Genomic DNA, 53,918 nt, shown 5'->3' on the forward strand with positions numbered 1-53,918 from the left:
GGGATGATTGGCCTTTTTCATGGAATATTCCTTGGTGATCAATGTTCATTAACTGCGCGATAATAGCCGTTTTTTCAGTGCTAAACTGCCGCGACTCTCCAAGTCTAGCAAAAACTGGAGCGGCTGTTGAGGATTCCCCTAACGGGTCACTGTAAATCTTCCTTCTCCGCAGCGCAAAATCGCCATGAACTTGTTAACCCTATTTTAGACCTGTTCTGTCACAAAAGCACCCGGACAAAGATTTTTAGGCAGATTCTGCCGTGATTGAACAAGGGGAATAGCGTGCGAGTTCTAGCGATGGCTTCGCAAAAGGGTGGCTCCGGCAAGACTACATTGTCGGGTCATTTGGCTGTGCAGGCACAATTGGCCGGGGCTGGCCCTGTTGTATTGATTGACATCGATCCGCAAGGATCCTTGGCGGATTGGTGGAACGAGCGAGAAGCCGAATTGCCGGCATTTGCACAGACCACCGTTTCCCGTCTCGCTTCCGATCTGGCGATATTGCGCCAGCAGGGTTTCAAGCTGGCCGTCATCGATACACCTCCGGCCATCACCATGGCGATCCAGAGCGTGATATCCGTTGCAGAGCTCATCGTTATCCCGACTCGCCCGAGTCCGCATGACCTTCGTGCCGTCGGCGCGACCGTGGATCTTTGCGAACGGGCCGGCAAGCCGCTGCTTTTCGTCGTGAACGGTGCGACCCCGAAAGCCAAGATCACCTCCGAAGCGGCCGTTGCGCTGTCTCAGCACGGCACCGTGGCACCGGTTACCGTTCATCATCGTACTGATTTTGCAGGCTCCATGATCGACGGCCGTACCGTGATGGAAGTCGACGCCAAATGCCGGTCAGCGCAGGAGATTGTCCATCTCTGGTCCTATATTTCCGATCGGCTTGAGAAGAATTTCCGCCGGACGATTTTCAGCGCTCCGGCAATGGCTCAGCACGTCAATCCGGGCGTTCATCGGCAAGCTGGCAACTTTGGCCGGCGCGTGGTTGGTTCGTAATGGGGGAAGCTGAAAAAATGAGCGATCCGAAACCATTCGCGTCTCTTTCCTCCAGCCTGCTGGCTCGAAAAGGCGGCGCAAAGCCGGCGATGCGTCGTCAGGGCTATTCGAATTTCCCTGACAATTCGTCCGATCATTCTGGTGAAACCCATGAGGATCTTGGCTGGAATGACATGGGCTATGACGTTGATCCCGACCATGATGCACATCCCGTCGAACATCTGCCCCACAACCCCTTGGCTGGAGCAATTCCCAACCCTGGCGCCGCCGTCAGGCAGCAGCAGGAAGAAATCGCTGCCAAATTGGGTGTGAAGCCTGCCGAGGAAGAAACGGTGGAGACGGGCCAAAGAGAATTGGCAGCCGCACCCATATCACTTCCAATATCGCGCGAAGTTAAGCCACTGGCGCGAAATTCAGTTCTTTTGGACGCTGCCAGAACGCAAGGTCGCGAGGCAAAGCAACCGAGGCCGGCGACGAAATCAAGGACCAGCAAGGCAAAAACGGCATTCACCCTTCGTCTCGATCCGGAAAGACATTTAAAATTGCGCTTGGCGACCGCAGTCAAAAATGTCTCGGCCCAGCAATTGGTGACCAAGGCGGTAGACGAATATTTGAAGACTATTCCCGAACTGGACGATCTGGCCAAGCGCATTCCATCGCGCGGAGCTGCTTGATCAAGGTTTGAAGCGAATTCGAATTGAAACGACTGATTTTTAACGCGAGGACATAGAAATGAAACGCGATATAATATTGAGAATGGCTGCTTCCTCCATGGTGTTCGCCACCGTGTTGACCGGTTGCGGCCCGTTTGGGGGCAGTTCCGTCGCATCCATGTCAAGCGAACCGGCATCGGTCAAAGACGGCGCGAAATATGCCCGCAAAGCCGAAAAGGCATTGGCCAAAGGCGATCTTGACGCTGCGATTGCCTATGCCGAGCGCTCTGTAGCTGGTGTTGGCAGTGACCCCGAAACAAGGGCCTTGCTGGGTCAGGCCTATTTGTCCGCTGGTCGTCTGGCTTCCGCGGAACGCAGTTTTCTCGATGCAATGGAACTCGGCAAGACCGATGCCCGCACCATCCTGAGCCTCAGTCTGGCGCAATTGGGCCAGGGCAAGGCGGACAAAGCGAAAGCCCTCGTGATCGATAATCGTCAATATATTCCGGCCGCAGATTATGGCCTCGCTCTGGCCCTTGCCGGCGACAGCAAGACCGCGATTGAGGTTCTTGAGCAAGCGATCCGTGAAGCCAATGTCACAGGCCGTACTCGCCAGAACCTCGGTCTGGCATATGCCTTGGATGGTCGCTGGAAAGAAGCCAAGTTGATGGCGGTGCAGGATGTGTCGCCAGCGTTGGTCAACGACCGTGTCATGCAATGGGCCCAGATGGCGCGCCCGGGCGCCTATCAAACGCGCGTTGCTACCGTGCTCAACGTAACTCCGGTAGCGAATGACCCGGGTCAACCGGTTCAACTCGCTCTGCGGGCGGCTTATGCACCGGTGAGTGTAGCGGCTTCTCCCGAACAGGATTATGGACGCGAAGTTGCGAGCTTTGACCGCAATAGCCCGCTGCCGGCCATCGGACCGGCACCAACGGCAGGAAGTGATGTCGATTTTCTTGCCAAGGAAAATAGCGTTAAAGTGGCATCGGTCTCGGTGCCAGCAAGCAATGCCGGCGGAAAACCCCCGGCTGCTACACCGCTGGTTAAAGCAGAAACAAAAGCATCACGCGTTGTCGCGGACTCCAAATCTGTCACAGAAAGCAACAACTCGGCTCCAGTCAAAACAGCTGCTGTTCAGTCCGCATCTGCTGCCAAACCCGTGATGCAGAAAGCCTCCTATCAGCCAGCCCAGAAAACTACGGGATCGTCATCCGGAACTCATCTGGTGCAACTGGGTGCTTTCTCTTCGGCCGAGGGCGCCAAACGCGCTTGGGGGATATTGTCGGCCAGGAATAGCGATCTGAATTCGTTTCAATATGCAAGTTCACGGGTCAACGTGAAGGGTAAGACCCTGTATCGCTTGGCGGCTATCGGTTTTGGCAATGCGCAAACTGCCGAAGCAATGTGTTCCGGCATCAAGGCAAAGGGTGGAAATTGCATTGTTCGTCATGCCACGGGGGTCAGCAAGGCTGCGCCGACACGTATGGCGAGCCAGACACCGAAAAAACTGGCCTCGCGCTAGTTACACCCAAATATATCAGCTAGAGGCGGCGAGCTAATAAGCTCTGCCGCCTTTATATATGGCTGTCACGCGACCCTGGACGGGGAGCCCGTCAAAAGGTGTATTGCCCGCAGCTGCAGCCATTTTGCGGGTATCGACCTGCCAGGGACCGTCTTCATCGACGAGGATGAAATCAGCTTCATATCCCGGAAGCAGCAAGCCTGCCTCGACACCGAGTATTTTTGCCGGATTGGTGGATAAAAGCTCGAACAGCCGCCCGATCGAAATCATGCCGTCCCGGACCAGCGTGAAAGAGAGCGCCAGCAGCGTCTCCGCTCCAGCCATTCCCGTAGCGGCTTCCGCATAGGGCAGGCGTTTGTCCTCTGGCCCGCGCGGATCATGGCCCGAAGAAATCACATCAATCGTCCCGTCCTGGACCGCTTCCATACAGGCAAGGCGATTTTCTTCGCTTCGCAGCGGTGGGGAAAGCCGGGCAAATGTGCGGAAATCGCTGATCGCGATGTCGGATAATAAAAGATGGGCAGGGGTGATGCCACAGGTCACCGGCAACTGCTCGGATTTCGCAGTACGAATTAGGTTCAGGCCATCCGCCGTAGTAACCTGACGAAAGTGCAATCGGGCCCCGGTTTCACGGACCAACGCAATATCCCGGGCGATCGACACGGCTTCGGCCGCTGCCGTAGCGCTGGCCAATCCCAGCCGCGTTGCGGTTTCACCATTGGTCGCGACAGCGCCGGACGTCAGTCCAGCATCCTCGCTGTGCACGATCAGCGGCAACTCCAGTGACCGGCAATATTGCAGGAGCTTCAGCATCAGTCCGCTGTCTGCGATCCATTGTCGGCCCGTGGCCACCGCTTTGGCTCCTGACCGTTTCATCAAGCCTATTTCCGCGAGACGCTTTCCTTCGAGGCCCGGTGTCGCGGCCGCGATGGGATGAGACCATAGATCCGGCTTGCCCTCGGCGGCGCTCTGCTTGATCATTGCCGGCAAATCGAGAACCGGGGACTGGTCCGGCATCAACGCGGCTCTGGTAATTCCACCAAAACGAAAGGCCGGCTTGTCGATCGCGAATACGCCAAGATCGACAATTCCCGGTGCCAATATCCTGCCCTTGCAGTCGACTGTTTTTCTATGCTCGCCATCGGCGACATCCGAAGCCAATGCGATGCGATCGCCATCGACAACCAAGTCACCCTCTTTGGGCTGTGGCTCGTTCGGCAACATCAGTCGTGCATTGGTGAAAATCCGTTTCATGACCAGCCCTCCACGCCACGCGACTTGCGGGTCAATATGTCGAGGCATGCCATGCGCACTGCGACCCCCATCTCGACCTGTTCGGTTATCGCGGAATTTTCCAGGTTATCGGCAACATCGCTGTCAATCTCGACTCCGCGGTTCATCGGCCCCGGGTGCATCACCAAAGCGCCGTCGTTGGCGAGCTTGAGACGTTCCTGCGTCAGGCCGTAAAGATAATGATATTCCCGCGGGCTGGGGATGAAGTCCCCGTTCATGCGTTCGTTCTGAAGCCGCAACATCATCACCACATCGCTGCCCTGGAGAGCTTCATCGAAATTGGTGAAGACCTCGACATTGAAACGATCGAGGGCGGCGGGAAGCAGAGAGGGCGGGGCGCAAACCTTCACTTTCGCGCCGAGCGTGGTCAGGCAATAGATATTGGAGCGCGCGACCCGGCTGTGCATCACGTCACCGCAGATGGTCACCGTCAGTCCGCTGATGTCGCCCTTGCGGCGCTGGATCGTCAAGGCGTCGAGCAGGGCCTGTGTCGGATGTTCATGGCTGCCGTCGCCGGCGTTGAGCACCGGGCAATCGACCTTGTCGGCAATCAGCTGCACCGCGCCGGAACTGCCGTGACGGATGACAATCGCATCTGCCTTCATCGCGTTGAGCGTAACCGCCGTATCGATCAGCGTTTCGCCTTTCTTGATACTCGATTGTGCCGCGTGCATGTTGACGACATCCGCGCCCATGCGTTTTCCGGCGATTTCAAAGGATAACAGCGTTCTGGTGCTATTCTCGAAAAAGGCATTGATCACGGTCAGGCCATCCAGCTTGTCGGCATGTTTGCTGGATTTCTTGTTGAGATCGACCCATTGCTTGGCCTCCTCGAGCAGAAATAATATCTCCCAGGGGTGCAGCCCGGCGATACCCAATAGATGACGATGAGGAAAAGCATCCGATCCGGCTGGAAAGGATTGCGACGATGCGGTTTTTTGCGATGTCATTAAAGCGGGTTCTATAGAGTCATGATGGCAGCGCGGCAAGCCTGTCGATCGCTCCTTGCAAAATATAGGCGGCAGCCATTTTGTCGACCACCTTGGCGCGTTTTTTCCGGCTGACGTCCGATGCGATCAGGTCGCGGGTGACCGCCTGGGTGCTCCAGCGTTCGTCCCACAATAATATCGGCAGACCAAGCGGCTTGAGATTCTGTGCGAAAGATCGCGCCGCCTGGGTCTGCTGGCTCTGGCTACCATCCAGATTGAGCGGCAGGCCAGCCACAAGTCCGACGATATTCTGTTCGGCAATCACGGCCTTGATCCGCTCCAGATCCTTGGAAAATTTGCGCCGTTCGATGGTCTCGGCCGCCGTCGCGAAGGTCCAGTGTGAATCGCACAATGCCATGCCCACCGTTTTCGTCCCGATATCAAGGCCCAGCAACCGGCCGCCATCCGGCAATGCCTGGGCAAAGGCCGCGACATCATCAGAGATTAGCGAGCCCGAAATGCTGCCATCCTCCGGCGCGCGTCGGCACGAATATTGGTCCAGAACAGGCTATAGTCGTAAACATGGTAATTATTGCCGGGCAGGGCATAGGGACCGATTTCGGGCGGATCACCGATCAGCAGAAAGCCACGATCATCGCATCTGGCCGGAACCGCGCCCGCCACCAGCGTCGCATCGCTCAGATCATCATTGGGGACCAGGGTTCCGAGATTTGCCGAGGCCATTGCAGAAGAGCCAATATCGCCATTGATCGGATTGCTGCACAGGATGGGCGTCTCCTTGCGAGGCTGACCATTGAAACCGATCGTCATGTCATAAACTTTCAGAATTCGGCCATAATCGGCGGGCTCTGCAAAGCTCTGCCAGCTTGCTATACAGCGCGTCTGATCGGGTGCTTCGCAAATATCGAGTCCCATTTCCGGGACATCGGTTTCCGCAGAGACGGGCCAGCCGGCCACATAAGCAGCGACAACCCGGTTGGCGAGCGGTGTGCCCGCAACCCGGTCCTTGAGCAAATTGGTCAGATGCAGGCTGCCCTGGCTGTGCCCCGCCAAAATGATCGGCTGATTGTCCGGGATCTCGGCGACAAAATAATCAAAGGCTGCCAGTACGTCCTGATAGGCTGCATCGAGCGCCCGCTGGCCTTCGGGTTTTTCAGTGAGAAAGGCCCCCAGAGTCGCTTGCCGGTAACGCGGCGCCCAAACTGTGCCAACGGCATTGAAGGCGCTGGCTTGACCGCGCAGGAATATTCGCGCACGCGCTTGCGACTCCTTGTCATCCAAGGGCGCATTCCATTGGTCCTTTTTCAGAAAGGAAGTCGGGTGGACGAAGAAAACCGCGGCTTTTTCATTATCCGCGAGTGCCGGTTCAGCATCCTCATATCCCTGCGGAAGCCAGAGGGCAGGGTTGCCTTTCACCAATTCAGGCCGCGCCAGCCACATGTCGGTGTTTGCGTAGACATTGTTCTCCAGCACTTCCTGTGCCGTGAATTCGGCGTCGGGAACAAAGGCCACTTCCATCAGCTCTTCGCCGTAGACACGGAAAACAAATGCACCGGCAATGACCAGGATGACGATGCTTGCGACAAAATAGAGAAATTTACGCGCCAAAATATGCTCCAACCTATATGCTGCTGCCTCAATCCGCTTGAAGCCGCTCCGCGCCAGTGCTAGCGGCGCTCGGTACACAATATAAATCCAAAATACCCGAAAAAAGATGAACCTGAAAAGAATGAGTCATGTCAATCGATAAGGAAACCGTCAAAAAGATCGCCAGCCTCTCGAGGATCGCGATTACCGAAGCCGAAGCGGATGCCTTCGTGCCCGAACTCAACCAGATATTGGGATGGGTCGAGCAACTGGGCGAAGTGGATTGTTCGAAGGTGGAGCCGATGACGGCGGTGATCCCGAACAAATTGCGGCTGCGCGAAGATGTCGTCACCGACGGCGAGATTCGCGACAAGATACTGGCCAATGCGCCAATTGCCGAACATGGCTTTTTTGCAGTTCCCAAGGTGATTGAATAATGATGTTTCGGAAAGAAACCCCGTTCGCCCTGAGCCTGTCGAAGGGTGAGATGGCGCGAACCAATGCTTCGACAAGCTCAGCACGAACGGAGCCAGTGCTATGACCGCAATATTTGAAATGGGTATCGCGGATATCCGCAGCGGGATCGCCGATGGCGATTTCACCGCGAAAGAAGTTGCAGAGACCTTTATCGCGCGAGTTAGCGCGGCCAAGCCACTGAATGCTTTTCTGGTCGAAACACCGGAACATGCTCTGGCGGCGGCGGAAACGACCGACAGGGCGAAGGCGGCCGGTGAAACCCTCGGCAAGATGGCCGGCGTTCCGATAGGCATGAAGGATCTCTTCTGCACGCAGGGCGTCGAGACGACCGCGGCCAGCGGCATCCTCAAGGGCTTTGTTCCGCAATATGAATCGACCGTGTCGTCCAACCTGTTCAAGGCTGGTGCCGGCATGCTCGGCAAGCTCAATCTGGACCAGTTCGCGATGGGCTCGTCGAACGAGACCAGCGCCTTCGGCAATGTCATCTCGCCCTGGCGTCGCAATGACGGCGGCAACAGCGATCTGACTCCCGGCGGTTCGTCGGGCGGCAGCGCAGCGGTGGTTTCGGGACGCATTGCGCCAGCCGCGACCGGCACTGACACTGGCGGATCGATTCGCCAACCGGCCGCCTTCACCGGCATCACCGGTTTCAAACCGACTTATGGCCGCTGCTCGCGCTGGGGCACGATTGCTTTCGCCAGTTCGCTCGATCAGGCAGGGCCGATGGCGCATGATGTCCGCGACTGCGCGATCATGCTCGGATCCATGGCCGGTTTCGATGCCAAGGACTCGACTTCGCTGAATCTCCCCGTCCCCGACTGGGAAGCGGCGCTCAGCAGCAACCTTGCTGGCAAGAAAATCGGTATTCCCAAGGAATATCGGGTCGAGAACATGCCTCCGGAAATCGATGCGCTGTGGCAAAAGGGCATAGAGATGCTGAAGGATGCCGGCGCGACCATCGTCGATGTCTCGCTGCCGCACACCAAATATGCGCTGCCAGCTTATTATATCATCGCCCCTGCCGAAGCATCGTCCAACCTCTCGCGCTATGATGGCGTGCGCTACGGACTGCGCGATCTGCCGGACGGGGCAGGGCTGCAGGACATGTATGCCGCGACCCGCGAAGCCGGTTTCGGACCGGAAGTGAAACGCCGGATCATGATCGGCACTTATGTGCTGAGCGCCGGCTATTATGACGCTTATTATACGCAGGCGCAGAAAGTCCGGACGCTGATCTCGCAGGATTTCGACAGGGCCTGGAACAGCTGCGACCTGCTCCTGACGCCGACCGCACCAAGCGCGGCCTTTGGTCTGGGCGAGAAAAGCGACGATCCGCTGGCCATGTATCTGAACGACGTGTTCACCGTGCCCAGCTCGCTGGCCGGACTGCCAGCGATGTCGGTGCCTGCGGGACTGGACGGCAAGGGATTGCCGCTAGGCTTGCAGATCATCGGCAAGGCGCTGGATGAACAGAGCGTGTTTAACGCCGGACTGGCGATCGAAGAACGCGCCGGATTTGTCGCGAAACCAGAGCAGTGGTGGTAGAAATGACTGAATCAACATATCGTATCCAGGGCGGAACCGGCGAATGGGAGGTCGTGATCGGCCTCGAGGTCCACGCACAGATCACTTCCAAGTCGAAGCTCTTTTCCGGCGCCTCGACCGAATTTGGCGCCGAGCCGAATACGCAGGTCAGCCTAGTTGACGCTGCGATGCCCGGCATGTTGCCGGTGCTGAACGGCGAATGCGTCCGTCAGGCGGTGCGCACCGGTCTCGCGATCAATGCGCAGATCAACAAATATTCGCGCTTCGACCGCAAGAATTATTTCTACGCCGATCTGCCGCAGGGTTACCAGATTTCCCAGCTTTACCATCCGATCGTGGGTGAGGGCATGATCCAGATTTCGCTCGATGAAAAAGATCCCGATGCCCACGGCAAGGCGATCGGTGTCGAGCGCATCCATATCGAGCAGGATGCCGGCAAGCTGATGCACGACCAGCATCCGACCATGTCCTATGTCGATCTCAACCGCTGCGGCGTCGCGCTGATGGAAATCGTTTCCAAGCCGGATATGACTTCGCCCAAGGAAGCGGCGGCTTATGTCCGCAAGCTCCGCTCGATCCTGCGCTATGTCGGTTCATGCGACGGCAATATGGAACAGGGCTCGATGCGCGCCGACGTCAATGTCAGCGTGCGCAAGCCGGGTGGTGAACTCGGCACCCGCACCGAGACCAAGAATGTCAACTCGATGCGCTTCATCCAGGCTGTGATCGAATATGAAGCCCAGCGTCAGGTCGATCTGATCGAGGACGGCGGCACCGTGGTCCAGGAAACCCGCCTGTTCGATCCCGACCGCAACGAAACCCGGTCGATGCGCTCGAAAGAAGATGCGCATGATTACCGCTATTTCCCCGATCCCGACCTGCTGCCGCTGGAACTGGAAGATGATTTCATCTTTGACTGCAAGGCAAGCCTTCCCGAACTGCCGGACGAGAAGCGCGCGCGCTACAAGAGCGTCCTCGGCCTGAGCGCCTATAATGCAGCGGTCCTGACCGCAGAGCATGAAACCGCTCTCTGGTTCGAAGAGCTGCTCGAAACCACCGACCAGCCTGAAAAAATCGCCAGCAGTGCCGCAAACTGGGTCACATCGGAATTATTCGGGGCCCTCAACCGCATGGGTCTCGATATAGAGAATAGCCCGGTTTCGCCCGCGCAAGCAGCTGAATTACTCAGTCTGGTTGCCGACGACACGATTTCCGGCAAGATCGCCAAGCAGGTATTCGAAATCATGCTTGAAACCGGCGATGGCGCGAAAAAAATCGTCGAGGAGCAGGGCCTCAAGCAGGAATCCGACACCGGCGCGATCGAAAAAGTGATCGCCGACGTGATGGCCGCCAACGAAGACAAGGTCGCCCAATATCGCGACGGCAAGGACAAGCTGTTCGGTTTCTTCGTCGGTCAGACGATGAAAGCGATGCAGGGCAAGGCCAATCCGCAGGTGGTGAATGAATTGTTGAAGAAGGCTTTGGGTTAAATCCATCGCAAAGCCCACTTGCCCTCAGCCCGCCATTGGGCTAGGCGCGCGGGTCAATCGTACTTCGATAGAGTTTTGACGACGTAACTGTGCGGGCGTGGCGGAATTGGTAGACGCGCCAGATTTAGGTTCTGGTATCTTCGGGTGTGGGGGTTCGAGTCCCTTCGCCCGCACCAAGTTAGTTGCAAAATCGATCGAAAAACACTGAATATGAAGGCACCAAAGGATAGTCATGCAGATTGTTGAAACGCTGAACGAAGGTCTGAAACGGGCCTATGAAATCAAGATTACCGCGAAAGATATCGAATCGCGGGTCGAAGCCGAAGTGCAGAAAATGGCACCCCAGGTAAATATGCCCGGCTTCCGCAAAGGCAAGGTTCCGGCCAATCTTGTGCGCAAGATGCACAATGATGCCTTGATGCAGGACGCGCTGACCAGCTCGATCCAGGAAAGCATCGAAAAGACCCTGACGGACAACAAGCTCCGTCCGGCGATGCAGCCCAATGTCGACCTTGAAGAAGGCTATGAGCCGGGTAAGGACGCAAACGTCAAGCTGGACCTCGAAATCCTGCCGGATGTTCCGACACCGGATGTTGAAGGCCTGAAGCTGGAACGTCTGCAAGTCGAAGCGGACAAGAAAACCGTTGATGAAGCCCTGCAGAAATTTGCCGAGAGCCAGAAGCAGTTCGAAACCGCTGCCAAATCCTACAAGGCGCAGGTCGGCGACCAGTGCCTGATCGATTTTGAAGGCAAGGTCGACGGCGTGCCATTTGAAGGCGGCAAGGGCGAAGGCATGGCGATCGAACTGGGCTCCGGCCGTTTGATCCCGGGCTTCGAGGACCAGCTCATCGGCAAGAAAGCCAATGACGAAGTTCTCGTCAAGGTAACCTTCCCCGATGACTATAATGTCGAGGACCTCAAGGGCAAAGACGCAACGTTCGATGTTGTCATCGGCGAAGTGCAGAAGCCGAAGGTCGCCAAGGCCGACGACGAAATGGCGAAATCCATGGGTCTCGAAGGCATCGATCAACTGACCGAATTGCTCAAGGGGCAGATCGAACAGGAACTCAACGGCCTGACCCGCACCCATATGAAGCGCAAGCTGCTTGACCAGCTCGCCGCGAGTCATGATTTCGAAGTGCCACCGGGCATGGTCGAAGCCGAGTTCAGCCAGATCTGGCAGCAGCTCGAGCAGGAAGCCGAGCAGGAAGAAGATTCCGAAGCCGCTCGCAAGGAAATGGAAGACGAGAAGGACGAATATCGCGATATCGCGGTCCGTCGTGTCCGTCTCGGATTGCTGCTTTCCGAAATCGGCCAGGCCAATGGCGTAGAAGTCAGTCAGCAGGAAATGTCGATGCTGATGCAGCAGGCGGCCCAACAATATCGTCCGGAAGACCGCGACCGGTTCATTCAGTATATCCAGCAGGACCAGATGGCCGCTGCCCAGCTTCGTGCTCCAATGTATGAAGACAAGGTTGTCGACTTCCTGTTTGACAAGGCAGAAGTAACCGACCGCAAGGTAACGCGCGAAGAACTGGAAGCCGCGATCGAGGCAGAAGACGAAGCGGAAACCAAGCCAGCCGCCAAGAAGAAGGCGCCGGCCAAGAAGGCTGCTGCGAAAAAGCCTGCTGCTGAGAAAAAAGCACCAGCCAAGGCTGAAGCAGAAAAAGCACCGGCCAAGAAAGCTGCAGCGAAAAAGGCTCCGGCCAAAGCTGCTGCGGAAAAAGCGCCTGCCAAGAAGCCAGCGGCGGAGAAGCCTGCTGCCAAAAAGGCACCAGCCAAGAAATAATAAATCTGGTTTGCAGATAAAAAAAGCCGGGCAGGGAGGACCTGTCCGGCTTTTTTATGCGCTGATATTTGCCAGTGTAAGTCCGCGACGTGCGGCTTAATCCGGGATCAGATGGTGACTTCGCTCGCCTTGTTGATCACCGTGCCGAGAATGCCATATTCCTTGGCTTCTTCGGTGCTCATCCAGTAATCGCGATCAATATCCTTGCGGACCCGCTCGACGTCCTGCCCGGTTTCTTCCGCAATAATCCGTGCCAGCCGTTCGCGCATCTTTACGATTTCCTGCGCCTGAATTGCGATATCGGATGCCTTGCCTCCGGCACCGCCGGATGGCTGATGAATCAGAAATCTTGTATTGGGCAGGCAGAACCGCTGTTCCTTGGGAACGCCGAGGAAAATATGCGTGCCGGCGCTGGCTACCCAGCCAGTCCCGATCATCGCGACCGGCGAGCTGATGTAACGAACAAGATCGTGAATTGTGTCGCCTGATTCGACGTGACCGCCGGGCGAATTCAGAAAAATGCGAATGGGGTCCTGATTGACGTGATCGAGATAGAGAAGCTGCGTCGAAACACGCTCCGCCAGCTTCTGGTCAATTCCGCCGAATATCATGATTGTGCGGGCTTCAAGAAACTTCGTCATCATGGCGCCGGGAAGGCCACCAGACTTGTTTTCGTCTTCGTCCTCATCATTATATGTGGGAGTGATCGGGCTGTTGGTGTTTATCATTCTTGACTCCGCTAATGGAATTTTTTGTAGCACCGATCGCGTAACGATCAGCATTGCCTTGGAGAACATGTAGGGATAGCCGGGATGGTGCGCAATGATCGTCGTGCCGGTGACGTATTTTTTCTGGAGCACAATCATTGTCATCCAACATCGTTAAACCCCTTGAACAATACCGCGATAAACCCGATGTAGTGGCGAAGCTAAAGACTAGCACAAAAAAGCTAAAAACAGGACGACTTACAACATGCATGATCCGATCACAGACGCTCTAGTCCCGGTTGTTATCGAACAATCAAACCGCGGCGAACGCAGTTTCGACATTTTTTCCCGCCTGCTGCGCGAGCGGATCGTGTTCGTCACTGGCCAGATCGAAGACGGAATGGCGTCGATTATCACGGCCCAGCTGCTGTTTCTGGAATCTGAAAATCCCAAGAAAGATATTTATCTCTACATCAATTCGCCCGGTGGCGTGGTGACTGCCGGTATGGCGATCCACGATACGATGCAATATATCCGGCCCCGCGTCGGTACGGTTTGCGTCGGCCAGGCGGCTTCGATGGGCAGCTTTCTTCTGGCAGCCGGTGAACCGGGCATGCGAATGGCAACAACCAATGCACGGGTGATGTTGCATCAGCCATCCGGCGGCGCGCAGGGCATGGCGTCCGACATCGAGATCCAGGCCAAGGAAATATTGCGTATCCGTGCCAGCATGAACGAACTCTACGCCAAATATACCGGCAAGTCGGTGGCAGAGATTGAAATAGCCATGGACCGCGACACATTCCTGGAAGCGGATGAAGCCAAGGCATTCGGCATTGTAGACGAAGTTTACAACAAGCGCCCGGTGCCGGCAGAAGATGCTAAATAAGCGGTTAGCGCAGCCCTAAATGAAATTTAAGCCATATTTGATAGACTTGGCTTTCCGCTTAGGAAGCCGTGAAAAAAGCGGTGGCATTTTGGAATTTGACGGTTAGATTACAATGTTGGCCGGTTTAAAGGACTTTTTATGACGAAATTGACGGGATCTGATTCGAAGAGCACATTATATTGCTCTTTCTGTGGCAAATCCCAACATGAAGTCCGCAAATTGATTGCAGGACCCACTGTTTTCATCTGTGATGAATGCGTTGAGCTTTGCAATGACATCATTCGCGAGGAAACCAAGGGTGCTGCTACGGGCCGCAAGGATGGTGAAGTTCCGACTCCGCAGGAAATCTGCGATGTGCTGAACGATTATGTGATCGGGCAAAAACGCGCGAAACGCGTTCTTTCGGTCGCTGTTCACAACCATTACAAGCGTCTCAATCACGCTGCAAAATCCGGCGATATCGAGCTGGCAAAGTCGAATATCCTGCTCGTGGGTCCGACCGGCTGCGGTAAGACCCTGTTGGCACAGACCCTGGCGAAGACATTCGACGTGCCTTTCACCATGGCCGATGCAACGACATTGACCGAGGCTGGCTATGTCGGTGAAGATGTCGAAAATATCATTCTCAAACTGCTCCAGGCTTCCGATTATAATGTCGAGAAGGCCCAGCGCGGCATTGTTTATATTGACGAAATCGACAAGATCAGCCGCAAGGCGGAAAATCCATCGATCACCCGCGATGTGTCCGGCGAAGGCGTTCAGCAGGCTTTGCTGAAGCTGATGGAAGGCACGACCGCCAGTGTTCCGCCACAAGGTGGGCGCAAGCATCCGCAGCAGGAATTTCTGCAGGTCGATACAACCAATATCCTGTTCATCTGCGGCGGCGCATTTGCCGGTCTGGAAAAGATCATCGGTGACCGTCTGGAAGGAAAATCCATCGGTTTCGGTGCCCATGTAGCCGCTCCGGAAGAACGCCGCGTCGGCGAATTGCTGGCGCAGGGCGAACCCGAGGATTTGCTGAAATTCGGCTTGATCCCTGAATTTGTCGGCCGTTTGCCGGTTATCGCCACCCTAGAAGATCTTGATGTCGATGCCCTGGTGACGATTCTTCAGGAACCGAAAAACGCGCTGGTGAAGCAATATCGCAAATTGTTCGAGCTGGAAGATGTCGGTTTGACATTCACCGACGACGCGCTGGTCGCCGTTGCCAACAAGGCGATCGAACGCAAAACTGGTGCACGTGGCCTGCGCTCGATTGTCGAGAATATCCTGCTTGATACGATGTTCGACCTGCCCGATCTGGAGGGTGTAGACGAGATCGTGATCGACAAGGATGTCGTCGCGGGCACCAAAGAGCCGGTGAAGGTGATCGCCAAGAGCAGCAAAGCGAAGAAGGAAGACGCTGCCTAGCATTACGGTGCCCCGGCGAAGGCTGGGGGCAATCTCCTGAAATCTCCAGACTGAGCGAGGGACTGTTTTAACCTGCTGCCAGTGCTGTGCGTTTTCAGAATATTTCAAAGCAATGGTTCGGCGTTAGTAATTCATGAGTAGGCCTCCTGTCTCCGCAGGAGCATGCTCAATTATAAATGCAGCGATCCGCCTTCTCGTTCTGGACAACATTGATCCGCGCCGCAATCGTGTTGCCATAGCGCCGGGTAAATCCACCAGCGCCATTGACAGCCCGTTTCTTTGGTGCGGGCAGGGCTGCCGCGATGCGCGCGGCCTCGATCTTGGTGAGGTCTTTTGCATCTTTGTTGAAATAACGCTGGGCACCTGCCTGAACGCCATAGGTGCCGATGCCAGTCTCCGCGATGTTGAGATAGACTTCCATGATCCGGTGCTTGCTCCAGATCGTCTCGATCAGAAAGGTGAAATAGGCTTCGAGACCCTTGCGGAAGAATCCGCCGCCCTGCCAGAGAAAGGCATTTTTCGCGACCTGCTGCGAAATGGTCGACCCGCCTCTTATGCGGCCGCCCTGAGCATTGCGCTGGATTGCTTTCTGAATCGCTTCGGTATCAAAACCATTATGGCTGCAAAACTTGCTGTCCTCGGCAGCGATCACCGCCCGTGCCATATTCGGAGAAATATCGCTGAAGCTCGTCCAGTCCTTGGTGATGCCATTGCCGTCGAGGATCATGGTGGCGGTGACCGGTGGTGGTACAATTGCATAAATCCCCACCCACGCCACCGTGATCAGGATGAAATAAACCGCAAATTTGAAGAGAAATTTGATGAGCCCCATGGACCCAATCTAAATGCAAAACGCCCCGAAAACAAATCCTGTTTCGGGGCGCTTCGCTATTTCGGTACATCGTCAATCTTGAGCATTAACTCGCTGCAAGCAGCTGCTTTTCTCCGGCGATGCGGAGCATCGCTTTTTGCAGTTTCTCAAAAGCGCGGACTTCGATCTGTCTTATGCGCTCGCGACTGACTTCATAGACCTTGCTCAGGTCCTCAAGCGTCTTGGGATCCTCGGACAAACGACGTTCTGCCAAAATATGCTGTTCGCGTTCGTTCAGCGAGCCCATTGCTTCGGTCAGCATATCGTGACGGAAGTCGGCTTCCTGTGCGGAGGCAATGGCTTCATCATGCAGCGGGCCGTCGTCTTCCAAAATGTCCTGCCACTGGCCACCATCGCCGTCCTCGGACGAAAGCGAGACGTTCAGCGAGGCATCGCCACCCATCGACATGCGGCGGTTCATATTGACCACTTCATGTTCGGCAACACCCAGATCGGTGGAGATTTTCTGCACGTCTTCCGGCGACAGATCTCCGTCTTCGAATGCATCAAGATTATTCTTCATCCGGCGCAGGTTGAAGAAAAGCTTCTTCTGAGCGGCGGTTGTCCCCATTTTGACGAGGCTCCAGCTGCGCAGTACATATTCCTGGATAGACGCACGAATCCACCACATCGCGTAGGTCGCGAGGCGGAAACCGCGTTCCGGTTCAAATTTCTTCACGCCTTGCATCAGGCCGACATTTCCCTCGGAAATCAGGTCGGACACCGGCAGGCCATAGCCGCGAAAGCCCATCGCAATCTTGGCGACGAGTCGCAGATGCGACGTAACCAGCTGGGCTGCTGCTTCCTGATCCTTGTGTTCAGAATAGCGTTTCGCCAGCATATATTCTTGTTCTGGGGTCAATAGCGGAAATTTACGAACTTCCGAGAGATACCGGTTCAGGCTCGCGTCCCCCCCTAAGGCAGGGATTTTTGCCGGAACATTGCTACCATTAGCCATTTTCGTTCCTTCTTATGTTGCGCCTCCAGGCCTCATTAAGCACCCTTCGGTCAAAAGCGGATATAAGGTGTGTTACCTATACACGCAACTTCATGAATAGTTCCTGCATATCGTCCGGAAAATCGATAGAAAACATCAATTTTTCATCCGTTATGGGGTGAACAAATCCAAGACTAGCAGCATGTAGGGCCTGGCGTCCAAATTGAATATCTTTTCGGCGGGAAAGCATTGATTTTCGACGAGTGCCATAGAGCGGGTCCCCAATCAGACTATGTCCAATATGGGTCATATGAACCCGGACCTGATGCGTGCGTCCTGTTTCGAGCGTACATTCCACCAAAGCCGCACCGTCGAGCATTTCCTTGACGGTATAATGAGTCATCGCCGACTTGCCCCGGTCATCGCCGACAACCGCCATTTTCTTGCGATTGACATTGCTACGGCCGATGCTCCCCTCGATGGTGGCCATCGGAGGATTGGGCCGGCCGTTGACGATGGCCATATAGCGCCGCTCGATATCATGTTTGGCGAACAGCGCGCTTAGACCCTGATGCGCGGCGTCGGTTTTGGCCGCGACCATCAGTCCCGAGGTGTCCTTGTCGATCCGGTGGACTATCCCGGGGCGGGTCACACCGCCAATGCCGGACAGCTGGCCCCGGCAATGGTGCAGCAGCGCATTGACCAGAGTCCCGTCGGCATGACCGGCAGCCGGATGAACAACCAGGCCTGCCGGCTTGTTGATGACGATCAGATGCGTGTCTTCGAACACCACATCGAGCGGAATGTCCTGCGCCAGGGCAGGGCCGGCAATCGGTTCCGGGATGGTGAGCTCATACGTCTTCCCGCCAATTTTCTTCGCCGACGGGTCGGTAAATATTGCACCGTCAAGCACAAGGTTGCCGCCCGAGATAAGCGATTTCACCCGCTCACGCGAAAGCCCGTCCACCGCTTCTGTCAAAGCCGCATCCAGACGCTGTTTTTTCTCAGTTTCCGGTAATATTCCGGATATTGTAGATTGCCCCGCATTCATCGCGTAGATGTGGGCCATGCAACTGTTTATATCAAGCACCATGTTGGCAGAACTCCAACAGTTGGCTCTCGCCGGAGCCCCGCGAGAAATTTGCGGAATATTGTTTGGCCGGGAGGGAAGGGTTGTCGCTTATCGCGCAGCGCAAAATGTGGCCGCCGATACGTTGCGCCATTTCGAGATCGATCCGGCAAATTTGATTGCTGCGGAGCGTGATGCGCGGGACGGCGGTGCGCCGATCCTTGGCTATTATCATTCGCATCCCGCCGGAAGCATAAGACCGTCCCGGACCGACGCGGACAGCGCCGCGCCCGACGGTCGGTTCTGGCTGATTTTGAACGGGCAGGATGCCGCAGCGTGGCATGCTACCAAAAATGGCGAAATTTATGGGCGTTTTGACGCGATCAGGCTTGATTGCTCGGGAGCAAAGGGCCAAACAGCCGCGGAATAGCAATTACAGTTAAGGGCGCGTTTATATGTCGGATAGTGAAGTTGACTTGGCATCACTGCTTTGTTCGAAAATATGCCACGATTTGCTCAGTCCGGTCGGAGCCCTCAACAACGGCCTTGAATTGCTGGAAGGCGAAACCGATCCGGTGATGCGCGATCGCTGCATGGACCTGTTGGCGGACAGCGCGAGAGCATCTGCGGACAAGTTGAAATATTTCAGGCTCGCCTTCGGTGCAGCCGGCGGTTTTGGTGACAATGTCGATCCCGGAGAAGCGCGGCAACTGATCGAATCGCTGCTCGGCGATTCGGGCAAAATCACTCTGGGCTGGGCATTGCAGGGGGAGGCATTGCCGAAAAAGGCGATCAAAATCCTGCTTAACCTGGCGTTGATTGCCAAAGAGACCCTGGTCAGAGGTGGTCGACTGGACGTTGGAGCGGAGCAGGGTGAACTGGGTATCGAAGTGGTCATCCGGGCAGAAGGCGAAAAAATCGCTCTTGATGAAGCAATCCGGAGCGCCCTTGATGGCACTATAGCGCCTGCCGACATCAGCGCCCGAACAGCCGCTGCGTGGATGACTCGTGAACTGGCGCTGAAAAATGGCGGGGACCTGCGAATTTCCCCTGCGTCCACGACAGAATTGCTTTTGGGTGCTATCGTCACTCCTTGAGTTGGAAAGGGAAGGTCATTCATGGATGCGATATGGACGCCGTCCCCGAATTTTGACGACCGCCAGCTGCCGATCAGCATTCTCGTCATGCATTATACCGGCATGAAGGATGCGGCTTCGGCGATAAACTGGCTGGCCAATCCGCAAGCCAAGGTATCGGCCCATTATGTTGTGACCGAGGATGGCCAGATCGTCCAGATGGTCGATGAAGAAAAGCGGGCCTGGCACGCAGGGCGCGGTTACTGGCGCGGTATTACCGACGTCAACAGTGCCAGTATCGGTATCGAGATCGTCAATCCGGGTCATGAATGGGGCTACGTCCCGTTCCCGGAAGAGCAGATGGATGCGGTGACCCGGCTTGCCCATGCCATCGTCCAGCGGCACGATATCCCGTCTTCCAATGTGATCGGGCACAGCGATCTGGCGCCTGCGCGCAAGCAGGACCCGGGCGAGCTGTTTGACTGGGAGAGACTGGCGCGTCACGGCATTGCGCTGAAAAGACCGGCAGCGAAACTGAACGAGCCGCCCTGGACAGATGGCGGCTTCATGCTGGCGCTGGAACGGTTTGGCTATGATATTTCCGACCAGACAGCCGCTGTCGTCGCTTTTCAGCGACGGTTCCGGCCCGCGAATATCGACGGCGTCATCGATGGCGAGTGCCGCTCGCTGCTTTTGTCTTTAATGTTGGACAGAGAGCGCGGAATCACTAAATAGGGCGCACCAGAGGGTCGGCCAGCCGTCCGCCGAAGCTTTAGCGGAGGCGGAAGGAAAGTCCGGGCTCCACGATTAAAAGGTGCCGGATAACGTCCGGCGGGGGCAACCCTAGGGAAAGTGCAACAGAAAGCAGGTCGCGACGACTTCGGTCACGTGACAATGAAAGGGTGCGGTAAGAGCGCACCGCGGGACTGGCAACAGGCCTGGCATGGTAAACCCCACCTGGAGCAAAACCAAATAGGGGCGGCATATGGCTTTTTCGGCTTGCTGCCCGGGTTGGTTGCTTGAGCCACGCAGCAATGCATGGCCTAGATGAATGGCTGGCTATTCCGTTTCGGCGGATGGACAGAACCCGGCTTACAGACCCTCTGGTATTTTGGATTTGATCGTTGAACCTCGGGCGATAAATGCTAAACCCGGATATGAAACAATTTCTGCTCAGCTGCTTTGTCCTGGCCTGTCTGTTCTGCCTTGATCAACCCGCCAAGGCGGAATGCGTGGCTCCTCAGGGTGAGCGCGGTGTTGCGCTGCTCATTGGTATCAGCGCCTATGATGACATCAACTGGCCCGCATTGGCGAACGCGGTCAATGATATCGACCATGTCTGCACCGCCTTTGCCAAAGCGGGTTTTGAAATCATCGACGTGCGCAACGCGAATATCGCCGAGTTGAACAGCGCTACCGCTGCTTTTGCAGCCAAGGCAGCCAGGGCCGACAGCGCGGTTGTCTATTACGCCGGCCACGGTTTTGAATATAACGGCCGCAATTTCATGGTTCCGGTCAATGCGCCGGCTTTTGCGTCGAGGGACGAGCTCGATACAGAGTTTCTTCCGCTGGAGAAGATGCTTGAAGCCGCTTCAAAGGCGAAAAAGTTTAACCTGTTCTTCATGGATGCCTGCCGGACCGCCGACCCGATTGTGCGGCTGAAAGACGAGAGCAGCGATGACCCTGATGGCGGCATTTCGCCGATGGGGTTGCTGGAGATGACGCAAGGCGCAGTTTTTTATTCTACCGCCAAGGGGAAGCCGGCTCTGGATGCCGCTCCTGCGGATTCCAGTACAAGTCCCTTTGCCGAAGCGATTGCCAGCAAACTTGCCATTCCCGGTCTCGAGCTGTCCGATTATTTCAAGGTCGTATCGCGCGAGGTTTATACCAACACAAGAGAGCTGGATTTGGGGCCGCAGCAACCGTTTCATTATGGCAGCTGGTTTGAGGACTTCTATCTCAACCTGCCGTCAGATGCCTCTGGCAATCCGGGTCCGGCATCTTCTTCTCCGGCAACGCGATCTTCTTTGGCAATCAGCATTCCCATGGCACGCCTTGCGATCGAGGACGAAACGATATTGGTCGGTGAGGTTCTCGGCGATCTGGGTGTCGGCGATTTGACCCGGCTCGCGACAAAGGGTGATCCGCTGGCGCAATCTTTCCTGGGCTATATGTACCATCTCGGTGTCGGGGTTCGCAAGGATCTGAAACAGGCTGTGGGCTGGCTGGAAAAGTCGGCGGCACAAGGGCATCCTGCGGGACAGACCGAACTGGCCTGGTATTATCAGGAGAACCAGCCGGAAAAGGCAAGCCGCGCACTGGAGCTATATCTGCTCGCCGCTGCGCAGGGCTATGCCAAGGCCCAATCGCATCTCGGTTTCGCCCTGTGGGAGGGAAAATTCGGCATTGTCGACAAAAAGCGGGCGATCGACCTGTTCAAGGACGCATCGGATCGCGGTCATCCCTATGCCACTTACGCGCTGGGCATTTACGGAAACCAGGTTGAGGAATCGATGCGAAAGCTGCGGTTGCTGGCCGATGGCGGGAATGTCGAGGGCAACAACTGGATATGCGAGCTGCAATATCAGCAGGGGCAGGCGGACAAGGTGGCCAAGGATTGTTCGCTTGCCGCAAGGGACGGATATGCCGGGGCCAGAGCGATTTGGGCGCAGCTTCACGATCGTGGCCAGGGCACTCCCAAATCGCCAAGCGAGGCGCGCTATTGGGCGATGCTTGCTAGCAGTCAGGCCGAACTTGCGCAGCGCCCTGATCTGGAACGCGCAACTGCAAACATCCTGACCCGCAACTAGCATGTGGAAGAGGCTGGTAGTTGACGCCAGTCTTTGATAGAGTCTAGTTCATGCCAAAAGCAAAACGATCCGATAATTGGGGTTTTCCCCGCTGGGGAAGCTATGAAAGCTCCCGCGAAACGCAACAGGTCAAGCTTTGTGACCGGCACGGTTGCGACGAAGCGGGCAACTGTCCAGCGCCCAAATCACCCAATAGTCCCGAACGCTGGTATTTTTGCCAGAATCATGCGGCCGAATATAACCGGGGTTGGGACTATTTCGAGGGGCTCGACAAGGAAGAGCGCAAGAAACGCGAAGCCGATGAGCAGCGTGATGCCAATGCCTATCAGGAAGCGGCCCATTACAGCTGGATGGGTTCCGGCGACGGCAGCCGTTCGCGCGACGAGATGACCGCGCTGGAAATTTTTGACCTGACTCCCGATGTCGAGTTTGACACGGTGAAAAAGGCGTGGCGCTCAATGGCCAAGGAATATCATCCCGATGTCAATCCGGGCGATGCAGAGGCGGCCAAGAAATTCCAGGCGGCTCAGGCGGCTTTCGATGTCTTGCGGATCGCCGAAGAACGCCGCGTCTGGAAACCTATCTAGAGACTGCCGTTCACGAAGCACGGCTTCGCTTTTTCAACTGGACTGGGATGAGATCGGGACGAACGCAAATGTCCCTCTCCGTATCACGTCAATTGTTTTGCAATCGTGATGCTGTTTCCTGAATCAGCCCGATCATATTGGGAATGCCCTGGGTACGATTTGAACTCAGCTGGTTTTTCAGATCAAAAGGTTCGAGCACTGCGGCTATATCTGTGCCCGTGATCTGCTCTGCAGCCTGATCCTGCACGGTTTCCAGCACCAGCGCGATGATGCCCTTGGTAATCGCGGCATTGCTGTCGGCCAGGAAATGCAGCCGCCCGTCATCCAGTTGCGTGGGATAGACCCAGACCGAAGCGGAACAGCCCCGCACCAAAGTCGCATCGGTTTTCAGGGCGTCGGGCATCGGATCAAGCTGCTTGCCGAGATCGATCAGCAGGCGGTAGCGATCATCGGGTTCGAGAAATTCATATTCTTCGATCAGGTCGTCAATTTTGCTCATGGGGAGGGCGGTTAGCAGGGTGAGGGAGCAAGGTCACCCGTTTTAAACCACCCGTTCGTGCTGAGCTTGTCGAAGGGCAGGCGGCACGCGCTCAAGCCGATGTTTCGACAAGCTCAGCACGAACGGCGTGTGCCTTAAAGCTCCACGCCCGCCGCAATCGCTTCCAGCTTGCGGATACGCTCTTTCAGATCCGCTACCTCGATCCGCGATGTGGCGGTGGGGGGATTATCCTCGCGCCGCTGCTCGATTTCGCGGGATTTGAGCGCGATCCAGTCGCGCCAGCCACGCAGGGTGACGAGTGCGACCACCGTCAATCCAATCAGCGAAAATGCTGCGGTGATCATATAAAAAGCAGGTTCTTGCATCATGCTTGTCCTTCCACTTTCCGAACCGGTTTACCGGTCACGCAATTTTTCGATCTCGTTTTCCAGTTCCCGTGCGCCGCGATCATCGGTGGCGATTTTCTCGAGCACCGCGACGCGCTCCTTCAGATATTTCACTTCTTCCTGCAGCCGTCCGGAATCCCGATTCTGAGCGGCAACCTCATTGCCATGCTTGTCTTCGACAATTCCATGTTGCGCGCGGTAGCGCGTGCTCAGCACTTTCCCGATTGTGATAACGATGATTATGGCAACAACCATTTCAAAAGGATTCATCTGAAAATTCCCTCCCGTCCGCGCTTACCCGACTAGCGGTCGCGCAATTGTTCAATTTCGCTTTCCAGCTGCCGTGTGCTGTGACCATCCGTTGTGATCTTTTCCAGCACTGCGACGCGGTCTTTGAGATATCTCATTTCTTCGCGCATCCGCTCCGCGTCTGCGTCATGGGTGGCGGGAAATTCTCCGCGCATTTTGATCAGCTTCCTTTGGTGACCTGTCCATATTGCGAACCCGGCGACGGCAAATGCTCCGAATGGGATGAGTAGCGCGATTATGCCTTCCATAAACTCTGTCCTCTTAATTCGCGCGCTTGTCGCGCAGCTGTTCTATTTCCTGGGTCAGTCGGTGGCTGTCATCGGTGACAATCCGTTCGACATTGGCGAGCCGGTCTTTGACCGAGCCCAGTTCGGCGCGCAGTTCGGCATTTTCATTGGTCAGCAATTTAACCCGCTCGACGGCTTCCTGATCGGTCTTGGGATAGACTGACTTGCCCCATTGGTTTTCCAGAGGATAGCCGTTCTTGATCCGCATCCAGGTGGTCAGGACCCAGCCGCCGACTGCAATAGCAGCGACAACTGCAATGATTGGGGCAAGTTCGGTGATCATGGTGATCTTTTCCGGATCCATCAATTCTTCTCCCTTAATGCTTCGATTTCATCCGCCGTCCGTTTGGCGGGATCAGTGGCGATCCGTTCGAGCACTTGCAGGCGTTCCTGCAGGCGGTCGATCTTGCCGACCAGTTGCGCATTTTCATTGGAGAGCAACTCGATCTTGCGATGTTCGTCCGGGCTGGCTTTGGCAGACTTGCCGGTCTTTCCGCCCCATTCATCTTCCAGTTCATAGCCATGTTTGGCTCGGATCCAGTTGTTGATGATCCATCCGCCATAGCTGACGGCGATGATGGCGATAACAAATTCGGGGCTTCCCCAATCCATATCCATTCTCCCTGTTCAGGCGCTTAGCGCAGGTTCTCGATCTCGTTCGACAGCGTCGTGTTCTTGCTGGTGTAATAGAGTTCCATGTCGGCCAGCTTGCGGTCGATTTCCCGGAAGCGCGATTTGATGTCGCGGCTGGTGCGGCGCGGCGATTGGCGCACGCCCTGCCAGAATTTGGTGTCTTCCGGATCGCTCAGATACATGCCGATCGGTTTTGGCTCGGAAATCTTGGCTGCGATCCAATAGGCTATCAGCGTCCAGGGAAAGGCAAAGGTTACCGTTGCGATGATCGCTGCGAGTCGAACCCAGGCCACATTGATCCCGGTGTAGTCGGCGATCCCGGCACAGACACCGCTCCATTTTGCGCGTTGCTTGTCGAGATAGAATTTGGTGCGGGAGGAGCTCATGAGGGGTGCCTTTCTTTTTTCAGCAGCTCGTCAAAATTTTCGAGCGTCGGGGTTGGCTCAGTTGAGGGGCTTGGAAGACCGGATTGACGCCAGTCGGGGTTGTCCGCTGCCATGATGCGCTCAATGGTTTCCATCCGGTCATCCAGACGGCGGGCCATGTGGTGCAATTCTTCCAGCAGATTCTCATCTTCATTGGTGATCGTCGCCGCGGTTTTCCATTTGGTCACATAGTGAAAGATCAACCACGGCAGACCGATGAATAACGTTCCCATTACGATGGGAATGATGATGAGTTCTTCCTGCATTATGCGTCACCTTTTTTCATGGCTGCCTTCATGGCTTCCAGTTCTTCATCAACCTTGTCGCTGGATTCGAGCGCAGCGATCTGGTTCTCCAGGCTCTGTGGCTCTCCGCCCATGCCAAGCGAGTCGGCACGGCCTTCGGCAAAATCCACCTGGCGTTCCAGATATTCAAACCGCGAGAAGGCATCATGCACTTTCTCACCATTGTACATTTCGCGCAATTTCACGCGATTTTCAGCGCTTTCAAGCCGATTGACCAGGCTGCTCTGGCGCGAGCGGGCTTCCTGCAGTTTCTTCTGCAATTTCGCAATGTCACCTTCGGACGCGCGGAGCGCATCATCGAGCACCTGGATTTCCGCTTTCAACTGGTCCGCCATGTCAGCAGCCTTGCGCTTTTCGACCAATGCCGCCTTGGCGAGATCTTCACGATCCTTGGAAAGCGCGAGCTGGGCTTTTTCGCTCCAGTCCTCGGTCAGATGATCCAGCTTGTCGATATGCCGGCGCATTTCCTTCTGGTCGGCAATCGTGCGAGCCGCCGAGGCGCGAACTTCGACCAGGGTTTCCTCCATCTCGAGGATGATCATGCGGATCATTTTGGACGGGTCTTCAGCCTTGTCCAGCATGTCGGTAACGTTGGCGGCGATAATGTCGCGTGTTCTTGAAAAAATACCAGCCATGTACATACTCCGGTTGCGTCTGTGGTTCTGTTTGAACTTGTTCGAGCCTTTGCTCCAGTCCTGTTCTACATCATCCTGTTGAATTTCAAAAGGTGGCCGGGACCTGACTTCGACAAGGGGGAAAGAAGGGGCCCCGGCCATTTTTTCCGTCATGCCCGATAACCGATGTTAACAAAGCTGACAGAGGGGGATTCGGTCTGGTGATCCACCATCATACCTTCGGCCTGTGCGGGTCCGACGGCGCTGAGCAAAATCGTCACGCTGAATAGCAGGATCGAGATAACCGCAGAGATATCGGTGCGGCTCATTTTGGTCAGTGCAGGCATGGTTTCCTCCAGAAGTTCGTGTGTTGCGTATCTGAACACTACATTGCAGAAGGCGTGCCAACTCGATCAACATATTGAAATATATCGATTATCTATAATTTCCTGCCTGATGAACATGGTATTAATTGCTATTTAATGGTAATTGACACTATATATTGGCCATGGAACGGGAAAGTCAGTTTGTCGGAGAATCGGGGGCCTTCCTCGATGCCGTGGAAAAAGCCAGTCGGGCGGCGCCACTCAACCGCCCCGTGCTTGTCGTTGGTGAGCGCGGAACAGGCAAGGAGCTTATCGCCGAACGCCTTCACCGACTCAGTCTGCGTTGGGATGGGCCGTTTATCACGCTCAATTGTGCAGCGATGCCGGAAACCCTGATTGAAGCGGAATTGTTCGGTCACGAGGCAGGAGCCTTTACCGGTGCGACAAAGGCGCGGGTAGGGCGATTCGAGGAAGCAGACGGCGGCACATTATTCCTCGACGAACTGGGTACATTATCTACCGGCGCGCAGGAACGTCTGTTACGGGCAGTGGAATATGGCGAGATCACGCGTATCGGATCGTCCCGGCCACAGCGCGTCGATGTCCGGATCGTCGCGGCTACCAATGCCGATCTGCCAAAAATGGCGGAACAAAACAAATTTCGCGCCGACTTGCTCGACCGGCTTTCATTCGAAGTTGTGACTTTGCCGCCGCTCCGCGTGCGCGAAGGCGATATCCCGGTACTGGCGGACTATTTCGGCCGTCGCATGGCCGCCGAACTGGAATGGCCGTCATGGCCCGGCTTCGGCCGTCTCGCATCGGAGGCGCTGAACCGGCATAATTGGCCCGGCAATGTAAGGGAATTGCGCAACGTGATCGAGCGCGCCGTCTACCAATGGAATGATCATAGCAGACCGGTTGACCATGTTGTGTTCGACCCGTTTGAATCGCCCTGGAAGCCACGAGAGACCAAGGAAGGGCCGGACGCTGAACCTGCTGAACCGTCGACGGGAGAAGGCCAGCCTGTGCATTCTGACCCGGCTGCGACGGAACCGGTCTTCCAGGATGTGGACGACATGAAAGCGGCGGTGGAAGCCTATGAAAAGCGGATATTGGAAGCCGCGCTGGCGAAATCACGCTATAATCAGCGGCAGACCGCCAAGACACTCAACCTGACCTATGACCAGTTGCGCCATTCTCTAAAGAGGCATGATCTGCTGGGGACATAGAAAAGGGGGCCGCAAAGCCCCCTTTTTATGCTTCCAATTCTTCCAGTCTTATCCGGCGTTGGCATTTACCATCGCATAGAACATCGGCAGGGAAAGCAGGACATTGGTGCGCGAGGCCATCAATGCGATTTTGCCTGCTGCTGCTTTTTCATCGGCTGTGGCTTCGACGATTCCCAGAACCTTTTTCTGTTTGGGCCAGATGATGAACCAGACATTGGCTGCCATGACGATGGCAATCCACATGCCGACGCCAATCAGCGTAAACGGTGCCTGCAGCGTCATGGCCTGATGGACCCAGCCACTAGCCCATGCGACATAAAGACCGGTGACCACCGTGAGCAAAGCGGCCCAGCGGAAATAGAATAATACTTTGGGTGCAATATGTTTGCCGACAGCTGGTTTCAGCTCGTCCGGGATGGTCGGCATCAGTGGCACCTGAACAAAGTTCAGATAATAGAGCAGTCCGATCCACAGCACACCGAAAAACAGGTGCAGCCAGCGGCCGATTGCATTGCCGGTGACCATATCGCCATCCAGGCCAAACATCAGCGCGATTGCCGCAATCAAGCCGACAATCATCACCGCATTCAGATTTCCAAAAAATTTTGCCATTGTGCATCCCCCAAAGATATATTCCGTAACAAGGGGATAACATTATGCCGGGACCGTCATCATGTCACGAAAAAATGGATTTTTGACCACGCCAGGCGATCAAAGCGATAATTGTTCTTGCATCTTTTCCGCTATTGATGCGTTGCCCTGTCATATCTCGAAAAAAAATGGAGAAAACAGATTATGGCTTTCGAACTTCCCGCGCTCCCGTATGATAAAAATGCTTTCGGAGACCTGATTTCCGAAGAAACATTCAACTATCATCATGGCAAGCACCACAATGCTTATGTCAGCAAGACCAATGACGCGATCAAGGGCACCGATCATGAAGGCAAAAAGCTTTCGGAAATCATCAAGTCAGCAGACGGTGGCCTGTTCAACAATGCCGCTCAGGTCTGGAACCACAGTTTCTACTGGCTGTGTCTGTCGCCGGAGAAAAAGGAAATCACCGGAGAACTGAAAGATCGCCTGGAAAGCAGCTTCGGTTCGATCGACGACTTCAAAACCAAGTTCAAGGAAGAAGCGACCGGCCATTTCGCCAGTGGCTGGGCGTGGTTGGTTCTCGATGGTGATGAGCTGAAAATCACATCCTATCATGATGCCGACACACCGGTCGCTCACGATGTAAAACCTGTGTTTACGCTCGATGTCTGGGAACATGCTTATTATCTGGATTACCAGAATGCCCGTCCGGACTATGTGTCCGCGTTGCTCGACAATGCAATCGACTGGGATTTCGTCGCGCTCAATCTGGACGGAGACGGCGTCAGCCGCGCCGACCAGGGCTAAACGTCAGCCTCCGCTATTAAGTTCAAGCCGCGTCCTGGCCTTCAGGGCGCGGCTTTTCTTCTACCGAAAAGCCGTGCTTCATCAGCATCGGGATATTCGACATGGCGAAGACAAAGGACGCGGTGGTGATGCCCCAGACCTTGATCGTCAGCCACCAGTCGAAGGTCAGGGTTGCGACCATCAGTTCATTGATCACTGCCATGGCTGTAAAAAACAGGGCCCAGTTGCGTGACAGCTTGATCCAGCCTTCGTCGCTCAGACCTTCGAACGCCGCCTGCAGCAGGCTTTTCAGCATGGCCTTGCCGCGCACCAGCCCGCCGAATAATATCGCTGCAAATCCGGCATAGATAATCGTCGGCTTGTGCTGGATGAAACGCGGGTCGTTGAAATAGATGGTGAGGGCACCAAATCCCAGAATCAGAATTGCCGACATCCACATCATCGGTGATATCTTGCCAAGCTTCCACTTGGAAACGATCATGGCGAGGACGATCGCCACCATGAAGGCGATCGTACCATAAATTGCCGAGGTGATCGGATTGCCCTCGGGCGCTCCGAATTTATAAACCAGAAAGAAAACCAGCAGCGGCCCGAAATCGAGCGCGAAGCTCAGGCCTCTATGTTCTTTTGGGATTTCCTCAATTGCAGTGGCTTCGGTCATTTTTCTATCCCGGCTATGGCTGCGGCCAAATCTTCGGCCTTGAACGGTCTCAAGTCTTCAACGGTTTCACCGATCCCAATGGCGTGGATCGGCAATCCAAATTGTTTTGCCGCCGCCACCAGCACGCCGCCGCGCGCAGTGCCATCCAGCTTGGTCATGATCAGTCCCGTGACCTTGGCCACGTCCTGGAATACTTCTATCTGGGACAGGGCATTCTGTCCGGTTGTCGCGTCCAGTACCAGCACGACATTATGCGGCGCTGCCGGATTGAGCCGACCCAGCACCCGCCGGATCTTGTCCAGTTCATCCATCAACTCGCTGCGATTCTGCAGTCGTCCGGCTGTATCGACGATTAACACATCGATTCCGGTTTCTGTGGCCTGTTTGACGCCTTCATACACGATGCTGGCGCTATCGCCGCCTTGTGGCCCGCTGATGATCGGTACACCCAGTCGCTCGGCCCATATCTTTAGCTGACCGATGGCCGCTGCCCGGAATGTATCGCCCGCTGCCAGCATGACGCCATAATCCTGTTCGAGAAACAGGTGGGCCAGCTTGGCAATCGTGGTGGTTTTTCCAGAACCGTTGACGCCGATGACCAGTATCACCTGCGGACGGGGAAAGGCATCGATTTCCAGGGGAATGGCAACCGGTTCCAATATGGCCGCGATCTCGCGCTGGATAATTTCCTTCACCGCTTGTTCGGTCAGACCTTTTTCAAACCGCTCGACGGAGAGCTTCTCGCGGATCGACGCAGCCGTTGCCGGACCAAGGTCCGACATGATCAGTGCGTCTTCAATATCATCAAGCGTGGCCTCATCGAGCTTCGCCTTGGTCACCAGGCCTGCCAGATTTTCGGTCAGCCGTGACGATGTCTTGCTGAAGCCGCCAAACAGACGCTCTTTCCAACTATTTTTCTCGGTCACGCTATCACCCTGCCAATCAATTTCTTGTCCTGCATGTCGATAATCTCGACCGGCACTATCTGCCCCTTGCTCGCCTTAGTATCGAAGTGCACCCGGGCGAAATTTTCCGAATAGCCGGTATCGCCGGAGATTTCTGCCAGTATATTCTGCCGGGACCCGACCAGCGACTGGTGCCACGACCCGGACCGCTCGCGGATTGCCGTCCGTAATATTTTGGCTCTTTCCTTGATCACCTGGCCATCGATCTGCGGCATTTTCGCCGCCGGTGTGCCCTGTTTCGGTGAATAGGGAAAAATATGGCCATGCACAATATCGCACTGCTCGATTATCGAGAGACTGTTGGCGAACATGATATCGTCTTCGGTCGGGAATCCGGCAATAATATCTGCGCCGATTGCGATTTCCGGTCTCCTGGATTTCAACCGTTCGACCAGAGCAATCGCCTGCTCCCTGTTATGCCGTCGCTTCATCCGCTTGAGAATCATATTGTCCCCAGACTGGAGCGATAAATGGACATGCGGCATGAGCCGCGCTTCTCCGGTCAGCAGGTCAAACAAACGGTCATCGATTTCGATGCCATCAAGAGAGGAAAGCCTCAGCCGAGGCAGTTCCGGCACGCGTTTCAAAATACGCTCGATCAACATGCCCAGCGTGGGCGCGCCGGGCAGGTCCGGACCATAGCTGGTAACATCCACTCCGGTCAGCACGACTTCCTGAAATCCCTGGTCGACCAATGCCTGAACCTGATCGACGATCAGCCCGGCAGGCACTGAACGACTATTGCCCCGACCGAACGGAATGATACAAAAAGTGCACCGATGATCACAGCCATTCTGGATTTCGACAAAGGCGCGCGAACGGTCGGCAAAGGCACTGACCATGTGCGGAGCGGTTTCGGTGACCCGCATGATGTCGGACACCCGTATATCCGGACGGTTGCTTTGCAGGCCGAGCTTGAAATTGGCTGCATCATATTTGTCGAAATTGCCGACCACCGCGCTCGTTTCCGGCATGGCGGAAAACATCGCGGGGTCAACCTGCGCAGCGCAGCCGGTGACGATGATATTCTTTTCCGGATTGTCTTTCTTGGCCCGGCGGATGGCTTGCCGCGTCTGTCTGACCGCTTCATTGGTCACCGCACAGCTGTTGACGATGATCAGATTGTCACCGTCGATATTGTTGGCAGCCAGATTCTGGCGCAACGTCTCGCTTTCCGCAATATTGAGCCGACACCCCATGCTGATCATTTCCGGAGCGCTCATCAGAATCGGGTCCAGTCCGCTTCGCCTGAAAAGACATAGCTTGTCGGTCCCTGCATCTGAATCGATTCGCCGTCGTGCCAGCCAATCACCAGCGTTCCACCCGGTAAATTAACCTGCACGGGGCTGCTCACCAAGCCCCGTTTAATCGCAGCGACGGCAGTGGCGCAGGCGCCGGTGCCGCAAGCCCGGGTCAGTCCCACACCCCGTTCCCAGACGCGCAAATATATGGCTCCGTTCTTGATATGCGCGATATTGACGTTCACTTTTTCCGGAAATAGCGGATCGAATTCGATCATCGGACCCAACCGGTCCAGCTCCACCGAAGCGCTGTCATCGACGAAGAAAATCACATGCGGATTACCGACATTGACGGTAGCGGGATTCTGTAAATCCTCCCATCCAACCGGCATGTTGAGTGTATCCATAGCATAAGCGAGGGGGATGGACTGCCAGTCGAACCGGGGCGTACCCATGTCGACAATCGCGCCATCCGCGGTTGCACTGCCAATGATGATGCCGCCATCGGTTTCAATCCGGGTTTCATCGCCGATCAGCTTCGCGACGCATCTGCTTGCGTTGCCACAGGCTTCAACCTGGCTTCCGTCCGAATTGAAAATCTGCATTTTGACGTCCGCATCGATCGAAGGACGCAAGATGATCAGTTGATCACAGCCGACGCCGCTATGCCGGTCTGCAATGGCTGCGACCTGTGCGCCGGACAGTGTGATCTCTTCCTCGCGCGCATCGATAATGACAAAATCATTGCCCAATCCGTGCATTTTGTGAAAGCGTCCTGTCGTCATGACTGGCGATTTAGGGATGACGCCCCCGGGAGTCCAGCAATTCGGCTAGCCGGCCTTGACGGCAATCCTCCTAGCCGGCGTCTTGCAGGGCATTATTTTTGACGGAGGGATGGACGATGTCCGATGGCAGGGCATCGCTGTCGTTGGCGTCGTCAGCAGCCAGCAAATCGCGTGTTGCCAAAAGCTTGCGCGTCTCCTCGACCGTCAGAGGCTGTCCATAATACCAGCCCTGACCCTGGGCGCAGCCCATTTCACGCAATTCGCTCTCGGTTTCTTTGTCTTCGATACCTTCTGCGGTGATTGGCATCCCTAGGCTCTCGCCTAGTCCGTTGATCGCTTTGACGATGGCCTTGCTTTCTGAATTCAGGAGAATGGATGATACAAAGCTGCGGTCAATTTTTATCCGGTCAAATGGCAACGCGCGCAAGTGGGCAAGCGAACTATAGCCGGTGCCAAAATCGTCCAGGGCGATGTTGATGCCCTGGTTTTTCAAACTGCCGACGATGGATTGCGCCAGGCTCAGATTTTCAAACAACGAGCTTTCGGTGATTTCGATTTCCAGCCGCTTGGGCGGGAAGCCGCTTTCGATGAGCAATTTGACAATTTTCTGCGCCAGCCAGGGATCGAGCAACTGGACCGGGGAAATATTGACCGAAAGGGTGAGGGCGGCATCCCAATCTTTGGCGCTGTTCAGAGCCTGTCTCATAACGCTGATCGACAGCTCGCCAATCATCCCGGTTTCCTCGGCAATCGGGATGAATATTTCCGGAGAGATAAGGCCCTGTGTCGGTGATTCCCATCGGGCAAGCATTTCGAAGCCGGTCAACTTTCCGGTCGCGAGATCTATCTGTTGTTCGAAATAGGGCACAAATTCCCCATTGGGAATCCCTATCCGCATACCCGTTTCCAGCAAGCGGCGCGTTTGCAGTTCCTGTTCCATGTTCGCATCGAACCAGCAATGGCGGTTTCGCCCCTGCTTTTTCGAACTGTACATGGCTATGTCCGCCTGGCGCATCAGGACCTCAACGCCCTCTGATTCGTGATCATAGCAGGACATGCCGATGGACGTCGTCACTTCAAGCTGGTTGCCATTTTCAACGATCGGCGAAGCGATAGCATCAATCAGATCGTCCGCAATCCGCTCGACCATTTTTGGCTGCTCGGGATCAAAGACAAAGGCGCAGGCAAACTCGTCGCCACCAAGCCGCGCCAGCAAATTATGGGGCGGTACGATTTTTGCGATACGGGCGGCCACTTGTTTCAGCACGGCATCGCCAGCGCTGTGGCCATGCACATCGTTGATATTTTTGAAATTGTCGAGATCGAGCATCATGAAAGTGATGCTCTTCTGTTTCCGTTGCGCGAGACGGATCATCTCCGCTGTTCTTTCACCGATTGTACGACGATTGAGCAAACCGGTCAGCGGATCGGTTACTGCGAGCGAATGGGCAAGCTGTTCGGCGGCGGCCCGTTCTTCGACTTCTTTTGTCAGATCTTTGTAGCGACGCCAGCCAAAAAGGATCAGGGCAATATTGAGGAGGAACGCGGGGACCAGCACATTGTCGCCGGCTTTGGCCTGGCCTGTGATGGAGTCGATAGCATCGGAGATTACTGTTCCGCCGGTGCTCGCGAACATAAGTATCGCCAAGATAACGATGATGCCGGTCACAACGTCTCGGCCAACGGATATTTTATATCCGTTTTTCATCAACCTGAGATGTTGGTCGGCTGCTGGTCGAGCCATTATTATTTTCCCACTGTTATCCGCAGCCTTGTGCCGCAGCACTTCTCAATTTCTGGTTAACAGGCGTTCATATTTGTGCATAATTCGGACTTGCGATATCGAGCGAACTGCACTAATAAGCCGCCAACAAGGGCAATCGTTGTATTGCCAATTCAGATTAGAGTTCGAATAACTCACACGTCGGTCAGCGAGGTTTCGCCCACCGGCGCTTTTTGCGTTGGCCGGAAATCCGGCTGTTTTGAGGAAGGAAAGGCGGAACATGTTTGATAAGTTAAGCGACCGCCTTGGCGGAGTATTCGACAAGCTGCGTGGTCGCGGTGCGCTACGTGAAGAAGATGTTCGCGGTGCGATGCGCGAAGTGCGGATCGCCTTGCTCGAAGCAGACGTTGCGCTCCCGGTCGTCAAGGATTTTGTCGAGAAGGTAACCGAGAAAGCCGTCGGCCAGTCGGTGCTCAAATCGGTGACCCCGGGCCAGCAAGTGGTCAAGATCGTCAATGACGGTATTGCCGAGATGCTGGGCTCTGAAGTCAGCGCGCTGGAACTGTCTGTCGCGCCGCCTGCCATCATCATGATGGTTGGTTTGCAGGGGTCGGGTAAAACAACCACGACCGCTAAAATTGCCAAGCGGCTGAAGGACAAGGACAACAAGAAGGTCATGATGGCCTCGCTCGACGTCAACCGTCCGGCAGCACAGGAACAATTGGCAGTCTTGGGCGAGCAGATAAGTGCCGCCACCTTGCCAATTGTCGCTGGGCAGCAGCCGGTTGAGATCGCCAAGCGGGCATTACAGGCCGCAAAATTGCAGGGCTTCGATGTTCTGCTTCTGGATACCGCCGGACGTCTCCATGTCGATCAGCAGTTGATGGACGAGATGAAGGCGGTTGCCGATATCTCCAAGCCGCAGGAAATCCTGCTGGTGGTCGATGCGCTGACCGGCCAGGACGCCGTCAACGTTGCCCAGAATTTCTCCGACCAGGTCGATCTGACCGGCGTCGTGCTCACCCGCATGGATGGCGATGCACGTGGCGGTGCGGCGCTGTCGATGCGCGCGGTTACCGGCAAGCCGATCAAATTCGTCGGTGTCGGCGAAAAGATCGATGCGCTTGAAGAATTTCATCCGGAACGCGTTGCGGGCCGGATATTGGGCATGGGCGATGTCGTCAGCCTGGTCGAAAAAGCGGCCCAGGTCGTCGACAAGGAAGAGTCCGAAGCGCTCGCCGAGAAAATGCTCAAGGGCCAGTTCGATCTCAACGATCTGCGCTCGCAGCTCAACCAGATGACCAAGATGGGCGGTCTGGGTGCAATGGCCTCGATGATGCCGGGCATGAAGAAAGCCAAGGCGGCAATGGCCGGCGGCGCGATGGACGAAAAGGTTCTGGTCCGCATGGATGCCATCATCGGTTCGATGACCAAGGAGGAACGGACCCGTCCGGGCCTCCTCAACGCCAAGCGCAAGCGGCGGGTCGCGATTGGCTCGGGCACAACCGTGCAGGACGTCAACAAGCTGCTCAAAATGCATCAGGAAATGGCCAAGGCGATGAAGCGCATCAAGAAGATGGGCGGAATCAAGGGGCTGATGTCGATGCTCGGTGGTGGCGGCGGAGCCGCTGGCGCCGGAATGGGCGGGCAGGGCGGCGGCATGGCCGGCATGCCCGGGCTTCCCGACATGTCTCCGGGCGGGCTTCCCCCTGATCTGGCGAATTTATTGAACAAGAAGAAATGATCGTAACAACATAAATAACGTATTTTAAGAAAGGTTTTTCAAAATGGCAGTAGCAATCAGAATGTCCCGGGGCGGATCCAAGAAACGTCCTTATTACAAAATCGTCGTCGCCGACGCCCGTGCGCCACGCGATGGCAAGTTCATCGAACGGATCGGCAGCTACAACCCGCTGCTCGCGAAAGATGACGAAAAGCGCGTTGTTCTCGACACCGAGCGTGCGAAACATTGGCTCGAAACCGGCGCTCAGCCATCCGATCGCGTCGCCCGTTTCCTCGACGCCGCTGGTCTGTTGAAGCGTGAAGCGCGCAACAACCCGAACAAGGGCAAGCCAGGCGAAAAAGCCACCGAGCGTCTCGAAGAGAAAGCAGAAAAAGCCGCTGCTGCTGAAGAAGCCGCCAAGGAAGCTGCTGCAGCGCCAGCGGAAGAAGCTCCGGCTGAAGAAGCTGCTGCCGAAACACCAGCAGAAGAAGCACCAACTGCTGAAGCCGCACCTGCCGAAGAAGCTAAAGCTGAAGGTTAGTCAACCAATGACAATGCGCACCGTTCCTCCCGAGCTTGTCGAAGGAGAGCGGTGCGCATTTTTATATTGGGCCAGCAATTGCAGACGACGGAACAGGCCTGACACATACGGAATTAATCAATGAACCCGGACAAACCCGTCCCGCTCGCCGTCATTATCGGTGCTCACGGGATCACCGGCGAGGTCCGGCTCAAGCTGTTCTGTGACAGTCTCGACAGCCTGACTGTGCACAAAAATTTCAACGGCGGCGCATTGACGCTGAAATCCGTCAAACCCCATAAAATGGGCGCAATTGCACGGATTGCCGAAATCACCGACCGCAACGCCGCCGAAGCCGCCCGCGGCACCGAACTCACCGTCCCGCGTGCCGCCTTGCCGGAACTGGACGAGGATGAATTCTACCATATCGACATCATCGGCCTGCGCTGCGTCTCCGACGCGGGCGAAGAACTGGGCAAGATATTCGCTATCTACGAATTTGGCGCCGGCGATGTGATCGAGATCGAACGCGCCAGTGGCAAGAAATTCATGGTGCCGGTCAAGGCGATCGACATGCGCGGCGATCCGGCGATCGTGCTGGCGGACTTTGTCGAACCGCAATGATGCTGATCGTGACCATCCTGGTCATCGCAGGCCTGACGATTGCGATCATCGAGATTGCCAGGCGGCGGAACCCCGACATAAATCTCGCCTGGCTGCCCTTCCTGGCAAGCCTTCCCGTCCCCTTGCTGTTTGTCCTCTACTGGCTGTTCAGCCTGTGGTGGATCCAGTCCGATCACTGCCTTGATGCCGAAATCTGCAGCAGCGGCGGCATGATGACGATGTCGATCGGCGCCGCCGTCGGCCTGTTCGGCAGTTTCTTCGTCGGCATGACCACCGGAATATTGTGGATCAACGGGCGCAGAAAGAAATGACTTTCACCACGAACACTCCGACACCTTTTGCTGCTATTGAAAGCGTGGAGTTTGCGACGTGAGCGAAGACACGCTATCAAATATCATTTCCATGGCTAGGCAAATATCTGGCTTGAAATTGATCAATGAAAAGACGTCTGTCAACCAAGATTTGAGAATCGCTGGAGGCGATGTGATAGAGTTCGTCGATCTGATAGCCGAAAAATATGGAGATGAAGTCTATCAATGGCCGTGGGACCGATTTGCAATATTGGACGAAGGGTTATCTCCTCTTTTCTTGCCAATGTTAGTCTGGCAATTGATTAGTTGGCCGTTTCGCGGGACATTTGGTTATCCTAACGAACTGGAACGGCTGACCATGGGGCACATAGCGAAAGCAATCGACACCGGTCATTGGATTGAACCACATAAATGACCTTCACCGCTCAAATCCTCACCCTTTACCCGGAGATGTTTCCCGGGCCGCTTGGCACATCGCTGGCAGGCAGGGCGCTCTCGGAGGGCAAGTGGGCCTGCGACACCATCAACCCCCGCAATTTCGCGACCGACAAACATCGCAGCGTCGATGACACGCCGGCGGGCGGCGGTGCCGGCATGGTGCTGCGGGCGGATATCATGGCCGCAGCGGTGGACCATGCTGTGGAGCGGATGGAAAAATACGTGGCGGCACAGAACTCCGTTCGTCCTGAGCCTGTCGAAGGACAGGGTGGTGAGGCGAGCGGTGCTTCGACAAGCTCAGCACGAACGGCTCCACCACCACACGCCCCCGTCCTCGCCATGACCCCGCGCGGGAAACCGCTCACCCAGGCCCGCGTCCGCGAAATCGCGACCGGTCCCGGCGTCACCATAATCTGTGGCCGTTTTGAAGGATTTGACGAGCGCCTGTTCGACGCCCGCGAGATCGAGGAAGTGTCGATCGGCGACTATGTCCTGTCCGGCGGAGAAATGGGCGCCTTGGTGCTTTTAGACGCTTGCATTCGGCTGCTTCCCGGGGTAATGGGCGCGTCTTCTAGCGGAGATGACGAGAGTTTCGAGAACGTTATTCTGGAATATCCGCAATATACCCGACCTCAAATATGGGAAGGGCGCATTATCCCTGAAGTTTTGCGATCGGGGGATCATGCGAAAATAGCTGCTTGGCGGAAACAACGGGCAGAGGAAGATACACGGCTAAGGCGGCCGGATTTATGGGAGCGTCACAGGGACGCTCCGGATCAGTCGCCCTCTGGTGCGCAGGAAAAAGATAAAGATAAGGAATAGGTCATGAACCTGATTCAGACACTAGAAAAAGAAGCCGTAGACGCATTTATCGCGTCCAAGGAAATCCCCGAATTTCGCGCTGGTGATACATTGCGCGTCGGTGTTCGCGTCGTCGAAGGCGAGCGCGTTCGTACCCAGAATTTTGAAGGTGTGTGCATTGCACGGACCAATCGCGGCATGGGCTCCAACTTCACCGTACGCAAAATGTCGTTCGGCGAAGGCGTTGAGCGTGTGTTCCCGCTTTACTCCCCGAACATTGAAAGCATCACCGTGGTTCGCCGCGGTATCGTGCGTCGCGCGAAACTTTACTATCTGCGTGGCCGGACTGGTAAACGGGCCCGTATTGCGGAACGCCGTTTGAACCAGCCAGCGAAAGGCACTGAAGCGAAAAAATAATCATCGCTTTATAAAAGTTTCAGACAGCCGGTTCTCCTCCCAAGGAAAACCGGCTGTTTTAATATCAGGAACAGGAAAAGTTTCATGGGTTACAAAATTGCAGTCGTTGGTGCCACGGGCAATGTCGGGCGCGAGATGCTCAATGTATTGGTCGAGCGTGAATTCCCCTATGACGAGATCGCCGCCGTGGCTTCGTCCCGCTCGCAAGGCAGCGAAATCGAGATTGGCGACACCGGCAAGATGCTCAAGGTCCAGAATATCGAGCATTTCGATTTTTCAGGCTGGGATATCGCCCTGTTTGCTGCCGGTTCCGGTCCGACCAAGGAATATGCACCCAAGGCTGCTGCGGCAGGCTGCGTGGTGATCGACAACAGTTCGCTCTATCGCATGGATCCGGACGTTCCGTTGATCGTGCCCGAAGTGAACCCCGAGGCGATCAGCGGCTATACCAAGCGCAATATCATCGCCAATCCCAATTGCTCGACCGCGCAGATGGTTGTGGCGCTGAAACCATTGCATGATGCGGCGACGATCAAGCGGGTGGTCGTGTCCACCTATCAGTCGGTTTCCGGCGCCGGCAAGGGCGGCATGGACGAATTGTTCGAACAGTCCCGCGCCATTTTCGTCGGCGATCCCAAGGAAAGCCACGTCTTCACCAAGCAGATCGCGTTCAACGTGATCCCGCATATCGATGTATTCCTCGACGACGGCTCGACCAAGGAAGAGTGGAAAATGGTCGTTGAGACCAAGAAGATTCTCGATCCAAAAATCAAGGTAACAGCAACCTGCGTCCGCGTGCCGGTTTTTGTCGGTCACAGCGAGTCGATCAATATCGAGTTCGAAAAAGAATTGTCCGCCAAGGACGCCCAGAAAATCCTGCGTGACGCGCCCGGCATCATGCTGGTCGATAAGCGCGAGGATGAAGGCTATGTCACCCCGGTGGAATGTGTCGGCGATGGCGCCACCTTCATCAGCCGCGTACGCGAAGATCCGACGGTCGAAAACGGTCTGAACATCTGGTGCGTCAGCGACAATCTGCGCAAGGGCGCGGCGCTCAATGCTGTGCAGATCGCGGAATTGCTCGGCCGCAAACATTTGAAAAAGGGCTAGTCACTCCATCATCGGCACGGCCTTCGCACCCGCCTTGGGAACCTGCAACAGCAGGACCAGCGGGATGACGGCCAGCGTCACCCACATCATCGCCCGGAAATCATCCAGATAAGCGATCATGGCCGCCTGCTTGTTGATGATCGCGTCGGCCATCATCAACGCCTGATCTCCCAGGCCCTGGAACCGATCTGCCGTGCTGGCATCGATATTGTTTATCGTCGAGCCGGTCACATTGGACGCCAGGTCACTGTGGCTGGTCTGGATGTTTCTGCCCAGCAGCGCGGATGCAATCGAGATGCCGATCGATGCGCCGATGCTGCGAAACAGGTTGAGCAGGCTTGATCCGTCGGTTCGCAGATGCGGTGGCAGGGAAGCGAAAGCCAGAGTGTTCAGCGGAATGAACACCAGGCCCATGCCAAGCCCCTGAATCAGGCCGCTGATGACAAAGGGATGCCAATCCATCTCTACCGACCATTGGCTCATCTGCCACAGGGACAAGGCGACTATCAAAAATCCGGTGCCGACTAGCAGGCGAGCATCCACTTTCCCCACCAGCCTGCCGGCGATCGCCATGCTGAGCAATATGCCGACGCCGCGCGGGGCTAGGAGAAGGCCGGTGTCGATGACCGGATAGCCATAGAGATTCTGCATCATCGGTGGCAACAAGGCCATATTTGCGAACATCACGATGCCGATGGCAATCATGAAGAACAGGCTGGTGGCGAAGCTTCGGTTGGTCAGCATTTCCCGGGCAAATAGCGCGCCTTTGGCTGTTGCCATTTGCACGGCGAAAACCCAGAATGCAGCGATCGAAAGCGCCGCCTCGATCCGGATTTCCCAGCTGTCGAACCAGTCCAGCTGGGTGCCGCGATCCAGCATGAGCTGCAAGCTCCCAAGTCCGACCGCGAGCGCCCAGAAACCGAGATGATCGAACTTTCGCCGGAACACGGCTTTTTTCGGCAGCAGCGCCCAGAGCGCTGCGATTGTCGCAATGCCGATCGGAACATTGACGTAAAAGCACCAGCGCCAACTGTAATTTTCCGTTAGCCAGCCGCCAATGATCGGGCCCAGGATTGGTCCCACCATGATGCCCATTCCCCATATTGCCATGGCGCGGGCGTGGCGCTCGGGGGGATTGATGTCGAGCAGGACGGTCTGGGCCAGCGGGGCGATAAAGGCACCGCTGATGCCCTGCAAAACCCGGAATGCGACCATTTCCTCAAGATTTGTAGCGAGCCCGCAGAGCATCGACGCGAAGACAAAGCCGGCCACCGAAATCAGAAACAACTGACGCCCGCCGATCCGGTCGGCGAGCCAGCCGGTGATCGGCATGGCAATGGCAGAGGCGATAATATAGCTGGTGAGGACCCAGGTCACTGTGTCGAGCGACGCACCGAGACTGGTTTGCATGTGCGGCAATGCAACATTGGCAATGGTCGAGTCGAGTATCTGGATGATCGAGGCACCCATGACAGCCAAAGTCAAAAGCCCGCGGTTCAATGGGGTAAGTTTGTTTTCTGGCGCGGAACCGGCGGCCGCTGCGGTGGTCGCCATCACTTGCCCTGGGAGCGGATATCGACGGTCACTTCGGTCGACAGACCAGCGATCAACGGGCGCGGCGATGGCTCGTCGATCGCGATGCGCACGGGAACGCGCTGGGTCACTTTTACCCAGTTACCGGTTGCATTCTGCGCCGGCAGCACGGAAAATTCGCTGCCGGTACCGGCGCCGATGCTTTCGACATGGCCTTTCAGCTTTATGTCCGGATAGGCGTCGAGGGTGATGTCGGCCCGTTGACCAACTTGCATCTTCGCCAGGCTGGTTTCCTTGAAATTGGCCTCCACCCAGCTTTTCTTGTCGGCGATAATGGTAAGGGCAGGGAGCCCGCTGACCATCATCTGTCCGGGTTGCAACCGGTCTGCCTGGGCTACCCGTCCGGAGGAAGGCGCCCGCACGATTGTGCGGGACAGGTTCAGACGTGCCTGCTCCCGCTGTACTTTCGCTGCGGCAATGGCTGGATTCTCGCCCGGCATCGAACGGGCATTGGCCGCGAAACTTTGCGCTTCGGCGGCATCAGCCTGCGCCTGGCGCAGTTTCTCGCGCGCCTGCTCGACCGCATGCTGGGCGGCTTCAAAGTCGGCCCTGGTGGTGAAACCGCGTTGCATCAGCGCCAGTTGCCGTTCGAACGTGGCCTGGGCAAATCCGATATCTTCCCGGGCTGCAGCTATGTCGACGCTGCTCCCGGCAGCGGTAGTGCGCAGGGCCTCAAGCTGTACTTCCGCACCGGCAATCGCGGCATTGGCCTGTGCCAGCGCAATTTCGAAGGGAGCAGGATCTATCCGGAACAATATGTCGCCTTCTTTTACCAGATCATTTTCACTGACCCTGGTTTCGATGATCCTGCCACCGACTTCGGCGGAAACCGAAACCCGGTCCTGCTGGATATAGGCATTGTCGGTGGACACGCTCTGCCCGCTGGTCAGCCAGAAATATGACCCGATCGCGATCAGGGTCAGGGGCACAATCGCCATGATGATCCAGCGGCCCCAGCGGCGCTGGGGATTGCTCGCCGGAATGCCGTCGACCGGGGTCGATTCCTGATCATCTTCAGGCAGGCCGGTCGACGAATCATCTTGTTGCGATATTTCTTTGGATTCCAGCATGTCCATCAGGCCACTTTTTCGGGTTGTTTTGCATCAGATGCCTTGCGCGACAAATTCTGGCGTATCCGTTCGACAAGCTTTCCCAGTTGCTCGCGCTCCTCCGCACTCAGGCCATCTTGCGCCTCGTCGGCGAGCGTAGCGGACGCGGCCCGCAGTTCATCGATCAATGGCCATGATTTTGCTTCGAGATAGAGGCACCACGCGCGTCGGTCGTCCGGGTCGCGGCGGCGGCTCAGCATGCCGGCATCAGCAAGCCGGTCGATCATGCGGGAGAGGGTTATCGGCTCGACTTCCAGAAATTCCGCCAGCTTGATCTGATTGGTACCCTCGTTGCGCGCCAGATAGGCAAGCAGTCGCCATTGCAGTGCGGTCACGCCACTGTGCCGCATGCGATCGTTCAATTCCCGGCGGAACAGCCGGGCCGTGTCATGTATCAGAAATCCGATAGCTTCGCTCATAAGTGGAGATATAATAGCAATGCTTACTAATAACAATCACTATGTACTTGCGCAGATTGCATTCGGAGTTACGATACAGACATGACATTGAACGCAGACGTATATTGGTCATTTCGCTCACCCTATAGCTATCTCGCGACGCGGCGATACGTGGCGCTGACGCAGCAATATGATCTGCAGATCAATCAGCGTTTCGTCTATCCGCTGGCGATCCGCGAGCCGGACTTTTTCGAAAAGAACCACCCCAACTGGCTGGGCTATGTGTTCAAGGATATCTTCCGGGTGGCGCAGCATATGGGTATCCCTCTGGCACCGCCCAATCCCGACCCGATCGTCCAGGATATCGCGACGCGCAAGATTGCCGATGAACAGCCCTATATTTTTGAACTGACCCGGATGGGGCAGGCGGCCTCCCGGCGGGGCAAGGGACTGGAATTTGCTGATGAAGTCTCGCAGTTGATCTGGGGTGGCACCGCAGGCTGGCATGAAGGCGACTATCTGGAAAAAGCAGCCAAACGGGCTGGCCTCGATCTTGCGGAACTAAAGGCCGAGGCCGGGGCGCAGGCCGAAAGTCTGGATGCGGAAATTGCCGATAATCAGAAGGCTCTGGAAGCCGCCGGCCACTGGGGCGTTCCGACACTAGTATATGAAGGCGAGCCTTTTTTCGGACAGGACCGGATCGATCTGGCGCTATGGCGGATGAAGCAAAAGGGCCTTGCCGAGCGCTAGACTTTTGTGGCTTTCCTCTATGGACCTGAAGCTTTAGAACGGACCGCATGGTCAGCACTATATCTTGATCGAGAGCCATCATTTCGAATTCGCAGGACCGGATACCGATGGACTTCGCTGAAATCTCTTCCTTGGTCCTGGCTTTGATAAATTTTGGAATATGAGAACCGTTTGATGAACGTAAAAAACTGGGATTTTTCTTCCTTCGATGGAGTAAAGCTCAAAATCCATGAAATGGGGGAGGGGCGTCCGGTGATCCTGCTTCATGGTCTGTTCTCCAACGCCCAAACCAACTGGATAAAATTCGGTCATGCTCAGGCCTTGGCCGACGCCGGGTTCCGGGTGATCATGCCCGACCTGCGCGCCCATGGTGAGAGCGAGGCACCGCATGATCCCGCCGCATATCCCGCCGACGTGCTGCTCAGGGACATCGAGGCGCTGATCGCGCATCTGGAATTGACCGACTTTGACCTGGGCGGATTTTCGCTGGGTGCGAGAACAGCAGCCAAATTAATGGCGACCGGCACGCAGCCGGGCAAGGCGATATTGGCGGGCATGGGTCTGGCAGGTCTTGCCGGATGGGCCCGCAGACGGGACTTCTTTTTTGCGGCAATCGACACAAGAGACAGCGCCAGACGCGGTGATCCGCACTGGATGGCTATCCAGTTCATGAAGAGCCAGAAAATTGACCCGGTGGCAGCAAGGCTATTGCTCGGAACTTTTTCGGATATGGATCCGGCCGAGGCTGCGAGCATAGAAACAGAGACGCTGGTCCTGTGCGGCAGCGAGGATCGCGACAATGGCGATCCGGAAGAACTGGCGGCAATTTTGCTCAACGGCCATCATGTCGCTATCCCGGGAACCCATATGAGCAGTGTGACCAAAGCGGAAATGAGCCAGGAAATGGTGCGCTTTCTTGTCGGATAGGAGGAACAATGCCGAAACTGTATAGCTGGCGCAATTTCTGGATATTCTGGGGCGGTGGTCTGGCGCTGTTTTTCTATCTGGTGGCGTCGGGCGGCGTGCTGGAGACTGCGGTCGCGCCGGGAGGGATTTTGGACCATCAGAGCGCGGCGACGGCGGCGCGCGTGAATGCGATCCAGCAAAGCTGGGCCGCCGCAGGGGTGCTGGATATGGCCCGCTGGGGCATGATCGCCGATCTCGTCTTCATTTTTCTTTACATGTCGGGCGGCATCATTGGCGGGCGGCTGATCTGGCAGCGCGCGAAATCACCCACCTTGAAGAAGGTCGGCCTGTTATGCGTGCTCAGCTATTTCCTCTTCGGCCTGACCGATTATGTCGAAACAATCTGTCAGCTGGTTCAGCTGGTCAACGAACAGGGCAGTGACATTCTTGCGGGAACAGCGGCATTGGCGAAACCGGTAAAAACCATCAGCTGGATCGTCGGCACGGTCGCGATGATCGCAGCGCTTATCTGGCGATTGAGCGAAACACGGACTTGACCGACAGTCGATAAAGTTTCAATTCCAACCAAAATATCAACAGTTGAGGATCAATCTATGAAAACCGCCGCTTCGATCGTCGCAATCGCCACCATGGCTCTGGCAACCCCTGCATTGGCCAAGCATCATGAGAATGACGCAATGGAGGCAACCGCTGCACCGACGGCAGCCGATGCCAGAAAATTTGTCGAGGAAACCGAAAAGCAGCTGTTCGACTTTTCCATCGACGCCGGGCGGATCTACTGGATCAATTCCAACTTCATCACCGACGATACCGACGCCTTGGCCGCCAAAATAGGCGCAGAGGGAACGACGATGTCGGTGCAGGCCGCGATTGATGCGGCGATGTTCAACAATGTCGAAGGCCTTGATGCTGTCACCCGGCGAAAATTGGACAAATTGCGCGGCGGGATCGTGCTCCCTGCGCCAACCACAGAAGGCGCGTCGACCGAGCTGAACGAGATCGCGACCAAGCTGAACTCTGCCTACGGCAAGGGCAAGGGCACGCTGAACGGCAAGGAAATCAACGGTTCCGACATTGAGGCGGCGATGGGCACCAATCGCAATCCAGAAGAACTTTCCGAAATGTGGGAAAGCTGGCACAGCAATGTCGGCGCGCCGATGAAGGATGACTATGCCCGCATGGTCGAGATCGCCAATGAAGGCGCCAAGGAACTCGGTTTCGCCGATGTCGGCGCAATGTGGCGTTCGGGCTATGATATGCCGGCCGACGATTTCGCCAAGCTGACCGACAAGCTATGGGCGCAGGTCAAGCCACTCTATGACCAGCTCCATTGCTACACTCGTGACAAGCTGAATGAAAAATATGGTGATGCCGTTCAGCCAGAAACCGGACCGATCCGCGCCGACCTTCTCGGCAATATGTGGGCGCAGGAATGGGGCAATATCTACGATATCGTTGCTCCGGAAGGAGCCGGGGACATTGGCTTCGACACGACCGAATTGCTGGCCGCGAAAGATTATGATGCGATGAAGATGGTCAAGGCAGGCGAGGGCTTCTTCTCCTCGCTTGGCTTTGAACCCTTACCCGAAACTTTCTGGCAGCGTTCGCTGTTTACCAAACCGGCTGACCGCGAAGTGGTCTGCCATGCGAGCGCCTGGGATATCGACAACAAGGACGATATCCGGATCAAAATGTGCATCAAGGTCAATGGCGATGATTTCACCACCATTCATCACGAGCTTGGGCATAATTATTACCAGCGCGCCTATAACAAGCAGAGCTATCTCCATCTTGACGGTGCCAATGACGGGTTCCACGAAGCGATCGGCGATGCAGTCGCCTTGTCGATCACGCCGGAATATCTGGTTCAGGTCGGCTTGCTCGACGCCAAGAAGGTGCCGAGCGCCGACAAGGATATCGGCCTGTTGTTGCGTCAGGCGATGGACAAGGTCGCATTTCTGCCATTCGGCCTGCTGGTCGACAAATGGCGCTGGGGCGTATTTCAGGGCAGCATCAAGCCAGATGACTATACAACTGCTTGGCATGACCTGAAGCTGCAATATCAGGGCATCACACCACCGGTCGAGCGTCCTGCCGATGCCTTCGATCCCGGCGGAAAATATCATATTCCGGGCAATACCCCTTATTCACGCTATTTCCTCGCCCGAATCCTGCAGTTCCAGTTCTACAAAGCCGCCTGCGATGCCGCGGGCTGGAAAGGACCGCTGCACCGCTGTTCTTTCTACGGCAACAAGCAGGTCGGCGCGAAGCTGAATGCGATGCTGGAAATGGGCGCTTCCAAGCCCTGGCCCGATGCGCTCGAAGCCTTCACCGGAACGCGCGAAATGGACGGCAAGGCGATGATCAGCTATTTTGCGCCGCTGATGGACTGGCTGAAGACAGAGAATAAGGGCAAGTCCTGCGGTTGGTAGACATTAAAAAGCCGGCGGGAACCTGGGTTTCCGCCGGCCGTTATTTCGATCGCTTTGGCTTAAAGCTGATCGAGCATATATTCCGCAGCACTGACCTTGAAATCACCCGGTGCTTCGACGTTCAGTTCTTCGACGACACCGTCATTGACGATCATCGAGAAACGCTGGCCGCGCTGGCCCAGGCCAAAGCCGGAACCGTCCATGGTCAGGCCAACAGCCTGCGCAAATTCGCCATTGCCGTCAGCCAGCATGGTGACATCTTCCGAACCCGCAGCATCATTCCATGCGCCCATGACGAAGGCGTCATTGACAGCGGTGCAGGCAATCTCGTCAACGCCTTTGGCTTTGAGATCGGCCGCTTTCTCGACATAGCCGGGGAGATGCTTGGCCGAGCAAGTCGGTGTGAACGCGCCGGGAACGGAAAATAGCGCCACTTTCCTGCCGGCGAAATATTCGCTGGAGCTGATTTGCTGTGGGCCGTCTGCGGTCGCCTTGACCAGTTTCACTTCTGGAATCTTATCGCCTTTGTTGATCATATCATGCTCCTTATATAGTTTCGGGCTGTGAAGGCTTGCCTCTACAGTTGATAGTGGTGACAGGCGGATGAAATTGCAAGCTGGCAAAACAGCCAAGCATGAGACGGGCAAAATTTGCCATGGGCAGTTCATATTTGCATCGCTATGCTGACTTTCATGCATGACCCCGTCTATTTCTCCGGACAATTTCTTCTGGCCACACCCGGCATGGCCGATCCCCGATTTGCGCGATCCGTCGTGGCAATCTGCTCGCATGACGAAAACGGGGCGCTGGGTATCAATATCGGTGAGACGTTAGAAGGAATCCGCTTTCACGATATTCTCAAGCAGTTCGACATCGACACAACCAACGCACCGGACTGTGATGTCTTTCTCGGCGGCCCGATGGAAACGCAGCGCGGTTTCATCCTGCACAGCCTCGATATCAATATGTCGGATACGCTCCAGGTGGGTGACAGCTGGGGGCTCAGCAGTTCCCTCGATATGCTCAATTCCATTGCCCAGGGCCGCGGTCCGCAACGATGGACCATTGCACTCGGCTATTCCGGATGGGGCGAAGGACAGCTTGAAAGCGAATTGACGCAGAATGGCTGGACCATCGCCAAGGGAGAATCCGAGTGGCTGTATGAGAAGGAGTCCGGGGACAAGTGGCTGATGGCCTGGCAGGCTCTCGGCATAGATCCGACGAAGCTGTCCAGCGGCTTTGGAAGCGCCTGACCTTCTGAATGTTACGGCCTCCGCCGTGATAGGCTTACAAAATACCAAATATAAAGACATCTTTATATTTGCTTCTGACGCCGCAAGCCGTTATTGAAAACTCATGTTGCCGCACCGGATTGCCCGTGCGGCATTTCGTTTTCCAAGGAGACAAGACGTGGCAGCCGCAACCCAAGATTATGTGATCAAGGATATTTCCCTCGCCGATTTCGGTCGCAAAGAGATTGAAATAGCCGAAACCGAAATGCCGGGCCTGATGGCTCTGCGTGAAGAATTTGGCGCCGATAAGCCTTTGAAGGGTGCCCGGATCACCGGTTCCCTCCACATGACCATTCAGACCGCCGTGTTGATTGAAACCTTGCTCGATCTGGGCGCAGATGTTCGCTGGGCTTCGTGCAATATTTTCTCGACCCAGGATCACGCCGCAGCAGCGATCGCAGCCGGCGGTACCCCGGTTTTCGCAATCAAAGGCGAAACTCTCGAAGAATATTGGTCCTATGTTGAGCGTATCTTCGACTGGGGCGCCGACGAGACCTGCAACCTGATTCTCGACGATGGCGGCGATGCCACGATGTTCGCGCTTTGGGGCGCACGGGTTGAAGCTGGCGAAGAATTGTTCAAGCCGGAAAACGAGGAAGAAGAAGTCTTCGTTGCAACCCTGACCCGCTTCCTGGCGGAACGTCCCGGCTATCTGACCAAGACAGTTGCAGCGATCAAGGGCGTTTCGGAAGAAACCACCACCGGTGTTCACCGTCTTTATGAGCTGGCCAAAATCGGCAAGCTGCCTTTCCCGGCGATCAACGTCAACGACAGCGTTACCAAGTCCAAATTCGACAATCTCTATGGTTGCAAAGAGTCGCTGGTCGACGCGATCCGTCGCGCAACCGACGTCATGCTCGCCGGCAAGGTCGCAGCCGTCGCAGGCTTCGGCGATGTCGGCAAGGGCTCGGCCCAATCGCTCCGCAACGGCGGCGCGCGCGTGCTGGTAACCGAAATCGATCCGATCTGCGCGCTGCAGGCGGCGATGGAAGGCTTTGAAGTCGTGACCATGGACGAAGCCACGAAGCGGGCTGACATTTTCGTCACCACGACCGGTAACAAGGACGTCATCACCGTCGATCACATGCGCGCCATGAAGGATCGTGCGATTGTCTGTAACATCGGTCACTTCGACAGCGAAATCCAGATCAGCGCTCTGAAGAACATGCAATGGACCGAAATCAAGCCGCAGGTTGATGAAGTGAAATTCCCGGATGGCAAGAAGCTGATCATTCTGGCCCAGGGCCGTCTGGTGAACCTCGGCTGCGCAACCGGTCACCCCAGCTTCGTCATGTCTGCAAGCTTCACCAACCAGGTGCTGGCGCAGATCGAATTGTGGTTGCGTCCGGAACAATATGAAAATGATGTCTATGTTTTGCCGAAGCATCTCGACGAAAAAGTCGCCGAACTGCATCTCGCGAAACTGGGCGTGAAACTGGACAAGCTGAGCCAGGACCAGGCCGATTATATCGGCGTTCCGGTCGAAGGCCCGTTCAAGCCGGATCATTATCGCTACTAGGCGACAAATATTCTAAAACAAAAAAGCCGGGCAGTGCGCAATGCATTGCCCGGCTTTTTAATGTTTGGCGCTGATATCAGCGGGAAGTGAACTGGGTCTTGCGGCCATCCGGATTGCCCGGAAATTGTGGCCAGTGATTTTGCGACAATGCTCGGGCGCTGACCGACTGGATCCCGGCCTGCTTCTCGTACATCCAGTAGTTGCGCAGGATGATCGAGACATAGCCGCGGGTCTCGACATAGGGAATGCTTTCCATGAACAGCAGCGGGTCGTCATTGTCCCGTATTTCCGTGTTCCAGCGCTGCACCGCGCCGGGGCCAGCATTATAGGCCGCAGCAATTTTCGGCAGTTTGCCGCCGGTAATCGACGATTTTCCGAGATATTCAAGATAGGACTGGCCATATTCCAGATTGGTCGATGGCCGGTAGAGATCGGATTCGGCGAAATTCAGGCCGTTGGCTCTGGCGATATCGCCAGCAGTTCCGGGCCGCACCTGCATCAATCCGATGGCATTTGCCGGGCTAACGACCTGGCTGCGAAATGCGGATTCCTGCAATGTATGCGCATAGATAAGAGCGGGGTCGACGCGCCAGCCACCGTCCGGTTTCCATTTTGGCGCAGGGAATCGGGCCTGGACATCGGGCGCCATGCCGCGCGGGGCATTATGGGCCAGCCACAGCTGGGTTCGCGGCAGATCAAGCTCGCGGGCCAATTTGATCAGGGCAGGGTGATCGCTGCCGTCTCCGATGGTCGCCTGATGCCGAAGCACTTCATCGGCCAATTGCTCTTCACCGATTTCCACCAGCGCGATCGCAGCGCGGACATTTTCATGGCGCTCGAGTGCCCGCCAGTCCGATTTCTCGAATGTTTCAGATTGCTTCGATTTGTCCGCGGCCATGCCCAGGGTCTGCGCGGCTAGCATGCCGTAAAAACTGTCGTCGAGGCGCGCTGCCGCCTGCAATTTGCCCTGTACTTTTTCAGGCTGACCACATTTCAGATCAGACCGCGCGCTCCAGTAGAAGCCGGCAGCCTGGAGATCGACGTTGGCGGCCGACCGTCCGACTTTCTCAAAAGCGCTACTGGCCGTGCGGCAATCGTTCAGCCGCCAAGCCGACAGTCCTGCGACCCAGTTGGCATGACCGACCCATTCGCCGGAGCCATTTTGAGCCTGGCGGGCCAGGCGCAGGGCCGACGCGTCGTCATTCTCGATATAATAAGACCAGGCTACCCGCTGCTCGAGTTCGGTCCGCCCTTCCGAAGACATGTTCATCATGCTGGCGCTGAGCAATTCCTCTGCGCCTCTCGGATTGTCATTCTTGATATAATCAATGATCTGCCCGCGCACGCTGTTCGCTGTGCTGTCCGAATCCACATCCTTCGGTTTTGACCGAATTGGGGAGCCGGGCACCCACGACAAATTGCGCCGCTGTGGCAGATTCGGCAGCAATTGAGCGCCACGCTTCTGGGCCAGGCGACCCAATTGAGCGGCTTGCGGTATTTGTGGTGCTTCATTGACCAGGGTCAGCAGCGGTCCGAGTTCAGCCCGCGGACTATTGGCCGCAAGAAAATATTCCGCTTGCGCGATCGATTTCAGCGGCCCCGTCGGAGCCGTGTCCATCAGGTTTTTCGCAACATCCCAGTGATTGGCGCTCATTGCCGAGAATAGCGCCCGATAATGGTCGGATTGCTGCTGCTTCAGCTGCGACGGGACATATTTCGCGATCGAAGCGCTATTGTAGAGTATCGCTCCATCATCCGCGAGGGCAGGTGTCGCGACGAGAGCAAATAGCGAAGCAGTCAGTGCAAATTTCAGTTTCACGAGGCAGAAATCCTTGTCAGCATTTGCAGATCTTTCCAAGCTTCGGCCTTGAATAATGGCCGCTCGATCAGGATCCGCGGGTGAAATGTTACGATCGCCTCTGTTTTTGATGAATTATGGTTAATAAATTGCTTATTTTTGCGGGCCGTCAGCAGGTCTTCCCCGAATATGATCTTCGCAGCGAGATCGCCGAAGAAGATTACCCGCTTCGGACGGACCAGATCTATGTGGTGCAGGAGCCGGGCTTTCAACGCCGGCCAGTGCTGGTCGTCAATTCTGCCATCCACGGGAACGGACAGGGCGATGTTTGCCAGATAGGATTGGTGCGAATCGCATCCGATTGCCGACAACATCCTGTCGAGCAACTTCTGGTTGCCCGGATTGAACAGCTGGACTTCGCCATTGCGATTTTTTTCGGGCAGCGCGGAAATAACCATGACCTCTGGTTCCAAAATGCCTCTTGGCAACACTCGATGCTTGGACCAGCTTGCTTCGATCAAGCTGTTGCTATCAGCCAGCCAGTCGAGAAAATCCGGATAATTGGCCGGCAGGGGTTCCTCCCGTGCCGGCGTTTTCAATGCCTCCTGCACCCGTTCCGTAACGGCCACCTTAGGTGTGACATCTTTCCGCGGAGCAGGCGCTTCGACCGCCAGTAGCGCTGCTGGTTGATCAGCATAATCCAGTTCGACACCGGCAAGAGACCACCAGTCTTGCAGGCTGTGGATCATCGACTCCGGGGTCGAATTTGTCGTTGGTGAGGAGATTAAATTCATTCATGCATAGAGTCATGAGTTGACGAATAGGTCAATTGGCGGGAAAGCAGGTTTCTGCCCAGCGGGTTGCGGTTTACGACAGACCGAATGTACAAGAGAATAAAAGCAAGAATTGTAGGAAAAACGACATGAGCGAACGAGAGTCAATGCCTTATGACCTGGTGATAGTCGGGGGTGGTCCCGCAGGTCTCAGCGCAGCTATAAAATTCAAGCAACTCGCTGATGAAGCGGGCAAGGACCTCTCGGTCTGTATCCTGGAAAAAGGCTCCGAAATCGGTGCCCATATTCTGTCCGGTGCAGTCATTGATCCCAAGGGTCTGGATGAACTTTTCCCGGCGTGGCGGGACGAGGATTGTCCTTTGGCAAATACGCCAGTGACCGAGAATCATCACTGGATCTTGACCAAGAAGAAGAAGTTTTCGATTCCTCATTTCATTACACCTTCGTTCATGCACAACAAGGGAACCTATACCGGTTCGCTTGGCAATCTGTGCCGCTGGCTTGGTGAGCGGGCAGAGTATATGGGCATCGAGATATTCCCGGGCTTTGCCGCTGCGGAAATCCTGTACAATGAAGATGGATCGGTAAAAGGCGTCGCGACCGGTGACATGGGCGTTGCCCGCGATGGCAGCCACAAGCCGGACTATCAGCCCGGCCTCGAGCTGCACGCCAAATATACCTTTTTCGCCGAAGGCGCACGAGGCCACCTCACCAAGATCCTGAAGAACCAGTTTGCACTTGATGCTGAGAGCCAGCCGCAAATCTATGGCCTCGGGGTCAAGGAATTGTGGGATATTGATCCGGCCAAGCACAAGCCGGGCCGCGTTATTCACTCTCAGGGCTGGCCGCTGAGCGAAGGCGCGAATGGTGGTGGTTTCATATACCATCAGGCCGATAATCAGG

General features: G+C 55.9%; 62 protein-coding genes, 1 tRNA gene and 1 other RNA gene (2 of these 64 running past the window's edge). 33 read left to right on the forward strand and 31 right to left on the reverse strand.

Going from position 1 to position 53,918, the window contains the following annotated elements; all coding sequences use genetic code 11:
* Window positions 1-21: the 5' end (the start) of an SPOR domain-containing protein gene (locus AZE99_RS07255; protein WP_067203398.1), read on the reverse strand. 1,008 nt of this gene lie to the left of the window's left edge; the window shows 21 of its 1,029 coding nt (coding positions 1-21); the start codon lies at window positions 19-21; the stop codon falls past the left edge of the window.
* 261 nt (window positions 22-282) lie between these two features.
* Here AZE99_RS07255 and AZE99_RS07260 point away from each other — a divergent pair, with 261 nt between their 5' ends.
* The 3 genes from AZE99_RS07260 to AZE99_RS07270 are packed head-to-tail and all read left to right on the forward strand — an operon-like array spanning window position 283 to window position 3,183.
* On the forward strand, window positions 283-1,005 hold the full coding sequence (locus AZE99_RS07260; RefSeq protein ID WP_082788276.1) for a ParA family protein: 723 nt from the start codon (window positions 283-285) through the stop codon (window positions 1,003-1,005).
* A 17-nt stretch (window positions 1,006-1,022) separates the two neighbouring features.
* The gene (locus tag AZE99_RS07265) at window positions 1,023-1,679 is read left to right on the forward strand and encodes a hypothetical protein (RefSeq protein ID WP_082788467.1); all 657 of its coding nucleotides are present in this window, start codon (window positions 1,023-1,025) and stop codon (window positions 1,677-1,679) included.
* Between the two features lie 58 nt (window positions 1,680-1,737).
* A complete protein-coding gene (locus tag AZE99_RS07270; protein ID WP_067199331.1) occupies window positions 1,738-3,183 on the forward strand; it encodes an SPOR domain-containing protein in 1,446 nt (481 codons plus the stop codon).
* A gap of 33 nt (window positions 3,184-3,216) precedes the next feature.
* Here AZE99_RS07270 and AZE99_RS07275 read toward each other — a convergent pair whose 3' ends face one another.
* The 4 genes from AZE99_RS07275 to AZE99_RS07290 are packed head-to-tail and all read right to left on the reverse strand — an operon-like array spanning window position 3,217 to window position 7,034.
* Window positions 3,217-4,437 carry a dihydroorotase gene (locus AZE99_RS07275; RefSeq protein WP_067199333.1) on the reverse strand — a complete coding sequence of 407 codons (1,221 nt, stop codon included), beginning with the start codon at window positions 4,435-4,437 and terminating at the stop codon, window positions 3,217-3,219.
* Window positions 4,434-5,426 (reverse strand): aspartate carbamoyltransferase catalytic subunit, encoded by a 993-nt coding sequence (locus AZE99_RS07280; protein ID WP_067199336.1) that lies wholly within the window; start codon window positions 5,424-5,426, stop codon window positions 4,434-4,436. The genes AZE99_RS07275 and AZE99_RS07280 overlap by 4 nt, the downstream gene beginning before the upstream one ends.
* A gap of 19 nt (window positions 5,427-5,445) precedes the next feature.
* A complete protein-coding gene (gene ruvX, locus AZE99_RS07285) occupies window positions 5,446-5,925 on the reverse strand; it encodes a Holliday junction resolvase RuvX (protein ID WP_067199339.1) in 480 nt (159 codons plus the stop codon).
* A complete protein-coding gene (locus AZE99_RS07290; RefSeq protein WP_067203400.1) occupies window positions 5,910-7,034 on the reverse strand; it encodes a DUF3089 domain-containing protein in 1,125 nt (374 codons plus the stop codon). The genes ruvX and AZE99_RS07290 overlap by 16 nt, the downstream gene beginning before the upstream one ends.
* Before the next feature lie 128 nt (window positions 7,035-7,162).
* Between AZE99_RS07290 and gatC the strand changes: the two genes are divergently transcribed.
* The 5 genes from gatC to tig all read left to right on the forward strand — a co-directional run bounded on the left by gatC (window position 7,163) and on the right by tig (window position 12,314).
* Window positions 7,163-7,450, forward strand: a complete 288-nt coding sequence (gene gatC / locus AZE99_RS07295; protein ID WP_067199340.1) for an Asp-tRNA(Asn)/Glu-tRNA(Gln) amidotransferase subunit GatC — start codon at window positions 7,163-7,165, stop codon at window positions 7,448-7,450.
* Window positions 7,451-7,550: 100 nt separating this feature from the next.
* Window positions 7,551-9,035 carry an Asp-tRNA(Asn)/Glu-tRNA(Gln) amidotransferase subunit GatA gene (gene gatA, locus AZE99_RS07300; RefSeq protein ID WP_067199343.1) on the forward strand — a complete coding sequence of 495 codons (1,485 nt, stop codon included), beginning with the start codon at window positions 7,551-7,553 and terminating at the stop codon, window positions 9,033-9,035.
* 2 nt (window positions 9,036-9,037) lie between these two features.
* On the forward strand, window positions 9,038-10,525 hold the full coding sequence (gene gatB / locus AZE99_RS07305; protein ID WP_067199345.1) for an Asp-tRNA(Asn)/Glu-tRNA(Gln) amidotransferase subunit GatB: 1,488 nt from the start codon (window positions 9,038-9,040) through the stop codon (window positions 10,523-10,525).
* Between the two features lie 91 nt (window positions 10,526-10,616).
* A tRNA-Leu gene (locus AZE99_RS07310) sits at window positions 10,617-10,701 on the forward strand.
* Window positions 10,702-10,757: 56 nt separating this feature from the next.
* Window positions 10,758-12,314 (forward strand): trigger factor, encoded by a 1,557-nt coding sequence (tig, locus tag AZE99_RS07315; protein WP_067199347.1) that lies wholly within the window; start codon window positions 10,758-10,760, stop codon window positions 12,312-12,314.
* Between the two features lie 107 nt (window positions 12,315-12,421).
* On the opposite strand, the gene AZE99_RS07320 is transcribed toward tig, so the two are convergent.
* Window positions 12,422-13,042: an ATP-dependent Clp protease proteolytic subunit gene (locus tag AZE99_RS07320; RefSeq protein ID WP_082788468.1), complete on the reverse strand. Its 621-nt coding sequence runs from the start codon at window positions 13,040-13,042 to the stop codon at window positions 12,422-12,424.
* Between the two features lie 244 nt (window positions 13,043-13,286).
* On the opposite strand from AZE99_RS07320, the gene AZE99_RS07325 reads away from it, so the two are divergent.
* Together AZE99_RS07325 and clpX are read left to right on the forward strand one after the other, a co-directional pair.
* The gene (locus tag AZE99_RS07325; protein ID WP_067199350.1) at window positions 13,287-13,910 is read left to right on the forward strand and encodes an ATP-dependent Clp protease proteolytic subunit; all 624 of its coding nucleotides are present in this window, start codon (window positions 13,287-13,289) and stop codon (window positions 13,908-13,910) included.
* Window positions 13,911-14,048: 138 nt separating this feature from the next.
* Entirely contained in the window at window positions 14,049-15,320 is a 1,272-nt protein-coding gene (gene clpX / locus AZE99_RS07330; RefSeq protein ID WP_067199351.1) for an ATP-dependent Clp protease ATP-binding subunit ClpX, read from the forward strand.
* A 166-nt stretch (window positions 15,321-15,486) separates the two neighbouring features.
* On the opposite strand, the gene mtgA is transcribed toward clpX, so the two are convergent.
* The 3 genes from mtgA to AZE99_RS07345 form a co-directional block, all read right to left on the reverse strand.
* On the reverse strand, window positions 15,487-16,152 hold the full coding sequence (gene mtgA, locus AZE99_RS07335) for a monofunctional biosynthetic peptidoglycan transglycosylase (protein ID WP_067199354.1): 666 nt from the start codon (window positions 16,150-16,152) through the stop codon (window positions 15,487-15,489).
* Between the two features lie 85 nt (window positions 16,153-16,237).
* A complete protein-coding gene (rpoH, locus tag AZE99_RS07340) occupies window positions 16,238-17,149 on the reverse strand; it encodes an RNA polymerase sigma factor RpoH (RefSeq protein ID WP_082788277.1) in 912 nt (303 codons plus the stop codon).
* Window positions 17,150-17,225: 76 nt separating this feature from the next.
* Complete coding sequence (locus AZE99_RS07345; protein WP_067203403.1) at window positions 17,226-18,179, reverse strand: RluA family pseudouridine synthase; 954 nt, start codon at window positions 18,177-18,179, stop codon at window positions 17,226-17,228.
* Between the two features lie 40 nt (window positions 18,180-18,219).
* Here AZE99_RS07345 and AZE99_RS07350 point away from each other — a divergent pair, with 40 nt between their 5' ends.
* From AZE99_RS07350 to AZE99_RS07375, 6 genes are all read left to right on the forward strand, one after another.
* Window positions 18,220-18,627 carry a Mov34/MPN/PAD-1 family protein gene (locus AZE99_RS07350; RefSeq protein WP_067203404.1) on the forward strand — a complete coding sequence of 136 codons (408 nt, stop codon included), beginning with the start codon at window positions 18,220-18,222 and terminating at the stop codon, window positions 18,625-18,627.
* Window positions 18,628-18,652: 25 nt separating this feature from the next.
* On the forward strand, window positions 18,653-19,294 hold the full coding sequence (locus AZE99_RS07355) for a histidine phosphotransferase family protein (RefSeq protein WP_067199358.1): 642 nt from the start codon (window positions 18,653-18,655) through the stop codon (window positions 19,292-19,294).
* A 21-nt stretch (window positions 19,295-19,315) separates the two neighbouring features.
* Window positions 19,316-20,008 (forward strand): N-acetylmuramoyl-L-alanine amidase, encoded by a 693-nt coding sequence (locus AZE99_RS07360; RefSeq protein ID WP_067199361.1) that lies wholly within the window; start codon window positions 19,316-19,318, stop codon window positions 20,006-20,008.
* A 6-nt stretch (window positions 20,009-20,014) separates the two neighbouring features.
* Window positions 20,015-20,384: RNase P RNA component class A (rnpB, locus tag AZE99_RS07365), an RNA gene on the forward strand.
* A gap of 46 nt (window positions 20,385-20,430) precedes the next feature.
* Window positions 20,431-22,083 carry a caspase family protein gene (locus AZE99_RS07370; RefSeq protein ID WP_067199364.1) on the forward strand — a complete coding sequence of 551 codons (1,653 nt, stop codon included), beginning with the start codon at window positions 20,431-20,433 and terminating at the stop codon, window positions 22,081-22,083.
* A 50-nt stretch (window positions 22,084-22,133) separates the two neighbouring features.
* Window positions 22,134-22,670: a J domain-containing protein gene (locus AZE99_RS07375; RefSeq protein WP_067199365.1), complete on the forward strand. Its 537-nt coding sequence runs from the start codon at window positions 22,134-22,136 to the stop codon at window positions 22,668-22,670.
* An 88-nt stretch (window positions 22,671-22,758) separates the two neighbouring features.
* On the opposite strand, the gene AZE99_RS07380 is transcribed toward AZE99_RS07375, so the two are convergent.
* The 10 genes from AZE99_RS07380 to AZE99_RS16090 form a co-directional block, all read right to left on the reverse strand.
* Window positions 22,759-23,169: a SufE family protein gene (locus AZE99_RS07380; protein ID WP_067199368.1), complete on the reverse strand. Its 411-nt coding sequence runs from the start codon at window positions 23,167-23,169 to the stop codon at window positions 22,759-22,761.
* Between the two features lie 134 nt (window positions 23,170-23,303).
* Complete coding sequence (locus AZE99_RS07385; RefSeq protein WP_067203405.1) at window positions 23,304-23,534, reverse strand: hypothetical protein; 231 nt, start codon at window positions 23,532-23,534, stop codon at window positions 23,304-23,306.
* A 30-nt stretch (window positions 23,535-23,564) separates the two neighbouring features.
* Window positions 23,565-23,825, reverse strand: coding sequence for a hypothetical protein (locus AZE99_RS07390; RefSeq protein ID WP_067199371.1), 261 nt, complete (start codon window positions 23,823-23,825; stop codon window positions 23,565-23,567).
* 32 nt (window positions 23,826-23,857) lie between these two features.
* Window positions 23,858-24,019 (reverse strand): hypothetical protein, encoded by a 162-nt coding sequence (locus AZE99_RS16380; protein WP_231862715.1) that lies wholly within the window; start codon window positions 24,017-24,019, stop codon window positions 23,858-23,860.
* Between the two features lie 106 nt (window positions 24,020-24,125).
* Window positions 24,126-24,455, reverse strand: coding sequence for a hypothetical protein (locus tag AZE99_RS07400; RefSeq protein ID WP_197460272.1), 330 nt, complete (start codon window positions 24,453-24,455; stop codon window positions 24,126-24,128).
* Window positions 24,455-24,763: a hypothetical protein gene (locus AZE99_RS07405; protein ID WP_067199376.1), complete on the reverse strand. Its 309-nt coding sequence runs from the start codon at window positions 24,761-24,763 to the stop codon at window positions 24,455-24,457. Before AZE99_RS07405 ends, AZE99_RS07400 begins: the two co-directional genes overlap by 1 nt.
* A gap of 23 nt (window positions 24,764-24,786) precedes the next feature.
* Entirely contained in the window at window positions 24,787-25,170 is a 384-nt protein-coding gene (pspC, locus tag AZE99_RS07410; protein WP_067199379.1) for an envelope stress response membrane protein PspC, read from the reverse strand.
* Window positions 25,167-25,475, reverse strand: a complete 309-nt coding sequence (gene pspB, locus AZE99_RS07415) for an envelope stress response membrane protein PspB (RefSeq protein ID WP_067199381.1) — start codon at window positions 25,473-25,475, stop codon at window positions 25,167-25,169. Before pspB ends, pspC begins: the two co-directional genes overlap by 4 nt.
* Window positions 25,475-26,149: a phage shock protein PspA gene (gene pspA / locus AZE99_RS07420; protein WP_067199383.1), complete on the reverse strand. Its 675-nt coding sequence runs from the start codon at window positions 26,147-26,149 to the stop codon at window positions 25,475-25,477. The genes pspB and pspA overlap by 1 nt, the downstream gene beginning before the upstream one ends.
* A 149-nt stretch (window positions 26,150-26,298) precedes the next feature.
* A complete protein-coding gene (locus AZE99_RS16090; protein ID WP_156472149.1) occupies window positions 26,299-26,475 on the reverse strand; it encodes a hypothetical protein in 177 nt (58 codons plus the stop codon).
* Window positions 26,476-26,636: 161 nt separating this feature from the next.
* Here AZE99_RS16090 and pspF point away from each other — a divergent pair, with 161 nt between their 5' ends.
* The gene (pspF, locus tag AZE99_RS07425; RefSeq protein ID WP_067199386.1) at window positions 26,637-27,683 is read left to right on the forward strand and encodes a phage shock protein operon transcriptional activator; all 1,047 of its coding nucleotides are present in this window, start codon (window positions 26,637-26,639) and stop codon (window positions 27,681-27,683) included.
* 48 nt (window positions 27,684-27,731) lie between these two features.
* Here pspF and AZE99_RS07430 read toward each other — a convergent pair whose 3' ends face one another.
* Window positions 27,732-28,295, reverse strand: coding sequence for a urate hydroxylase PuuD (locus AZE99_RS07430; protein WP_067199389.1), 564 nt, complete (start codon window positions 28,293-28,295; stop codon window positions 27,732-27,734).
* A 183-nt stretch (window positions 28,296-28,478) separates the two neighbouring features.
* Here AZE99_RS07430 and AZE99_RS07435 point away from each other — a divergent pair, with 183 nt between their 5' ends.
* The gene (locus AZE99_RS07435) at window positions 28,479-29,084 is read left to right on the forward strand and encodes a superoxide dismutase (RefSeq protein WP_067199391.1); all 606 of its coding nucleotides are present in this window, start codon (window positions 28,479-28,481) and stop codon (window positions 29,082-29,084) included.
* A gap of 22 nt (window positions 29,085-29,106) precedes the next feature.
* Here the strand turns inward: AZE99_RS07435 and AZE99_RS07440 are convergent, their stop codons facing one another.
* The 5 genes from AZE99_RS07440 to AZE99_RS07460 all read right to left on the reverse strand — a co-directional run bounded on the left by AZE99_RS07440 (window position 29,107) and on the right by AZE99_RS07460 (window position 34,480).
* Complete coding sequence (locus tag AZE99_RS07440) at window positions 29,107-29,745, reverse strand: inner membrane-spanning protein YciB (protein WP_067199394.1); 639 nt, start codon at window positions 29,743-29,745, stop codon at window positions 29,107-29,109.
* Window positions 29,742-30,671 (reverse strand): signal recognition particle-docking protein FtsY, encoded by a 930-nt coding sequence (gene ftsY / locus AZE99_RS07445; protein WP_067199396.1) that lies wholly within the window; start codon window positions 30,669-30,671, stop codon window positions 29,742-29,744. Before ftsY ends, AZE99_RS07440 begins: the two co-directional genes overlap by 4 nt.
* Complete coding sequence (gene mtaB / locus AZE99_RS07450) at window positions 30,668-31,933, reverse strand: tRNA (N(6)-L-threonylcarbamoyladenosine(37)-C(2))-methylthiotransferase MtaB (protein WP_067199398.1); 1,266 nt, start codon at window positions 31,931-31,933, stop codon at window positions 30,668-30,670. The genes ftsY and mtaB overlap by 4 nt, the downstream gene beginning before the upstream one ends.
* A complete protein-coding gene (gene dapF, locus AZE99_RS07455) occupies window positions 31,933-32,736 on the reverse strand; it encodes a diaminopimelate epimerase (RefSeq protein ID WP_067199400.1) in 804 nt (267 codons plus the stop codon). Before dapF ends, mtaB begins: the two co-directional genes overlap by 1 nt.
* A 70-nt stretch (window positions 32,737-32,806) precedes the next feature.
* Window positions 32,807-34,480 carry a putative bifunctional diguanylate cyclase/phosphodiesterase gene (locus AZE99_RS07460; RefSeq protein ID WP_082788280.1) on the reverse strand — a complete coding sequence of 558 codons (1,674 nt, stop codon included), beginning with the start codon at window positions 34,478-34,480 and terminating at the stop codon, window positions 32,807-32,809.
* Window positions 34,481-34,739: 259 nt separating this feature from the next.
* Here AZE99_RS07460 and ffh point away from each other — a divergent pair, with 259 nt between their 5' ends.
* From ffh to AZE99_RS07500, 8 genes are all read left to right on the forward strand, one after another.
* Window positions 34,740-36,203 carry a signal recognition particle protein gene (gene ffh, locus AZE99_RS07465; RefSeq protein WP_067199402.1) on the forward strand — a complete coding sequence of 488 codons (1,464 nt, stop codon included), beginning with the start codon at window positions 34,740-34,742 and terminating at the stop codon, window positions 36,201-36,203.
* 43 nt (window positions 36,204-36,246) lie between these two features.
* Window positions 36,247-36,723, forward strand: coding sequence for a 30S ribosomal protein S16 (gene rpsP / locus AZE99_RS07470; RefSeq protein WP_067199404.1), 477 nt, complete (start codon window positions 36,247-36,249; stop codon window positions 36,721-36,723).
* Window positions 36,724-36,843: 120 nt separating this feature from the next.
* The gene (rimM, locus tag AZE99_RS07475) at window positions 36,844-37,326 is read left to right on the forward strand and encodes a ribosome maturation factor RimM (RefSeq protein WP_067199406.1); all 483 of its coding nucleotides are present in this window, start codon (window positions 36,844-36,846) and stop codon (window positions 37,324-37,326) included.
* Entirely contained in the window at window positions 37,323-37,637 is a 315-nt protein-coding gene (locus AZE99_RS07480) for a hypothetical protein (protein WP_067199409.1), read from the forward strand. The genes rimM and AZE99_RS07480 overlap by 4 nt, the downstream gene beginning before the upstream one ends.
* 58 nt (window positions 37,638-37,695) lie before the next feature.
* Window positions 37,696-38,052, forward strand: a complete 357-nt coding sequence (locus AZE99_RS07485) for a hypothetical protein (RefSeq protein WP_156472150.1) — start codon at window positions 37,696-37,698, stop codon at window positions 38,050-38,052.
* Window positions 38,049-38,897, forward strand: a complete 849-nt coding sequence (gene trmD, locus AZE99_RS07490; protein ID WP_067199414.1) for a tRNA (guanosine(37)-N1)-methyltransferase TrmD — start codon at window positions 38,049-38,051, stop codon at window positions 38,895-38,897. The genes AZE99_RS07485 and trmD overlap by 4 nt, the downstream gene beginning before the upstream one ends.
* A 3-nt stretch (window positions 38,898-38,900) precedes the next feature.
* Window positions 38,901-39,293, forward strand: a complete 393-nt coding sequence (gene rplS / locus AZE99_RS07495) for a 50S ribosomal protein L19 (RefSeq protein ID WP_067199416.1) — start codon at window positions 38,901-38,903, stop codon at window positions 39,291-39,293.
* A gap of 84 nt (window positions 39,294-39,377) precedes the next feature.
* Window positions 39,378-40,403 carry an aspartate-semialdehyde dehydrogenase gene (locus tag AZE99_RS07500; protein WP_067199418.1) on the forward strand — a complete coding sequence of 342 codons (1,026 nt, stop codon included), beginning with the start codon at window positions 39,378-39,380 and terminating at the stop codon, window positions 40,401-40,403.
* Here the strand turns inward: AZE99_RS07500 and AZE99_RS07505 are convergent, their stop codons facing one another.
* From AZE99_RS07505 to AZE99_RS07515, 3 genes are read right to left on the reverse strand one after another with little or no spacing between them, the layout of a single operon-like run.
* Window positions 40,404-41,957: a DHA2 family efflux MFS transporter permease subunit gene (locus AZE99_RS07505; RefSeq protein ID WP_067199421.1), complete on the reverse strand. Its 1,554-nt coding sequence runs from the start codon at window positions 41,955-41,957 to the stop codon at window positions 40,404-40,406.
* The gene (locus AZE99_RS07510; RefSeq protein ID WP_231862716.1) at window positions 41,957-43,066 is read right to left on the reverse strand and encodes an HlyD family secretion protein; all 1,110 of its coding nucleotides are present in this window, start codon (window positions 43,064-43,066) and stop codon (window positions 41,957-41,959) included. The genes AZE99_RS07505 and AZE99_RS07510 overlap by 1 nt, the downstream gene beginning before the upstream one ends.
* Window positions 43,067-43,071: 5 nt before the next feature.
* Window positions 43,072-43,524, reverse strand: coding sequence for a MarR family winged helix-turn-helix transcriptional regulator (locus AZE99_RS07515; protein ID WP_067199424.1), 453 nt, complete (start codon window positions 43,522-43,524; stop codon window positions 43,072-43,074).
* An 81-nt stretch (window positions 43,525-43,605) separates the two neighbouring features.
* On the opposite strand from AZE99_RS07515, the gene AZE99_RS07520 reads away from it, so the two are divergent.
* The 4 genes from AZE99_RS07520 (at window position 43,606) to AZE99_RS07535 (ending at window position 47,612) form a co-directional block, all read left to right on the forward strand.
* Complete coding sequence (locus AZE99_RS07520; protein WP_067199426.1) at window positions 43,606-44,253, forward strand: 2-hydroxychromene-2-carboxylate isomerase; 648 nt, start codon at window positions 43,606-43,608, stop codon at window positions 44,251-44,253.
* A gap of 174 nt (window positions 44,254-44,427) precedes the next feature.
* A complete protein-coding gene (locus AZE99_RS07525; RefSeq protein ID WP_067199428.1) occupies window positions 44,428-45,180 on the forward strand; it encodes an alpha/beta fold hydrolase in 753 nt (250 codons plus the stop codon).
* A gap of 8 nt (window positions 45,181-45,188) precedes the next feature.
* Window positions 45,189-45,716, forward strand: a complete 528-nt coding sequence (locus AZE99_RS07530; RefSeq protein ID WP_067199431.1) for a hypothetical protein — start codon at window positions 45,189-45,191, stop codon at window positions 45,714-45,716.
* A gap of 57 nt (window positions 45,717-45,773) precedes the next feature.
* Complete coding sequence (locus AZE99_RS07535; protein ID WP_067199434.1) at window positions 45,774-47,612, forward strand: M2 family metallopeptidase; 1,839 nt, start codon at window positions 45,774-45,776, stop codon at window positions 47,610-47,612.
* Window positions 47,613-47,671: 59 nt separating this feature from the next.
* Here AZE99_RS07535 and AZE99_RS07540 read toward each other — a convergent pair whose 3' ends face one another.
* Window positions 47,672-48,148: a peroxiredoxin gene (locus AZE99_RS07540; RefSeq protein WP_067199437.1), complete on the reverse strand. Its 477-nt coding sequence runs from the start codon at window positions 48,146-48,148 to the stop codon at window positions 47,672-47,674.
* Between the two features lie 156 nt (window positions 48,149-48,304).
* Between AZE99_RS07540 and AZE99_RS07545 the strand changes: the two genes are divergently transcribed.
* Together AZE99_RS07545 and ahcY are read left to right on the forward strand one after the other, a co-directional pair.
* The gene (locus AZE99_RS07545; protein ID WP_067203411.1) at window positions 48,305-48,865 is read left to right on the forward strand and encodes a YqgE/AlgH family protein; all 561 of its coding nucleotides are present in this window, start codon (window positions 48,305-48,307) and stop codon (window positions 48,863-48,865) included.
* Between the two features lie 103 nt (window positions 48,866-48,968).
* Window positions 48,969-50,423: an adenosylhomocysteinase gene (gene ahcY / locus AZE99_RS07550; protein ID WP_067199440.1), complete on the forward strand. Its 1,455-nt coding sequence runs from the start codon at window positions 48,969-48,971 to the stop codon at window positions 50,421-50,423.
* A 76-nt stretch (window positions 50,424-50,499) separates the two neighbouring features.
* Here the strand turns inward: ahcY and AZE99_RS07555 are convergent, their stop codons facing one another.
* Complete coding sequence (locus AZE99_RS07555; protein ID WP_067199442.1) at window positions 50,500-52,242, reverse strand: lytic transglycosylase domain-containing protein; 1,743 nt, start codon at window positions 52,240-52,242, stop codon at window positions 50,500-50,502.
* Complete coding sequence (locus tag AZE99_RS07560) at window positions 52,239-53,015, reverse strand: uracil-DNA glycosylase family protein (protein WP_082788281.1); 777 nt, start codon at window positions 53,013-53,015, stop codon at window positions 52,239-52,241. Before AZE99_RS07560 ends, AZE99_RS07555 begins: the two co-directional genes overlap by 4 nt.
* A 128-nt stretch (window positions 53,016-53,143) precedes the next feature.
* On the opposite strand from AZE99_RS07560, the gene AZE99_RS07565 reads away from it, so the two are divergent.
* Window positions 53,144-53,918: the 5' portion of an electron transfer flavoprotein-ubiquinone oxidoreductase gene (locus AZE99_RS07565; protein WP_067199446.1), read on the forward strand. The gene runs 881 nt beyond the window's last position; only the first 775 of its 1,656 coding nucleotides appear in the window; its start codon is at window positions 53,144-53,146; the stop codon falls past the right edge of the window.

The sequence above is a fragment of the Sphingorhabdus sp. M41 genome (assembly GCF_001586275.1).
In the GTDB taxonomy this organism is placed as follows: domain Bacteria; phylum Pseudomonadota; class Alphaproteobacteria; order Sphingomonadales; family Sphingomonadaceae; genus Parasphingorhabdus.

What these genes read in the sequence shown, in the direction of transcription:
- AZE99_RS16380 (WP_231862715.1), bottom strand. Translation starts at nt 24,019, where the DNA reads ATGCGCGGAGAATTTCCCGCCACCCATGACGCAGACGCGGAGCGGATG.
- AZE99_RS07405 (WP_067199376.1), bottom strand. Translation starts at nt 24,763, where the DNA reads ATGGATTGGGGAAGCCCCGAATTTGTTATCGCCATCATCGCCGTCAGC.
- dapF (WP_067199400.1), bottom strand. Translation starts at nt 32,736, where the DNA reads ATGACGACAGGACGCTTTCACAAAATGCACGGATTGGGCAATGATTTT.
- trmD (WP_067199414.1), top strand. Translation starts at nt 38,049, where the DNA reads ATGACCTTCACCGCTCAAATCCTCACCCTTTACCCGGAGATGTTTCCC.
- AZE99_RS07390 (WP_067199371.1), bottom strand. Translation starts at nt 23,825, where the DNA reads ATGAATCCTTTTGAAATGGTTGTTGCCATAATCATCGTTATCACAATC.
- AZE99_RS07400 (WP_197460272.1), bottom strand. Translation starts at nt 24,455, where the DNA reads ATGGATCCGGAAAAGATCACCATGATCACCGAACTTGCCCCAATCATT.
- ahcY (WP_067199440.1), top strand. Translation starts at nt 48,969, where the DNA reads ATGTTGCCGCACCGGATTGCCCGTGCGGCATTTCGTTTTCCAAGGAGA.
- AZE99_RS07505 (WP_067199421.1), bottom strand. Translation starts at nt 41,957, where the DNA reads ATGGCGACCACCGCAGCGGCCGCCGGTTCCGCGCCAGAAAACAAACTT.
- mtaB (WP_067199398.1), bottom strand. Translation starts at nt 31,933, where the DNA reads ATGAGCGCTCCGGAAATGATCAGCATGGGGTGTCGGCTCAATATTGCG.
- gatB (WP_067199345.1), top strand. Translation starts at nt 9,038, where the DNA reads ATGACTGAATCAACATATCGTATCCAGGGCGGAACCGGCGAATGGGAG.
- AZE99_RS07515 (WP_067199424.1), bottom strand. Translation starts at nt 43,524, where the DNA reads ATGAGCGAAGCTATCGGATTTCTGATACATGACACGGCCCGGCTGTTC.
- AZE99_RS07560 (WP_082788281.1), bottom strand. Translation starts at nt 53,015, where the DNA reads ATGAATTTAATCTCCTCACCAACGACAAATTCGACCCCGGAGTCGATG.
- AZE99_RS07380 (WP_067199368.1), bottom strand. Translation starts at nt 23,169, where the DNA reads ATGAGCAAAATTGACGACCTGATCGAAGAATATGAATTTCTCGAACCC.
- AZE99_RS07280 (WP_067199336.1), bottom strand. Translation starts at nt 5,426, where the DNA reads ATGACATCGCAAAAAACCGCATCGTCGCAATCCTTTCCAGCCGGATCG.
- gatA (WP_067199343.1), top strand. Translation starts at nt 7,551, where the DNA reads ATGACCGCAATATTTGAAATGGGTATCGCGGATATCCGCAGCGGGATC.
- AZE99_RS07535 (WP_067199434.1), top strand. Translation starts at nt 45,774, where the DNA reads ATGAAAACCGCCGCTTCGATCGTCGCAATCGCCACCATGGCTCTGGCA.
- AZE99_RS07480 (WP_067199409.1), top strand. Translation starts at nt 37,323, where the DNA reads ATGATGCTGATCGTGACCATCCTGGTCATCGCAGGCCTGACGATTGCG.
- mtgA (WP_067199354.1), bottom strand. Translation starts at nt 16,152, where the DNA reads ATGGGGCTCATCAAATTTCTCTTCAAATTTGCGGTTTATTTCATCCTG.
- AZE99_RS07435 (WP_067199391.1), top strand. Translation starts at nt 28,479, where the DNA reads ATGGCTTTCGAACTTCCCGCGCTCCCGTATGATAAAAATGCTTTCGGA.
- AZE99_RS07275 (WP_067199333.1), bottom strand. Translation starts at nt 4,437, where the DNA reads ATGAAACGGATTTTCACCAATGCACGACTGATGTTGCCGAACGAGCCA.
- AZE99_RS07510 (WP_231862716.1), bottom strand. Translation starts at nt 43,066, where the DNA reads ATGCTGGAATCCAAAGAAATATCGCAACAAGATGATTCGTCGACCGGC.
- gatC (WP_067199340.1), top strand. Translation starts at nt 7,163, where the DNA reads ATGTCAATCGATAAGGAAACCGTCAAAAAGATCGCCAGCCTCTCGAGG.
- ffh (WP_067199402.1), top strand. Translation starts at nt 34,740, where the DNA reads ATGTTTGATAAGTTAAGCGACCGCCTTGGCGGAGTATTCGACAAGCTG.
- pspB (WP_067199381.1), bottom strand. Translation starts at nt 25,475, where the DNA reads ATGCAGGAAGAACTCATCATCATTCCCATCGTAATGGGAACGTTATTC.
- AZE99_RS07265 (WP_082788467.1), top strand. Translation starts at nt 1,023, where the DNA reads ATGAGCGATCCGAAACCATTCGCGTCTCTTTCCTCCAGCCTGCTGGCT.
- AZE99_RS07360 (WP_067199361.1), top strand. Translation starts at nt 19,316, where the DNA reads ATGGATGCGATATGGACGCCGTCCCCGAATTTTGACGACCGCCAGCTG.
- AZE99_RS07375 (WP_067199365.1), top strand. Translation starts at nt 22,134, where the DNA reads ATGCCAAAAGCAAAACGATCCGATAATTGGGGTTTTCCCCGCTGGGGA.
- AZE99_RS07520 (WP_067199426.1), top strand. Translation starts at nt 43,606, where the DNA reads ATGACATTGAACGCAGACGTATATTGGTCATTTCGCTCACCCTATAGC.
- AZE99_RS07350 (WP_067203404.1), top strand. Translation starts at nt 18,220, where the DNA reads ATGTTGGCAGAACTCCAACAGTTGGCTCTCGCCGGAGCCCCGCGAGAA.
- AZE99_RS07385 (WP_067203405.1), bottom strand. Translation starts at nt 23,534, where the DNA reads ATGCAAGAACCTGCTTTTTATATGATCACCGCAGCATTTTCGCTGATT.
- AZE99_RS07320 (WP_082788468.1), bottom strand. Translation starts at nt 13,042, where the DNA reads ATGATAAACACCAACAGCCCGATCACTCCCACATATAATGATGAGGAC.
- pspC (WP_067199379.1), bottom strand. Translation starts at nt 25,170, where the DNA reads ATGAGCTCCTCCCGCACCAAATTCTATCTCGACAAGCAACGCGCAAAA.
- AZE99_RS07440 (WP_067199394.1), bottom strand. Translation starts at nt 29,745, where the DNA reads ATGACCGAAGCCACTGCAATTGAGGAAATCCCAAAAGAACATAGAGGC.
- AZE99_RS07430 (WP_067199389.1), bottom strand. Translation starts at nt 28,295, where the DNA reads ATGGCAAAATTTTTTGGAAATCTGAATGCGGTGATGATTGTCGGCTTG.
- AZE99_RS07345 (WP_067203403.1), bottom strand. Translation starts at nt 18,179, where the DNA reads ATGAATGCGGGGCAATCTACAATATCCGGAATATTACCGGAAACTGAG.
- AZE99_RS07355 (WP_067199358.1), top strand. Translation starts at nt 18,653, where the DNA reads ATGTCGGATAGTGAAGTTGACTTGGCATCACTGCTTTGTTCGAAAATA.
- AZE99_RS07325 (WP_067199350.1), top strand. Translation starts at nt 13,287, where the DNA reads ATGCATGATCCGATCACAGACGCTCTAGTCCCGGTTGTTATCGAACAA.
- clpX (WP_067199351.1), top strand. Translation starts at nt 14,049, where the DNA reads ATGACGAAATTGACGGGATCTGATTCGAAGAGCACATTATATTGCTCT.
- AZE99_RS07460 (WP_082788280.1), bottom strand. Translation starts at nt 34,480, where the DNA reads ATGGCTCGACCAGCAGCCGACCAACATCTCAGGTTGATGAAAAACGGA.
- rimM (WP_067199406.1), top strand. Translation starts at nt 36,844, where the DNA reads ATGAACCCGGACAAACCCGTCCCGCTCGCCGTCATTATCGGTGCTCAC.
- AZE99_RS07370 (WP_067199364.1), top strand. Translation starts at nt 20,431, where the DNA reads ATGAAACAATTTCTGCTCAGCTGCTTTGTCCTGGCCTGTCTGTTCTGC.
- rpsP (WP_067199404.1), top strand. Translation starts at nt 36,247, where the DNA reads ATGGCAGTAGCAATCAGAATGTCCCGGGGCGGATCCAAGAAACGTCCT.
- AZE99_RS07525 (WP_067199428.1), top strand. Translation starts at nt 44,428, where the DNA reads ATGAACGTAAAAAACTGGGATTTTTCTTCCTTCGATGGAGTAAAGCTC.
- AZE99_RS07530 (WP_067199431.1), top strand. Translation starts at nt 45,189, where the DNA reads ATGCCGAAACTGTATAGCTGGCGCAATTTCTGGATATTCTGGGGCGGT.
- pspF (WP_067199386.1), top strand. Translation starts at nt 26,637, where the DNA reads ATGGAACGGGAAAGTCAGTTTGTCGGAGAATCGGGGGCCTTCCTCGAT.
- AZE99_RS16090 (WP_156472149.1), bottom strand. Translation starts at nt 26,475, where the DNA reads ATGCCTGCACTGACCAAAATGAGCCGCACCGATATCTCTGCGGTTATC.
- rplS (WP_067199416.1), top strand. Translation starts at nt 38,901, where the DNA reads ATGAACCTGATTCAGACACTAGAAAAAGAAGCCGTAGACGCATTTATC.
- rpoH (WP_082788277.1), bottom strand. Translation starts at nt 17,149, where the DNA reads ATGGCTAATGGTAGCAATGTTCCGGCAAAAATCCCTGCCTTAGGGGGG.
- pspA (WP_067199383.1), bottom strand. Translation starts at nt 26,149, where the DNA reads ATGGCTGGTATTTTTTCAAGAACACGCGACATTATCGCCGCCAACGTT.
- AZE99_RS07545 (WP_067203411.1), top strand. Translation starts at nt 48,305, where the DNA reads ATGCATGACCCCGTCTATTTCTCCGGACAATTTCTTCTGGCCACACCC.
- AZE99_RS07500 (WP_067199418.1), top strand. Translation starts at nt 39,378, where the DNA reads ATGGGTTACAAAATTGCAGTCGTTGGTGCCACGGGCAATGTCGGGCGC.
- AZE99_RS07540 (WP_067199437.1), bottom strand. Translation starts at nt 48,148, where the DNA reads ATGATCAACAAAGGCGATAAGATTCCAGAAGTGAAACTGGTCAAGGCG.
- AZE99_RS07270 (WP_067199331.1), top strand. Translation starts at nt 1,738, where the DNA reads ATGAAACGCGATATAATATTGAGAATGGCTGCTTCCTCCATGGTGTTC.
- tig (WP_067199347.1), top strand. Translation starts at nt 10,758, where the DNA reads ATGCAGATTGTTGAAACGCTGAACGAAGGTCTGAAACGGGCCTATGAA.